The following is a 56,372-nucleotide window of genomic DNA, read 5'->3' on the forward strand; positions in this document are numbered from 1 at the left end:
TGCGATGCACTTAACCTGCCTTTGACCTGTCTGCAGGATGACAGATTTATTTGCCCACTTGATTGGTTTCGCGATTGGGCGGATGGACGCAAGCAACTGCGTATGGAATATTTTTACCGCGAAATGCGTCGCCGTACCGGCCTGTTAATGGACGGAGATCAACCCGCCGGCGGGAAATGGAATTACGATGCCAGTAACCGCAGTGCCTATGATGCTAAAACTCCGATACCCGAGCCACTCAACTTTGACAGGGATGCCATCGACCAGGAGGTGCTGACCCTGGTAGCTAAGCAGTTCAGTGATCACCCCGGCTCTGTTACCCGCTTTCTGTGGGGCACCCGACGGGCTCAGGCGCAGGCCGCACTGGGACAATTTATTCAACATCGATTAGTTAATTTCGGTGATTATCAGGACGCCATGGTCAGTGGTGAGGACACTCTGTTTCACTCACTGCTATCGCCGTACCTGAATATCGGTTTGCTCGACCCGCTGCAGGTTTGTCAGGCGGCTGAACGGGCCTATCTGGATGGCCGTGCGCCACTCAATGCGGTGGAAGGATTTATCCGGCAAATTATTGGCTGGCGCGAATATGTGCGCGGTATTTACTGGTTACATATGCCCGATTATGCCGCGCTGAACAAACTGGGTAACCAGCGCGACCTGCCGCCCTATTACTGGAATGGCAAGACAAACATGCACTGCATGGCGGAATGTTTCCGCAACACATTTGATAATGCCTACGCCCATCATATTCAGCGTTTGATGGTCACTGGTAATTTCGCATTGCTTGCCGGTATCGAACCTGAGCAAATCTGTGACTGGTATCTGGCAGTATATGCCGATGCCTTTGACTGGGTCGAATTGCCCAACACCTTAGGCATGGTGATGCATGCCGATGGCGGCTATCTGGGCAGCAAACCCTATGCGGCATCGGGAAAATACATTCACAAAATGTCCGATTACTGTCAGCACTGTCACTACAACGTAAAAACCGCCGAGCAGGAGGATAGCTGCCCGTTTAACGCCATGTACTGGCACTTTTTATATCGTCATCGTCAGGCGTTTGAAAACAACCCACGAATGGCCATGGTGTACAAAAGTTTTGCCCGCATGAGTGAAGCCAAGCAGGACGCCATCCTGCGCCGCGGAGAACACCTGCTGGAGAACATTGCATGCCTGTAGGCTCGCGGATGCACAAGTCCCACTTACCCAGCAAACTCTGCGCGACTTGTGGGCAACCCTTTGCATGGCGCAAAAAATGGGCTCGCTGCTGGGACGAGGTGAAATATTGCTCCAAACGCTGTAAAGGCGGCGTAAAATGAGTGGTTTCAAAAGTAATCCATCCACACCGGTTGTGCTGTGGCTGCGTAATGACCTGCGTTTGCACGATCATGCCGGCTGGCACTTAGCGCAGCGCCTTAAACGCCCGGTGTGTGCCGTGTTTGTTCTGCCTGCACATTGGTCGCAGACCGATGCCCATGGCATGCATCGCCTCGGTGCAGCCAAACTGACGTTTCTGCATCGCACACTGGCCGGCCTGCGCAATGAACTGGCGCATTTTAATCTACCGCTCACTCTGCTGTGCGGCGATCCCGTTGAATTGTTCACCTCCATGGCCAACCAACAGGCGTTTACACTGCTAACCAGTGAAGCACAGGCCCCGGAAGAACAAGCGTGGCTGCAACAATTGCAACAACGCCACCTCACAATAGACACCTACTGCGCTCAGCCGCTGTTTAATTATGCTGATATCGCTAGGTTGCTCACGCCCTTTCCCGGTAGCTTTTCAGCGTTTCGCCGTAAAGTGGAGGCAAAGCATGGCCCGGCCATACCGGCGCCTACCCCGCCAGTTACCCAACTCATCCCCGCCAGTTTCGATTGGCAGACAGAAGAATATAATTTGCCCAGCGGAACCGAAGCCGAGGGTGAACAGGCGGCGCTTGACTGGGTCAATACCTATTTATTTCAGCGCCGCGCCATCAGCCACTACAAACAAACCCGTAACCGCTTGCATGGCAGCGATTACGCCAGCCATATGAGTGCATTTCTGGCGTGGGGCAGCCTGTCTGCCCGTACCCTGTGGCACAACATCCTTGCCTATGAAGCAGCCTACGGTAGCAACGAACAAAGCTATTGGTTGCGTTTTGAGCTGCTGTGGCGCGAATTCTTTCACTGGTCGTTGCGCAAGCATGGCGCGCAGTTTTTTCATTATGGCGGCTTGTGTGAACAGGGGTTGCCGCCGGCGCAATTTGATCCTGTCCGCTGGCAGGCCTGGTGCCAGGCAAAGACCGGCGTTCCTATGGTCGATGCGGGGCTGCTGGAGTTGCGCTACACGGGGTATGTGTCTAACCGGTTACGCCAGAATCTGGCCAGCTATTTTATCCACCAGCTCAAACTGGACTGGCGCCTCGGTGCACGCTGGTTTGAGCAGCACCTGACAGACTTTGATGTGGCGAGCAATTATGGCAATTGGGCGTATATCGCCGGTGCGGGGCATGATCCGCGCCATGGAAGGGAATTTAGTCTGAACAAACAATTGCGCCAGTATGACCCCCACTGCCAGCACATTCGCCACTGGCTGCCTGCCCTGAAAGATGTCAGCCTCGGTGAGATTGAACGCCACCAGCAGGGTACTGCTCAACTGGCGGGTTATCCGCCTCCTGTGGTGGTTTGCCCCTGAGTATGCTGCAGGTTGTCTGGCTTAAACGGGATTTACGTCTCGATGATCACTCCGCACTGCATGCTGCGGCCTCTGCCGGAGCACCGGTGGTGTTGCTCTATGTTGCCGAGCCCTCCCTGTGGCAACAGCCAGATACCAGTCTGCGTCACTGGCAATTTGTGCGCGAAGCACTATCCAATCTGAATAAGCAAACCCAGCGTTATTATGGCGTCCAGATCGCCTGCTGTTTCGGCGAAATTGATCAAGCGCTGGACAGGCTGTACCAGCAGTTTGGGCAGTTTTCACTGCACAGTCATCAGGAGCATGGCACTGAATTTACTTATCAGCGCGATAAGCAGGTCAAGCACTGGTGTCGGCAACGGCAGATCACCTGGCGGGAATACGCACAATTTGGCGTACGCCGTCCCAATCCGGAGCGCGACAGTTGGGCCGATGCCTGGCATGATTTTATGTCACAGCCCTGTCTTGCCAAGCCAGAAACACTAACCAGTGTGTGGCCAACCAGCTTCTTATCTGTATCTGCATTACCGCGCCAGCTGGGGTTTGAACAAAAAACCACCCTGCAACGCCAGCAAGGCGGCGAAACGGTCGCCCAACAGGTGCTACAACATTTTCTCGCTCAACGTGGCCGGGATTATCATGCAGCCATCAGCTACCCGCTGCGCGCCCAACACAGTTGTACCCGCCTGAGCCCGTATCTGGCTTATGGCTGTATCAGTGTCAGACGCACCGTTGAAACTATTACCGATGCCATGCAGGAAACCCGCGATAGCATGTGGCACAAGGCGCTCAGCGCAGTGATTTCGCGTTTTTGGTGGCACTGCCACTTTATTCAGAAGCTGGAGGACGATGTGACCATGGCCGAACGAAATCTGCATCCGGCCTTTGACACGTTAGGTAAAGCTCAGAGCAATGAGTTTTTAGTGCGCTGGCAACAGGGTCACACCGGCTGGCCTTTAGTCGATGCGGCCATGCGCAGTGTCAATCAAACCGGCTGGCTGAATTTTCGCTTGCGCGCCATGTTGATCTCCATTGCCAGCTATCCGTTGTGGCTGCACTGGCGCGAACCTGCATTGCATCTGGCACGGCAATTTACCGATTACGAACCCGGCATTCATTTCCCACAGGTGCAAATGCAGGCGGGTACCACGGGGATCAATATTCCACGCATGTACAACCCATTAACCCAGGCACAAAAACTCGATCCGCGAGGAGAGTTTATCCGCCGCTGGGTGCCTGAACTCAAACAGGTACCGGATAGTTGGCTGCATCAACCCTGGCTGATGCCAAAAAACCAGCAAAAAAATGCCGGTTGTGAGATAGACATTGACTACCCCGCCCCCTGTGTGGATTTTGAGCAGGCCTGCCGGGCGGCGCGCAAAGCCTATGCGGGATTGCGTGACAGCCATTTTAAGCACACTGCGCAACATATTGGTCAACGCCATGGCTCCAGACGCCGTAACAGCATGCAATCCTCAACTGCAGCAGTACATAATCAGCTAAGCTTGTTTGACTAACGCGGCAGGACTGTTATGGTGCCGAGCAGACAGACCCAACGAGATGACAAGCATGTCCGGAGAAACTAATCTGGCCCGATTACTGGCCAATCTCACCCCTGAGTTGGACAGCACCGAATATGTGTATTGTTGCGTAAAGCAACGACCCGATGGGATAACTGATGAGGATTGTCTGGCCTATATCCACGAGCGGGAAGGCTTAACGCTGGTGTTAACCAGACAAAAAGCCGATGCATTACAACTTAGCTGGCAAGGACCGTTTCATTGCGTGTGTCTGACTATTCATTCCAGCTTGGAAGCGGTAGGATTGACCGCGGCCGTATCCGGCGCATTGGCGCAAAACGGTGTCAGCGCTAACATGCTGGCCGGTTACTACCATGACCATATATTAATCCCCTGTGCACAGGCAGAACAGGCCATGCAAGTGTTACAGGGGCTGACGAAAGATTATTGAGCCGGTAACTTTATTGTATTAACCGGATACCATAACGCCTTGTTATTCAATGGGGTGCCCGCCGGTAAAACCGGGTTTTCCAATTCAAAGATACTGCGTTTAGTCAGATTGGCATTATCCAGGTAACCGCGGTAATGGCGCTCAAACAGCTCATCAAAAGTGCCGTCCGCCAGGGCTTTTTCCAGCCCCGTCTGCAATAAGTTAGCCAGCACCGTATTTTTCTTATTCACAAAAAAGTACACCGCGGTGGGATAGTAAATCCCCATGGATTGCTCTATTTCAATAGGATATTGCTGGCCAAAGGTGTCTTGTTCCAGCCAGATTTCTACCACCGAGCGCGGGAACAATTGCGCCTGACCATCATTGAGCATGCCAAATAATTTGTCATAGATGGCAGACGACACCACATCGAAACCATTGAACTGCAATATCTTAGTATCCGGCCAATCTTTGCCCTGCACCATTTTCAGGGTGCGCAGGCCGGTGAGGGAGTCAATCGTCGCGACTTGCTGGACATTGTCTTTGCCGACCAAAAACAGGCGCAGACCAATCAATCCTTTATAAATCGGAATACGGATCGGCCGTAACTGGCTCTCGCGGCTGGCATCGGTCATGCTCCATAGCACCGAAATTTCCCGCGCGGCTGCCAGGCTTTTAATCGCCTGACCCTGTTCCAGATGGCGACGGGACGGTAACAAACGATACTTTACGCCTGTCTCAGCCAACGCCAGATGCAATAACTGGATCGGATATTGATTGAGTGGATTCTCTTCATCACTTGGCTGCGGATAGGTCAGTTCCCAAACCGCCCCGTGTGCCAGACCTGGCAGCAATAAAGCAAGACATAACCAGCGTGTGAAATTAGGCCTGAACACCCAGTTGCTCCCTGACAGATGCAATAATTTTACATGGTTCGCCCTGTTTGCATTTAAGCGTGTAGGACGTTGGTGTCACCATCAGCGTTGCACCATCCGCAGACTCCAGCGTCCAGCGCACCACACAAAAGGTAATATCATCAGCCAGACTCATTTGAGTCTGCATTTTCGCACTTAATTTGGCCATTCCCATAGCTGTGCATTGTTGAATAATCTGCTGCAAGTAATCGGAGATGTCCTGTTGGGATTGCAACACGGTGGTGGCGTCACCACACATATCCATGGATGGCTCTGAATAATACTCGACTAAGGCCTGAGTATTACCCATCTCAAATTCCCTGGCGTATGCCTTGAAAAACTGCTCAATTGTCATGCGACGTCCTGTTACTCAATCCCGATAAACTTGTGTGTTTGTAGCGATAAACGCCAGTTATTGTCAATGCATTGTGCGACGGCTAGCTCAGTGGCACGGGTCTGCTGACTGATCGGCTGTAAATATACCAGCGCGTTGCTATTACATGCAGGGCGTGCAAGCAGCGCTTTGAGGTCGTCCACATGTTTTTGCATCGCAACCGGATGTTTGATTTCACTGGCAACGTTTAACGGTTGATCCAATACCGCATAGCCGCCTTGCATGCCCACTTTGGGCGACACCGTCACCCAGGTGCGCGGATCAGCTATCACCTCAAACGTACCACTGGTTTCGATTTGCACACTAAAGCCCTGATCCAGCAGCGCCGAGGTCAGGCTGGTGAGATCGTACATACATGGCTCACCACCGGTGATAATAATGTGCCGGGCTTTATAGCCTTCAGTCTCCATCAGGCTGATTAGATCCAGTGCGGTGGCTTCAAACCAGCACTCATCAGGCTCAGATTTTGCCAGTACGGCAGCACTGCTGGTTTTTAATTCAGGATCCACAGTCCAGGTATGTTTGGTATCGCACCAACTGCATCCCACCGGACAGCCTTGAATGCGGATAAACACAGAGGGCACGCCGGTAAAGGCGCCTTCACCCTGAATGGATTGAAATACTTCGTTAATCTTATAGGTCTGCATGTTTCGTTTCAGGGTACAATTCAATAAAATTCAGCGGGTTAATCCCCATAGTATAAAGAAGGCAAGCCCATGGCACAAAAGGCAGTTGTAATCTATTCCGGTGGAATGGACTCATTTACCCTGTTAAACAAGGTTCATTGCAGTGGTACAAAGGTCTACGCCCTGTCGTTTAATTACGGACAGAAACATAAAAAGGAACTGGATTACGCCGCGCGCGTCTGTCAAACACTGGGTATCAATCATAAAGTCGTCGATATCAGCAGTATTAACAGCTTGCTGGCCGGCTCGGCGCTGACCTCAGAGATGGATATGCCTGAAGGCCACTATGAAGATGACAATATGAAACAAACCGTGGTGCCGAACCGCAATATGATTCTGTTATCACTGGCGGTGGGCTATGCGGTCTCACTGGGCGCGGAACAGGTTTACTACGGCGCCCATGGTGGCGACCATGCGATTTATCCGGATTGTCGCCCACTGTTTGTGGAAAAGATGAATGATGTCTGCGCCATCGCAAACTATGAGGCCGTCAGTATCGACGTGCCTTATTTGCATAACGACAAAACCGAGATTTTGCGCGATGGCCTGGCCATGGGGCTGGACTACAGCCAGACCTGGACTTGCTACAACGGTCGTGAAAAAGCCTGCGGTAAATGCGGCGCCTGTCAGGAGCGTTTGGAAGCGTTTCGGGAAAATGGCCAGCAGGATCCCCTTACCTACGAATAACCACATCTGGCCGGTTACCCCCGCCCGGCCACTCTCATTTACATCCCTGTTTTTTACCTCTTATTAAATTTGCGCATTTGCCAATCCCGGACTAGTTTTTTGTCTGCCCGGTTTCTGTAAGTGGCATCTGCACTGCCCTCCATTCGCATTAAACAAATTATTCACCGGGCCATCGTTATTCAACAGCAGTACAGAGGGGTACTAATGAGTAAAACCATCATGATCGTTGATGATTCCATGTCGATGCGCGAAATGGTCGCACTGACTCTGACCGACGCGGGCTTTAGCGTAGTCAAAGCCAATGATGGGGTCGATGCGCTGAGCAAGCTTAATGGCAATCGGGTGCATTTGATTATCAGCGATGTGAACATGCCCAATATGGATGGCATGACGCTGCTGGGCAAAATTAAAGCCAATCCATCCTATCAATTTACACCGGTGTTAATGCTGACCACCGAATCACGGGAAGACCTCAAACAAAAAGGCAAAGAGCTGGGGGCGAAAGCCTGGATGGTCAAACCTTTTAAACCCGAAATGCTCATCAGTATTGTGAATAAACTTATCTAATCCGCTTATGATTATCAGTGCGCCGGAAGAACTCAATATTTTCAATGTCGAGGCCTTATATTCCAGCATTGTGGAAGCCGAAGGACAGGACCTCACCCTTGACTGTGGCAATGTTACAGAAGTGGATGGTAGTGGCTTGCAATTACTCTGTTATTGCCAACAGCAACAGCTCGCCTCGCTGATTAACCTCAGCGAATGTATCCAAAGCGCCGCGCCGCTGCTTGGCATGCAAGATTTGCTGGCAGCAAAGGACTAAGCCAATGGACTTAGTACAAATCTTCGTGGATGAGTCCTTTGAGCACCTGCAGGCGCTGGAAGAAGCGTTACTGGAGCTGGAAGACTCGCCCGGCAATGCCGAATTGATCAACACAGCCTTTCGCGCCATGCACACGATCAAGGGCTCGGCGGGCATGGTCGGCTTTGACCATGTGTCTTATTTTACTCATCATCTGGAAACCTTTTTTGACCGCGTGCGCAATGGTGAATTCGCCCTCACCGCGGCCATGTCCAGCCTCATTCTGGAATGCCGCGACCATATAAAAAGTCTTATCGAGCAACAATCGCCGCCAGAATTAATGGTGCAAAGCGAAGCCCTGCTGGCCCGTTTACACCAACTGGCACCTGTGACACAAAGTGCCCCCGCCACTGCCCCCGCCAAATCCACAGTTAGCGAAGCTGATAGCCTGGCGGGATATTGGCGAATCGAAATGACCCCGCATACTACGACCTTTACCGAGGGCTTTGATGTCTTACCTGTGATCCGCGAATTACAGGGGCTCGGCGAGTCCTTGGTGAGCTATCGCTGGCACGCTCCGGATACGCCATTCAATCCGCTCAGTTGTATGCTGCACTTTACCCTGTTGCTCAGCTGTAATGTTCCTCGCAGCAGTATCGACGAAGCCTTCATGTTCGTTGAGGGTGACTGGCAGATTCAGATTGAAAAAATATCCGTCCTTGAAGACGCCCGATTGGGGGATTTATTGGTCGAAAATGGCGTGGTCAGCACCGAACAAATGGAAATGATGCTGGATAGCAAACCCCGCACCGGAGAGGTATTGCGCGATAAAGGAATTGCAACGGATCACCAGATCAATCAGGCATTACAACAGCAGGAATTTATTCGAAAACAAACGCAATCTCAGGATGCTCCCCAGCAAACTCTGAAAGTCCCCGCCAGCAAACTGGATAGTTTGATGAACCTGGTCGGTGAACTGGTCATAGTCCAATCGGCCATCAGTCAGCATGCGGTAGAAACCAATGACGATAAACTAAAAACCATCGCTGAAGAGTTGGCCATGCTGACCGCGGGGGTGCGCGATCACACGTTTGACATCCGAATGTTACCCATCGGCTCAACGTTTGGTCGCTTCCGCCGCCTGATCCGCGACCTCAGCGTGGATCTGAAAAAAGAAGTGCGTTTACACACCTTTGGTGCCGAAACCGAAATGGACAAAATGGTACTTGAGCGTATCGGCGATCCGCTGGTGCACCTGCTGCGCAACAGCCTCGATCACGGCATCGAAATGCCAGAGGTGCGCGCCGAAAAAGGGAAACCGCGGGAAGGCTCGATTACCCTTGGCGCCGTGCATGAAGATGGCCAGATTAAAATTGTGATCAAAGACGATGGCGGAGGCTTGAACACAGATCGTATTCGCCAAAAAGCCATTGAACGCGGCCTGATTAACGAACATAGCCAACTCAATGATGACCATATCCACCAACTGATTTTTGAACCGGGCTTTTCCACCGCCGAGAAAGTCTCGGATGTGTCCGGGCGTGGGGTTGGTATGGATGTGGTGAAAACCTCTATCGAAAGCCTGCAAGGCACCATTCACATTAGTAGTCATGCCGGTCAGGGCACCCAAATTAATATCTATTTGCCGCTTACCCTGGCCATCATCGATGGGCTGATGGTCAAAGTCGGCGACGAGCACTTTATTTTACCCCTGTCTGCGGTGGAAGAATGTGTGGAAAGTCCGCGGGAATATCACCGCCAGGGACCGCGCCTGATTAAACACCGGGGTGAACGCATCTCGGCAGCCCGATTACGCGAAGCCTTCTCTATCACTGGCGAGGGACCCGCTATCGAACAAACCATCGTCACCCGCATTGCCGATGAACGATTCGGCATCACAGTCGATGAAGTTGTCGGCCAACACCAAACCGTTATCAAGAATCTTGGCAAAATGTATCGCCAGGTTCGGGGGCTGTTAGGTGCCACCATTTTAGGCAATGGCAATGTGGCGCTGATTCTGGATGTCGCAGATTTTTATGAGCAGTGTAAGTACCAGTTAGCTCAATCGACCTTAGGAGCAAACGTCAATGTTAAACCGCATTAACCTCACCACATTAATCACAGCCAGTTTCGCGCTTTTAATTGTGCTATTGCTGTTGGCCAGCGGGCTGGCGATTAATGCCACGTCTAGCCTGTATCAACGACTGGACGACACCATAAATGGCTCGGCTGAGCGGGTGCGCCTGTCCGCGCAGGTGCGTTCTAATATCCTGACCACCAGCGGTCTCGTGCGCAAATTGATCCTCACCACAGATGAGGCAGAGATGCGCAAACTGTTGAGCAGTATTGATCAGGAAAAAGTGCAATATCAGGATCGCTATGCTCGTCTGCTCAATATTATTTCCCCCGAAAACAAAGCCTCATTGGAGCAAATTAACAGCGACGTGCAGCGCTATTTCGATATTGCCGTGCGGATTGCTGACTTTAGTCTGCTTAACTCCAACCAAAAAGCGATGGCGCTAAGCAGCGGTGAAGGCCGGCGTCTGGCCCAGCAGGTTACCGATGAGTTGTCTGATGAAATAAAACGGTTGGGGGCCAGTCAGTCGTCCAATGCCAGACAACAATTGGTTTATCTGTCTGAGGTGACATTCGGTGTAGGCAATATGATTCGCCAGGAGAAAAACCATATTCTGGCGCGCACCGATGCGGAAATGAAAGATATTGAGCGCAAACTGGAAAACGCCCGCACGTCGGCAAAAAATGCGCTGGATAACCTGCAAAAGATTAATAATAGTGATGACATTACCCGCCTTATTAATTACTTCAATGCCTTTGCCAATGGCCAGTTAGATATCACCGAACTGTCTGCAGAGGCGGGCAATACCAAGGCATTCAATCTGCTTCTTAGTGACGCCGAGCCCACCGTGGCCAAAATTGAAGAGGCCATCAATTCCCTGATGCGCAACAACCAAACTCAAATGGATGAGTCGGTCAAACAGGCGGAAGAAAATTACCAGTCAACCCGCAATTTGCTGGTAACCTGCACGGTGGTATCGCTGATTATTGCGGTCGTCATCGCGCTGATGGTGTATGCCCGGGTACGCAATCTGGCGCGGGTAATCAATGATATCGCCTCTGGTAATCTCAATCACAATTTCCAGGATGGCTATGCCAGTGAGGACGTGTATTCACGACTACGCGGTATGAATGACAAACTGCGGGATATTATCGCCGATATCGTACAATCATCTGAAAATGTCTCGTCCGGCAGTATTCAGCTATCCAGCACCGGTCAGCAAATTGCCGAAGGCGCGACCGAACAGGCTGCCTCACTGGAAGAAGTTGCCTCGTCCATGGAGCAGATGTCATCGAATATCTCCCATAGTGCAGATAATGCCCGTCAAACCGAACAAATTGCTCAACAAGCCGCTAAAGATGCCGAGGAGAGCGGCGTGGCAGTATCGCAGTCGGTGGAGGCAATGCAAAACATCTCCGAACGTATCGGTATTATCGAAGAAATTGCCCGCCAGACTAACCTGTTAGCACTCAATGCCGCGATTGAAGCCGCCCGCGCCGGTGAACATGGCAAGGGCTTTACCGTGGTAGCCGCAGAGGTACGTAAACTGGCGGAGCGCAGCCAGCGTGCTGCCGGTGAGATTGTTGAATTATCCCGCGACAGCTTATCTGTCTCCGAACGTGCCGGCCAGATGCTCAACTCTCTCGTCCCCAATATTAAACGTACCGCCGAACTGGTGAATGAAATCAGTGCGTCGGCCATTGAGCAGGACAAGGGCGCGGCGGAAATCAATAAAGCCATTCAACAGCTGGATCAGGTGGTGCAGCAATCTGCCGCAGCCGCCGAGGAAATGGCATCTACCTCCGAGGAATTGTCGGCACAGGCAGAACAAATGAATGAAGCATTGGGCTTTTTCACGATAGACACCAAGGGACGTCGCTCCAGTGCGCCGGTCAAACCCAAAAGTAAAATGAAAAGCATGCCGATGCCGGTAAAAATGGCTAAACCCAGCAAAAGCAAAGGCATCGAGCTGGATATGAGCGACGATGACTTCACCAACTATTAAGCACGGTGGGTCTGTTTATGAATGATGCGAAACTGGAAAAACTGCAGATTCTGTCTTTCGTGCTGGATGATGAATTTTTTGGCACCGAGATCGGTATTATTCAGGAAGTGATTGAATACCGGGAGGTCACCAAAGTCCCCCGCACCCCGGAGTTTATGTTGGGGGTGACTAACCTGCGTGGCCAGGTCATTCCGGTGATTGACCTGCGTCGCTATTTTAATATTGGCTGTCAGGCCATCAGCGTAGACACCTGCATCATCATTATTGAACTGATGCTGGATAATGAACGCACTTCCATCGGGGTGCTTGCTGACCGCGTGTGTGAGGTACTGGAGCTTGACGTCGGTGCGATAAAACCACCGCCCAATATTGGTACCAGCATAGATAATCGTTTTATTTATGGAATTGCCGATCACGACGAGCAGTTGATCGTATTGCTAACTATGAGCAAAATTTTTTCCCATGAAGAGCTGCAACAAGCGTTTGAATCCGGAAGCGTAGCGAGTCAACAGCATGAAGTCGCAAGCGAAAGCCAGTGATGGAATTTCTGATCGCTACCATCAAAAGGTCGCGGAATATATCAATCAACAAGCAGGTATTCAGTTACCCCGCCAGAAACGCACGTTAATTGAAACGCGACTGCGTAAACGCCAGCGCGAACTGGGCATAGAGACCCTGCATGATTATATCGATTATGCGCTGGATGCACGCAATGACGAGCAACTGCTGCTGATTGATGCGCTGACCACCAATAAAACCGAGTTTTTCCGCGAGGCCAATCATTACCCCTTGTTGCTATCGCACTTGCCAGAGGTACGTGGCGAGTTGAAGCTGTGGAGTGCAGGTTGCTCCAGTGGCGAAGAGCCCTACACGCTGGCGATGTTGTTGCAGGATCACGGGATGCCACATTATTCGATTCTGGCCACCGATATTTCCACCTCAGTGCTGCACATCGCCCAACAGGCCATTTATCTGCATGATGACGTTGAACCGGTTCCGCTGGCTATGCGAAAAAAGTACCTGCTACGTGCCAAAGACCCCACTCGCGACGAGATCCGCATTAGCCCAAAAATCCGCCAGCACGTGCGCTTTGGCTTGTTTAATCTGATCACCGGTAATTTTGCCAGTATGGGACCGTTCCATGTGATTTTTTGCCGTAACGTGATGATTTACTTCAACAGCGCGCAACGGGACCAGCTGATCCGGCGCTTTGTCAGTCGTTTAAAACCAGGTGGCTTATTTTTTATCGGCCACTCCGAAAGCCTCGAAGCCCACCGCTATGGTCTGCATCAGATAGCCCCTACGGTGTACCACTTAAACCAGGGAGGCGCCCATGATTAAAGTCATGCTGGTGGATGATTCCGCATTAGTGCGCAATGCGCTGGAAGAGCTATTCAACCGCGCGCCGGATATCGAGGTGGTGGCCTCCGCCCCCGACCCTTTTATCGCGGCAGATAAGCTAAAACGAGTTGTGCCGGATGTAATCTTATTGGACGTGGAAATGCCCAAAATGGATGGGCTGACGTTTCTGCGCAAACTCATGAACCAGCATCCAATACCTGTGATCATCTGCTCTACTCTGGTGGGAGATAACAGCACCACGCATATTCAGGCACTGGAGCTGGGTGCGGTGGATATAATCCAAAAGCCCAAAATCGGTCTGCGCCAGTTTGTAGAACAACATCAGCAATACTTTTTTGATGTGGTGCGCGCCGCCGCGCAAAGCCGCTTAAAACCGTTGATTAAGCGAGTGCAGGCCAGAGAAAAGCACAATGCCGATGTGATTTTACCGTCCGGTGGCCGCCGCGCCATGCACGAAACCACCGAAAAACTGATCATTATCGGCGCCTCCACCGGTGGTACCGAAGCGATAAAAACAGTACTGATGGGGATGCCATCTGATTGTCCGGCCATAGCCATCGTACAACATATGCCGGAGGGATTTACTAAATCCTTTGCAGCACGGCTGGATAGTCTCTGCCAAATCAATGTGCGTGAAGCCACTGACAATATGTCGTTGCTACGCGGCCACGCGGTAATTGCGCCGGGCAATATGCATATGATGATCCGCCGCAGCGGTGCCCGCTATATGGTGCAGTTGCAGGACGGTCCGCCCGTGTCGAGACACAAGCCCTCGGTCGATGTATTGATGCGTTCTGCCGCCAATTATGTGGGTAGCAATGCCGTTGGGATCATTCTGACCGGCATGGGTGATGATGGCGCTGCCGGATTACTGGAGATGCGTGAGGCTGGTGCGCATACCATCGGTCAGGATGAGACCAGTAGTGTGGTATACGGCATGCCGAAAGAAGCCTATAAAAAAGGGGCCGTTGTCCAGCAACTGCCCCTTGAACGCATTTGTGCCGCCGCACTTAAAGAAGCCGGCTATTGAGTCACAAAGTACTCCAGCTCCCGAATAAAGTGTTTCAGCACCGGGTTCATGCGGGTGTTTTTACCATTCATCACATACATAGTGTGTTTAAAGGTAAATTCACTGCCACCGATAGGCACCAGATCATCTCCAAACGGGTGGGTTTCCACAAACGCATCCGGTAACAAGCCAACATATTCACCCGTTAAAATCGCCGGTAAACATGACTCGTAAGAGTCGGAGAAGGTTTGAATATTCAAACGACGCTCATCACCGATGTAATTGGCAGGCGACATACCAGTGATGCCTATGGCCGGGTGCTCTTTTAAATTCACATTATCCGGGATGGCCTCGATACATTTCGCCAGCGCATGACTTTTCGCGCAATAAAGCTGCCCTTCAATACTGCATGGCAGTTCATGAAATATTATCGACTCAGGTTTGACCATGTCATAGCACGACACCACCAGGTGACATTCGCCACTCAATGCCGCGTGTTCCACCTCGTTATACAGACGGGTCTGCACATTGAAGTGAATATCTTCGAACTTATCCATCGCCGATTTAACCGAGCGACTGACCGCTTTGACGACATTCATCGGCAATCCCGACATCAGCACAATGGTGATATGGCCGGAATAATCGTCATGTAAGCTTTTCAGGTTAAAGACAAAGTTATCAAACGCATTAAAAATCCGTTTGGTCTCCTGAAAGACTACCTCACCTTCCTTAGTCATCTGAAACCCGCCCCGGCCACGATGGCACAGCACCAGTTCCAGACGCTCTTCCAATTTTTTGATCGCCGCACTGATATTCGGCCGCTGCATGCGTAACACCGGTTCCGCCGCAGTAAAGCCATTACAGGAGGCGACCGCAAAAAAGACCCGCAATAATTTTATATCTGATTCTTGTAAGCGGTTTAGCATGTTGAGCCTGTATGTTTAAGGTATGCTTTTCTATACTATATAGAGCCCCTACCCCTGCGCAACAAATATTTTTCATCGCTGACAAGACCACGAATTTCCACGCTAAAAAATGATTCTGTCTGCTAAACAATCACTTGCAGTACCTGTCTGGTCTGCTAGACCTAATGGGGTGTATTAAACCGCCCAGAGGCATGCATGGATGACTCACGTCCACGTATTTTAATTGTCGACGATTCCACAATTGATATTCAGATTATCCTCAATTGTCTGCAGGATGAGTATCAGGTCACGGTTGCCAAAAGTGGTGAGCAGGCGATGAATTTGCTGGCACAAATGCCTGCGCCACCGCAGGTCATCTTACTGGATGTGATGATGCCAGGGATGTCTGGTTATGAAACCTGCCAACAGATCAAACAACAACAAGATACTGCCGACGTGGACGTGATTTTTATCAGCGCCAATCAGGGTGCCGACGAAATGTTGCGCGGCTATGAGTCGGGTGGCAGCGATTACCTGTGCAAGCCGGTGATCATCGAAGAAGTACAACAAAAAGTACGCCTCGCGGTTGAGCGCAACAAACACCGCGTGGCGCAAAGCCAACAGGCCAAAGACTATTTACGTACCGCCATGACGGCCATTCACGATCTGGGCGACCAGGGGGTGATTATTCACTTCTTGCGGGAAAGTTTTGCCTGCCCGTCAATTCAAGATCTGTGCCGCTTGATGCACGATGCCATTGCCTCCATGCAACTTAACGCCAGTGTGCAAATCCGTACGCCCTGGGAAACCTACCACTACATGGGTGATGAATCGCCCCCGCCGCTGGAAGTAGAACTTTTGAAAAAATTGCGAGACAGCGGACGAATCAATCAGGTAGGGCGACGCCTGATTATGAATCATGATGCCGTATCGCTGCTGATTAAAAACATGCCGGTGGATGATGAAGATCGTTGCGGACGCATCCGTGACCACTTAGCACTGCTGCTGGATGGTGCGGTGAGCCGCTTCGAGACATTACTGGTACATACCGAGATTCTGAGCATTTTACAGGACATTCAGGACTCTATGACCACCATGCATTACCAGCAAAACAAAAACAAACAGCGCAGTATTGAGATCATGGATGCGCTTACTCAGGATATTCACAAGATTGTGGTCAATGAACACATGACCGAACAACAGGAGCAAACGCTGCTCGACACCATTGAACGACACTCTGACGAAATATTCCAGGCCTATGAGGAGGGGTTACAAATGGATGAACAGTTTTCACATATTGTTAATCACCTGCAACGGGCGATTCGCCCAAAGGGAGGCCAATGATGCATCAGGGTAAACACATCCTGATTGTGGATGATTCATCCTCTGTGCGGCAAATGGTCAAAATGACTCTGGCCAGCACCGGTTTGGCAATCACCGAAGCCAGTAATGGTCAGGAGGCGTTAGAACTGCTGGATGGGCATAAATTCCATTTAATTATCAGTGACGTGAATATGCCGATAATGGACGGTATCACCCTGTTACAGCAACTGCGCCAACGGGAAGACTATCAGTACACGCCAGTGTTAATGCTCACCACCGAAACTAATCCAGACTTACAGGCACAGGCACGCGAGTATGGCGTCAAAGCCTGGCTGAATAAGCCCCTGCGCCCGCCGGTTCTGCAAGGCGCCATTAACAAACTTATCTAACTGCCGATGCACCATGCCCGCAGTAAAGTGTTTCTGAATGTCGGTGATTTTCATTTTGCCGGGCGACAGACTCATATCCATACCCTGCTCGGTTCCTGCGTATCGGTCACCGTTTGGCACCCGCAATTATTGGTAGGTGGCATGTGTCACTTTGCCCTGCCCGAACGCTTGTCAGAGCGTCTCTCTGGCCTTGATGGACGCTATGGGAACGATTGTTTAAAGCTATTCCAGCGCGCTATCAGCAAACGCAAATTATCGCCCGCTGACTTTGAGGCGAAAATTTTTGGTGGCGGTAATATGCTCAATAAAGAACCGGGCAATTATATTACTGATAGCGAGACGCAAACCATTGGCGACCGCAACGTCGAAGCCGCATTTCAGTTGGTCATGCAATTGGGATGTGATCTGCAGGTAGCCCATGTGGGCGAGTTCGGATATCGGCGGATCATCTTTGATATTGCCACCGGCGACGTGTGGGTAAAATTCCGCGATGCACGTAAATCCGATAAGGATTTAACTATCCTCACTGGCCGCAATTAACTGGTTATTCAGTTGAGCCAATAGTTGTCGAGCCTGCTCCACCTCGAAGTTTTCCAGACAATCGGCCACCTCTGCCAATGCGGCCCGTTGGGGCGCGGAACAGTGCTTCCACAAGGTTTGCCAGTGCTGCATCGCACTGCCCATATTGGTTAGCAATAACTGATGAATTTGCACAAGTTGCGCGGCCATTCGCTCCGGCTCGACACCTTGTGGCTCAGATGGGTCAATATCTGGCTGCGTGCTTGCGTCAGCTTGATGCTGACTCACCCACACCGTCAAAGGTTCAAACGCCTGCTGTAACGCGGTTAACGTGGATACTTCCACTGACTTCCCCTGCTTCAGGGTCTGTTCAATCTGTGCCGCCAACGACGAAATTGTCTGTAGGCCCAGATTCGCTCCTGCGCCTTTAACACTGTGGCTAATATGAATGGCACGTTTGTTATCGCCGTGCTGTAAGGCCTCGCCAAGCTGTGCAGCAGCGTCGGCAAACTGCTGATGAAACTGCACCAGTAAACGGTTCAGTAACGCCGGGTGCTGACGTAAATGGGTTGCCGCATCGGATAAGGATAACGAATGCCAGGGTTCGTCATCTGCTTTTGCACTGCTGGCCCCTGCGGGAGAATTGGAAGGCCCCGGTTTAGTCGCGAGCCGTTTCGATGCCGGCACAAATTGCTCAAGCACCCGATACAGGACAGTGGGTTCGATGGGTTTGGAAACATGATCATCCATGCCGGCATTCAGATGCTTTTGTCGCTCTTCTTCCAGGGCATGGGCTGTCATCGCAATCACCGGCAGCGCGGCAAATTTACCGCCCATTTGCCGAATCTTTTGGGTGGTGGTCATGCCATCCATACCGGGCATTTGAATATCCATAAACACCAGGTCAAAATCCCGTTCAGCCAACAGCTCCAGGGCTATCTTCCCTCCCTGTGCACAAGTGACATGACAGCCCAACTCGGACAATAACGAGTTAGCCACCTGTAAGTTAATATCATTATCATCGACCACCAGCACTCGCACATGCCGCCACGGTAGCACAGTGAGCTTGGCCCCCTGTGACATCTGTAACCGCTCAGACACCACTTCATCCAGAATACTCTGCAATAATTCACGTACCCTGACTGGTTTTAACAGGTAGCCATCGACCTCATCACTTACCAGGTAATGGTTGTCATAGCTCTCCAGGCATAAGATGCGCAAATGAGGGTGTTGCTGACGTAAGCGGCGCAATAACTGCAAGTCGGCATTACCCTGCTGACCCACATCATAAATGAGACAAATTTTTGGGGCGTCATGCATAAAGGCCTCGCCCACATCCTGCAGGGAGGTCACGCCGCGTAAAAAAGCCGGATCCAGAGGCCGAAAAATATGCTCAAACTTTTCGATGTAGCGGCTGTTGGCACTGACCACAATAATACCTGTGGCATGCAGCCGGGCTCCTACCCAACTGAGCATATTGCCATCCGCCAAAGCACGCAGTTGCACATCAAAATAGAAACAGCTGCCATGATTTAACTCACTGGTCAGATTTAACTGACAGTGCATCGCCTGCAGAATTTTGGCGCAAATCGCCAGGCCAAGTCCGGTGCCACCAAATTGCCGGGTGACCGAGGTATCCGCCTGATTGAAAGCCTGAAATATTTTCTCTACGTTTTCACTGGCAATGCCGCAACCGGTATCTTCCACCGCAATCCGTATCTTGCCGTTATCCAACACCTGCGCGCGCAAAATAATGTGGCCCTGCTGGGTAAACTTAACCGCATTGGATATCAGATTATTCACTACCTGTTGCAGGCGAAAGCCATCTCCTTTGCAGGCAAAGGGTAAGCGCATATCCAGTTCGGTAATCACATCAATGCCTTTGCTTCTGGCCATTGGCGCGAAGCTGTGCGCCACTGATTCCAGCGTCTGGCGCAGATCAAACTCCTGCTCTTCCAGTTCAATGCCGACTGACTCGATTTTTGAAAAATCCAGAATATCGTTGATAACGGCTAACAATAACTTGCTCGACCCCAGCGCTGAATTGATCAGCGAGCTGCGTTGCACCGGATTTTCGCAACTTTGCAGGGCGTGCAACATGCCCAGCACCCCATTAAGCGGAGTACGGATTTCGTGGCTCATATTGGCGAGAAATTCGCTCTTGGCTTTGGCGCTGGCCAGCGCCGCATCTCTGGCCTGCACAAGTTCCAGGGTTTGCCGCGCCACTTCCTGCTGTAAATTCTGGCTGAGATTAAGTAACTGCTGATTACTGGTAAAAAGCGCCAGACTTTTTTCTTCCAGCAGATTTTCTGCCAGTTGTCTGGCCTGTTTTTCCCTTGCTAAACGCCGTTCCAAACGGCGGATTTTATCGTCGTCTTCAGTCATAAATCAGAGACGGCGCACCTGAAACGTTTCATGGGCACCGTCATCACAGGCATGTTGCTGACGTTCGATGTGGATGGGGGTTTGGTAATATTCGGCGCAGGCTTCAATGAGGCCATGAGCCAAATCGCCCAAATGTCGGCTGGAGCGATAATGCATCGTCAGCAGATCTGGCTGTGACTGCTCAAAACTAAAATGCGGTAATTCCGCATCCGGGTATAGTTTGCGAACCTCTACATGAATATGGTTATCAATTTTTTTGAGTAGATCGAACAGATCCGGCGAGGTGGTAAAAAACAACGGAAATTTGCTGGCAAACCTTGGCCCCAGGTAACGACCAAAAGTGTGTACTAATTGCGGCACAGGGATCCCGGTTTTTTCCGACAGCGCACTGACCAGACTAACCAATTCTTCATAGGTATAGGTCGCGACTGTGGTGTATGCACCCCCGGACGGTGGATTCACCTCATCGATGAGATCGTCCACCATATCTTCACCCCAGGTCGACTCGACCAGCGACATGAATTCAGTAAATACCAGTCCTTTCACAGCTTACTCCTCTGATGACGTCAGACTGAGTATAGACAGCGTACTATTAGCGCAAATAAATTTATTGAAGAATTATCAGGCAGTTGTGCGCAGTTGTTGGCGCAGATTCTCGATATCGTCGCGCAGCGCCGCGGCTTTCTCGAATTCCAAATCGCGCGCAAAAGCAAACATTTGCTTTTCCAGCTTACCAATATCCGCCAACAGCTCTTTCTCACTCTTCGCCTGATATGTGCCTTTTTTGTCTGCCACTTTGCGCAGCTTAATGCCACCGGAGCCCTCGCCTTCTCCCACGTCCATGATGTCGGTGATTTTTTTATTCAACGCGGTGGGAGTAATACCATGTTGCTGATTAAACGCGATTTGCGCTTCACGGCGCCGTTCGGTCTCCGCCATTGCCCGTTGCATCGAGCCGGTAATCTTATCCGCATATAAAATCGCTTTACCTTTTACGTGGCGCGCCGCACGGCCGATGGTCTGGATCAGTGAACGATCGGAGCGCAAAAAGCCCTCTTTATCGGCATCCAGAATCGCCACCAGCGATACCTCTGGCATATCTAAGCCTTCACGCAGCAGGTTGATCCCCACTAACACATCAAATTTACCGATCCGCAGGTCGCGAATAATTTCGATACGTTCAACCGTATCAATATCCGAGTGCAAATAGCGCACTTTGACATCGTGTTCGTGCAGGTAATCCGATAAATCTTCCGCCATTTTTTTGGTCAGCGTGGTCACCAGTACCCGCTCATCGTCGGCCACCCGCAGACGAATTTCAGATAACAGATCATCAACCTGGGTCGCGACCGGACGCACTTCAAGCACCGGATCGAGCAAGCCGGTGGGGCGCACCACCTGCTCAACCACTTCATCATTACTCTGCTCCAGCTCATATTTACCGGGCGTCGCGGATACATAAATGGTTTGCGGTGCGAGCCGTTCAAATTCGTCAAATTTCAGCGGCCGGTTATCCAGCGCCGATGGTAAGCGAAAGCCATACTCCACCAAGGTTTCTTTACGCGAACGATCCCCTTTATACATGGCGCCAATTTGCGGCACGGTCACGTGCGATTCATCGATAAACAGCAAACCATCGGCCGGAAAATAATCGATCAGGGTTGGCGGCGGCTCTCCCGGCGCACGACCGGACAAATAGCGCGAATAGTTTTCAATGCCCGAGCAGTAGCCCAATTCCAGCATCATTTCGATATCAAACTGGGTGCGCTGGGAAATACGCTGTTCTTCAATCAGCTTGTTCAAGTCTTTCAGCTGAGCGCGGCGATCCACCAGTTCCACTTTAATCTGATCGATCGCTTCGAGGATTTTCTCTCGGGGCGTGACGTAATGGGTTTTCGGGAAAATGGTGGTACGCGCCACCACTTTATCTATGCTGCCGGTGAGAGGGTCAAACAAACTGATTTTTTCAATCTCAGCATCAAACAACTCCACTCTGACCCCGAGGCGATCGGAGTCGGCCGGGAAGATATCAATCACATCGCCCCGTACCCGAAACGTGCCACGCTCAAAGGCCACGTCATTTCGGGTGTACTGCAATTCCGCCAGGCGGCGTAGTATGTCCCGTTGATCCATCAGATCGCCCTGACGCAAATGCAGCAGCATTTTCATATAGGACTCAGGATCGCCCAGGCCATATATCGCCGATACACTGGACACAATGATGACGTCGCGGCGCTCCATCAGGGCCTTAGTCGCCGATAAACGCATCTGCTCGATATGATCGTTAATCGATGCATCTTTTTCGATAAAGGTGTCGGTCGACGGCACATACGCTTCTGGCTGGTAGTAGTCGTAATAACTCACGAAGTACTCTACCGCGTTATCCGGGAAAAACTCTTTCATCTCCCCATATAACTGCGCCGCCAGGGTCTTGTTATGCGCAAGAATTAACGTGGGTCTTTGCGTCCGCGCAATGACATTGGCCATGGTAAAGGTTTTACCTGAGCCGGTCACACCCAGCAGGGTTTGATGGGCTAAGCCGGCGTCCAGCCCATCCAGCAATGCCTCGATGGCTTTGGGTTGATCACCAGCCGGTGAATAATTAGAAGCCAGAGTAAAACCGCGACTCATGCCGTCACTCCTGCGTTTAATTCCGCCTTAATAACCCGGTTAAACCAACTATATGCCAGGCCTGCGGTGAGCAAATTCGCCACAATACCCGCCCAGAACATACCGTGTAATCCAAATAACAAACTGCCGAAATATGAAAGCGGCACAAAAAAGATAAATAAACGTGCGGTGCTAAGCCCCAGTGCGGACATGGGCTTATGCATCGCATTAAACGAGGAATTAGACAAAATAATCACGCCCTGCAAACCATAGCCAAGCGGTACGACCGACAAAAATAAACCGATCAACTCAGCAACCTGTGCTTCCTTGGCAAACAGGCCAGCCAGTAAGCCTGACGCAATCCACAACACGGCAAACATGACAAATTGCCACACCAACACAAAGCGGATCGCCAGGCGGTAGGCTTCAGCCACCCGATGCAGCTTACCGGCGCCAAAATTCTGACTGATAAATGGCGGCAGGCTCATGGAAAGTGCCAGCACGATAATACTCGCCAAAGATTCCAAGCGATTACCCACTCCCCAGGCCGCAACTGCCTCCGTGCCAAATCCAGCCACAATGGCCGTTAGCACCCCGCCCGCCAGTGGCGTGAGCATATTGGCACCCGCTGCTGGTAAGCCAATATGTAAAATCGCGCGACTACTGGCGCGAAATTCCGGCCAGGTCAACAAGCGCGCTAGGATCAGTTTGCGCCGAAAAGCGAGCAAATAAATGATGGTAATCACACCGACAATCCAGGCTATCAGGGTGGCCAGTGCCGCCCCTTGTATTCCCATCGCCGGTACCGGCCCCCAACCAAAGATCAGCAGGGGATCCAGCAGCGCATTGATCAGCCCCCCGGCCGCCATGATCTTACTGGGTGTTTTGGTATCGCCGGCACCGCGCAACACGCTGTTGCCGACCATGGGCATTGCCAGCATTATCCCGGCCAGATACCAGGTGCCCATGTAATCGCGAATATGTGGCATTTCCTGCGCGGTGGCGCCCAGCGCCAGGAAGATGGGATCGATGGTCAGCCAACCGATTAAACACAATCCCCCCACCAGCAAAAATGCCAGCATTAATGCCCCGGTGCCAAATTCGTGCGCTAAATGCTGCTCACCACGGCCAAGATAGCGGCCAATCACCGCTGAGGTGCCGATCCCAAGCCCAATGTTCAGGCTGATCACGGTAAAGGTGACTGGAAAGGTAAAACTGATGGCAGCCAATTCATCGGTGCCCAGCAAACTAACAAAGAAGGTATCTACCAACCCAAACGTCATTAACAGGATCATGCCGTAAATCATCGGCACCGTCATACGTTTAAGGGTTGGGCCAATGGGATCTTCGAGTAAATTAACCGGGGAAGGTTTGACAGATGATGAGTGACTCAAGGGATCTCTGCGATCTAATGAAATAGTCCTGCCATGTTAGCGCAAACCAATAAGGCGTGTCATGGTAACAACCTGATTAACAAACAATTGCACCTTAATTGATCAAAAGCGGGCTAATTCTCACCGATATCGCGCATTCGACCGGCAACTCATGTCGCTCAGCCATAAATCCCAACCGGAAACAAGCCTTTTTTAGGACTATTTAGCACTGCACAAATAAACAACACACAAGCATTACGGTTAAATTACAAACAAACCCACATCATTATTTACATTTCATTAACTATGCATAAATTGTTGAATTATAACAATTTTAATAAGTGAACAGGGGTCAATTGAAGTGAAACTGTGAATAAGCCGCTAATCCAGAGCAGCTTATGCCCAGCACTCATACACACACTTATCCACAGGTTTCGTGGATAACTTGGAGCAACGCACGACGCGCGGGGCGTCCACTATGATCGTGATCGAATTTTTGTAAGTCATCACTCACGTTTGAACCGACATAATCAGGCTGGATCTTATTAACTGCTGATGATCGATCCAGTATTGCGATCCTATACTTATACCTTTTTCTTATTCCTTTATAATTTTTTATAACATTGAAAAGAAATAATCCGCGCTAGATGCAAGCGCTTACATTTAATTACGCTAATTTGCCTCCAGCCGATCATAAACCTGTCGAAAACGCCCAAATTTGGTTAGCAAACGCCCAACCTGCTCATCTTTCAGGCAAACAAATCAAATCCCGTGAAAATCTGTATTTCCCTTATTGACAGGGTGAGGTTCGATGCATATCATTCGCCCCCGTTGAATCTGGTCCCCCTTAGCTCAGTTGGTTAGAGCGACGGACTGTTAATCCGCAGGTCCCCCGTTCGAGTCGGGGAGGGGGAGCCAACTCAACAACGCGTTTTCGATTCCCCCTTAGCTCAGTTGGTTAGAGCGACGGACTGTTAATCCGCAGGTCCCCCGTTCGAGTCGGGGAGGGGGAGCCAACGCAACAACGCGTTTTCGATTCCCCCTTAGCTCAGTTGGTTAGAGCGACGGACTGTTAATCCGCAGGTCCCCCGTTCGAGTCGGGGAGGGGGAGCCAACTCAACAACGCGTTTTCGATTCCCCCTTAGCTCAGTTGGTTAGAGCGACGGACTGTTAATCCGCAGGTCCCCCGTTCGAGTCGGGGAGGGGGAGCCAACGCAACAACGCGTTTTCGATTCCCCCTTAGCTCAGTTGGTTAGAGCGACGGACTGTTAATCCGCAGGTCCCCCGTTCGAGTCGGGGAGGGGGAGCCAACTCAACAACGCGTTTTCGATTCCCCCTTAGCTCAGTTGGTTAGAGCGACGGACTGTTAATCCGCAGGTCCCCCGTTCGAGTCGGGGAGGGGGAGCCAACGCACCTTCCACTTATACTATCTCTCTTTCTAAATTCCTGATTAGTTTACCGTAAATACCCTTGTGATTCGGGATATTCTGAGCAATATCAAGTTGTTAATTCGTCAAGAAATTCGGATAATACCCTCTGTTTTTTTGCTACGCGTTCCACGTTTCTGATTAATGACAGACTACCTGTTACTGCTGATTGCGACCGTATTGGTCAATAACTTTGTGCTGGTCAAGTTTCTCGGCCTGTGCCCGTTTATGGGTGTGTCGGGCAAACTGGAGACCGCCATCGGTATGTCGTTAGCAACGACATTCGTACTCACCCTAGCCTCGCTATCCAGCTATTTGGTGGAACACTACATCTTATTACCTCTGGGGATCGGCTATCTTCGCACCCTGACCTTTATTCTGGTCATCGCGGTGGTCGTGCAATTCACAGAGATGGTGGTACATAAAACCAGTCCAACTCTTTATCGCCTGTTGGGCATCTTCTTACCTTTGATTACCACAAACTGTGCGGTACTGGGTGTCGCCCTGCTTAACATTAACGAGAATCATGGTCTGGTGGACTCCATTGTGTATGGCTTTGGTGCCGCGCTTGGCTTCTCACTGGTACTGATTTTATTTGCGGCCATGCGTGAACGCTTAGCCGCTGCAGATGTGCCAAAACATTTTAAAGGTGCATCCATTGCCATGATCACCGCCGGATTGATGTCTTTGGCGTTTATGGGTTTCAGCGGGCTGGTGAAAATCGGATGATCACAGCACTTATTATTCTTGCCCTGCTGGCGCTGGGCTTTGGGCTGTTGCTTGGCTACGCCGCACTGCGCTTTAAAGTGGAGGGCGACCCGCTGGTCGAACAAATTGATGCCCTGCTCCCGCAGACCCAATGCGGACAGTGTGGTTATCCCGGCTGCCGTCCTTATGCTGAGGCGATCGCGAACGGCGACGAGATCAATAAATGTCCTCCTGGCGGCGAAGCCACCATCAAAAACCTCGCGGACCTGATGGGCGTTGAAGCCAAACCTTTACATGGTGGCAGCACTGAGCCGGAAGTTAAAAAAGTCGCCTTTATCCGCGAAGATGAATGTATCGGCTGCACTAAGTGTATTCAGGCCTGCCCGGTCGATGCCATTGTCGGCGCGACCCGCCAGATGCACACGGTGATCACCAGCGAATGTACCGGCTGTGACCTGTGCGTGGAGCCTTGCCCGGTGGATTGTATTGATATGGTTCCGATCAAAACCGGCATCACTAACTGGCGTTGGGATCTTAACCCTATCGCCATTAAGCAGGTAGATTAAGCGTGTCGATGGAAAGTCTGTTTAACCGCCTAAAAGCGGGTCGTCTGTTTAGCTTTCCCGGTGGCGTCAAGCCGCCGGAGCGTAAAGCCTTATCTAATCAGACCGCAATCGCTGCCCTGCCCCTGCCTGACAAGTTATTTGTCAGCCTGAAACAACATATTGGGGTTGAAGGCAAAGTGCAGGTTAAAGAAGGGGATAAAGTGCTTAAAGGCCAGGTGCTTACGGCCAGCCCCAACCCGTTCGCCGTGCCCGTGCATGCCCCAACGTCAGGCACGGTTACCCGCATTGGTCTGCATGCCGCGGCGCATCCGTCTGGTTTACCTGAGCAAACCATCGAAATCACACCCGATGGTCTGGGACAATGGACGACCCTGTCGCCCATCCCCAATTATGCGCAATTACCAAAGATGAAAATCATTGAAGCCATCTGTAATGCCGGGATTAGCGGCATGGGCGGTGCAGGCTTCCCGACCCATCTGAAAATCTCCAGCAAGAAAGACGTGGAATTTTTGATCATCAATGGTGTGGAGTGTGAGCCTTATATTACTGCCGATGATCGCCTCATGCGTGAACACGCCTGGCAGATCCGTCAGGGTATCGACATTCTGGTTCACCTGCTCAATCCGGGTGCAGTGCTGATTGCCATTGAAGAAAACAAACCCGAGGCAATCGACGCTATGCGGGTGGCGTGTAAAGATCAGAGTCGTTATCTAGTTTGTCCAATCCCTACCCGTTATCCGGCTGGTGGTGAGAAGCAATTGATCCAGAATCTGCTGGATCGTGAAGTACCGCGCAAAGGTCTGCCCATTGATGTGGGCGTGATCATGCAAAACGTCGGCACTTGCTACGCCATCGCCGATGCCATTTTCAGCGGTAAGCCACTGATTGAGCGGGTCGTTACCTTAACCGGTGAAAGCTTGCAGGCCCCCGGCAACTATTGGGTACCGCTGGGTACGCCGGTATATCACCTGTTAAATCAGGCAAAATACGTCAGCTCATTACAACAGAAAAAACGCATTATTATGGGCGGCCCCATGATGGGCTTTACCCTGCATACGGATCTGGCCCCAGTGGTGAAAACCAGCAACTGTGTGCTGGTACCCTCTGACCAGGCCATGCCACTGCCACCAGATGAACAAAGCTGTATCCGCTGTGCAGCCTGCGCCGATGCCTGCCCTGCCAGTTTGCTGCCTCAGCAACTTTACTGGCATGCCAAAGCCAATGAGCTGGAGCGCGCTCAGGACTTTAATCTGTTTGACTGTATTGAATGCGGTGCCTGTGCTTATGTGTGCCCCAGCGATATTCCGCTGGTGCATTACTATCGCCGCGCCAAGGCCGACATCCGCATTCAGGAACAGGAGAAACAGAAATCTGACAAGGCTCGTCAGCGCTTCGAAGCCCGTAATGCACGTTTAGAGCGTGAGGCAGAAGAGCGCAAAGCCAAACACGCCGAAGCCGCTGAACGTCGTCGTCAGGCGATGCAACAACCGGCAGACAATCCGCAGGACAAAATTGCCGCCGCACTGGCCCGGGTACAAGCCAAGAAGCAAGCCGCGCAGCCCGATGCAGTGCCAGAGGCCAATGAAGATAAAGTGGCTGCCGCCATCGCCCGTGCCAAAGCCAAACGCGAGGCGCAGCAGGCCCAAACCGGTGAACCGGCCAAGGCCTCAGCGCTAGCCGACGATCCTAAAAAAGCCCAGGTCGCGTCGGCCATTGCCCGCGCTAAAGCCAAGCGCGAAGCCCAGCAGGCACAGACTACAGAAACCGTCGAATCTGCCTCGCCAGCAGCAAGCGATGATGCTGAGGCGGCGAAAAAAGCTCGGGTTGCCGCCGCCGTTGCACGCGCTAAAGCAAAACGCGATGCAGAAAAGGCCGACGACGCACCTGAAAGCGACGCTCAGCCCGCCGAAAATGCCCAAATTGATGACGCAGACGCGGCGAAAAAAGCCCGTGTCGCGGCAGCCGTTGCCAAAGCGAAAGCCAAGCGCGACGCAGAAAAGGCCGACGACGCACCTGAAAGCGACGCTCAGCCCGCCGAAAATGCCCAAATTGATGACGTAGACGCGGCCAAAAAAGCCCGTGTCGCGGCAGCCCTTGCCAAAGCTAAGGCCAAGCGCGATGCAGAAAAGGCCGCCAGTACCACTGAAACTAACCACCAACCAGACGATATCACGCAGGTTGATGATGCAGAGGCCGCAAAGCGCGCCCGGGTAAAAGCCGCGGTCGCGCGTGCCAAAGCGAAAAAAGCGCAACAACAGGATGATCCATCATGACCTTTAAAGTCGCCAGCTCTCCCCACCAGCATGCCATGCGTAATACCGCTGGGTTAATGCGGTTGGTCATCTATTGCGCGGTGCCCGGCATTGTGGTGCAGGGCTATTTTTTTGGCTGGGGCATACTGGTGCAACTGATATTGGCCGTACTGACTGCACTGGTCAGTGAAGGCGTATTTCTGGCCCTGCGTAAGCGCAATTTCGAACGGGCGCTGGGCGACTATTCTGCCGTATTAACTGCGATTTTACTGGCCATCAGTATTCCGCCGCTCGCCCCCTGGTGGATTGTGGTATTGGGTACCTTTTTTGCCATCGTGATCGTAAAGCAACTCTATGGGGGATTGGGTAATAACCTGTTTAATCCGGCTATGGCCGCCTACGTGATGTTGCTGATTTCCTTCCCGGTGCAGATGACCGCCTGGGCACCGGTTCAAGCACTGACCCAGTTTTCGGTGAATTTGGCTGATGCCGCCAGTGTCGTGTTCACCGGCTTTACCACCGATGGCTACAGCCTGGGGCAGCTGCAAACCAATATTGATGGCGTGACATTGGCTACCCCACTGGATCAGGTACGTACCGATCTGACACTGGGCCTGACCTATCATGAAAGCCTGCAAAACGAAATTTTTAATCATGGAATGGGCATCGGCTGGGCATGGGTCAATCTGGCCTACCTGCTGGGTGGACTGGTTCTGATCAAGACACGAGCGATCAACTGGCATATTCCCGGTGCCATGCTCGGTACCTTAGCCGCCATCGCTGCGGTTATGTATGCCACCGATGCCAGTATTTATGCATCTCCCGCATTCCATTTATTCAGCGGCGCAGCCATGCTCGGGGCATTTTTCATCGCCACCGATCCAGTTTCCGCCGCGACCAGCAACAAAGGTCGCTTAGTGTATGGTGCGGGCATTGGTCTGTGGGTTTACCTGATCCGCACATTTGGCGGCTATCCGGATGCCGTAGCATTTGCTGTCTTGATTATGAATATGGCCGTGCCACTGATTGATTACTATCTGAAACCCCGGGTTTATGGGCATTGGAGTAAACGCCGATGATTAAACTGGTAGGTAAAAATGGCCTGATCCTCGGTGGTTTTGCGCTGGTCACCACGTCTTTGATCGCCGTGACGCAAACCATCACCGCTCCGGTTATCCGCGCCCAGCAAGAACAGCAATTGGTCGACACACTTAACAGCGTGCTGCCAAGCGGCATGTTCGACAATGATGTGCAGCATGATTGCGCACAGTGGCAGGATGCAGAGGTATTTGGTACTGATGAGCCTGTACGTATATTCCGCGCCCGACAGGAACAACAGCCCGTGGCGATGGCTATCGAGACTGTCGGCCCCAATGGCTACAATGGTCGCATCAACTTGTTGTTAGGGCTCACCGTTGACGGCACAGTCAGTGGCGTGCGGGTATTAAATCACAATGAAACACCCGGACTTGGCGATAAAATCGATTTACGCATCAGCGACTGGGTGTTGTCCTTCAACGGCAAGCAATTGGATGACAGTAACGGCAAACAGTGGGCCGTGAAAAAAGACGGTGGCCAGTTTGATCAATTCACCGGTGCCACGATCACCCCACGCGCGGTAGTCGCCGCGGTCAAACACGCAGTAGAATTTGCCAACGGGCAGCGTGATGCCATCTTTGCTGCCAGCAATCATTGTCAGGTTGAAAACAATGAGTGAAATGAAAGAGTTAACCCTGCAGGGGTTATGGAAAAATAACCCGGCGTTAGTGCAGCTGCTGGGCTTATGCCCATTACTGGCCGTCACGTCCACCCTGATAAACGGATTAGGGCTTGGCCTGGCCACCACCGCCGTATTGATAGGTTCTAATGCTACCGTGTCACTGGTACGCAATGTGGTGCCCAATGAAATCCGCATCCCGATATTTGTTATGGTCATCGCGGCATTCGTCACCATAGTGCAGCTCCTTATGAACGCTTACACCTATGAGCTCTATCTCACCTTAGGTATTTTTATCCCACTGATCGTGACGAACTGCGCGATTATCGGCCGCGCCGAAGCCTATGCCTCCAAACATCCACTCAAAGAGTCGGCGATGGATGGTCTGATGATGGGACTGGGCTTTACTCTGGTCCTCGTCGTCTTAGGTGCCATGCGTGAACTGCTGGGTAAAGGCAGCCTGTTTAGCGGCGCCGAACTATTGCTCGGTGACTGGGCACGTAGCCTGACTGTGCAGTTATTTGTGCCGGATAGTGCGTTTTTACTGGCCATCTTGCCGCCCGGTGCATTTTTAGGTATGGGGCTGTTGATTGCCGCCAAGAATGCACTGAACGAACGTATCGAACGCAAATATGCCAAACCGGCACAAACCCAGACCATTCAGCGCGTGCGCGTGACCACTGAATAAGCATGAATAAACAAAAACGCCATGAAATTTTGACCCGGTTGCGCGACGCCAATCCGCATCCGACCACGGAGCTACATTTTACCACGCCATTTGAATTGTTGGTTGCCGTGACCCTTTCTGCTCAGGCTACCGATGTGGGGGTGAACAAAGCCACCGCCAAACTATTTCCGGTTGCGAACACGCCGCAAGCCATTTTGGATCTGGGCGTCGACGGCCTGAAGGAGTACATCAAAACCATCGGCTTGTATAACAGCAAGGCCGAAAATGTCATCAAAGCCTGCAAAATGTTAGTTGAATTGCATGGCGGAGAAGTACCAGAGAGTCGCGAAGCACTGGAAGCCCTGCCAGGTGTAGGGCGTAAGACGGCGAATGTGGTACTCAATACCGCATTTGGCTGGCCGACTATCGCGGTGGACACACATATTTTCCGGGTATCCAATCGTACCAATTTTGCGCCGGGTAAAAATGTCGATCAGGTTGAGCAAAAGCTGCTGAAAGTAGTGCCCGCCGAGTTTAAAGTGGATGTACACCACTGGCTGATCCTGCATGGGCGTTATACCTGCGTGGCGCGTAAGCCTCGTTGTGGTTCGTGTTTAATCGAAGACTTGTGCGAATTTAAGCAAAAAACCGACTGATAAATTACGCTGATAGCGTCATTGATCTGCAATGAGTGGAGCGCCATTCATCGCGTATCAACGGCACCGTTAACCTGTTTTATACGGTATAAAAATGAACTTAGAAGACATGATCGAACGCCTGATGTATGCCTCTCGCTGGCTGCTGGCGCCTATTTACTTTGGCTTAAGCCTTGCCCTTATTGCACTGGGCGTTAAATTTTTTCAGGAAGTCTTCCACCTGATGCCAGTGATTTTTGAGATTAAAGAAGCCGATCTGGTATTAGTGGTGTTGTCGTTGATCGATATCGCGCTGGTTTCCGGCCTGATCATTATGGTGATGTTTACCAGCTACGAAAACTTTGTATCGCGCATCGATCTGGGTGAAAACACCGAAAAATTGTCCTGGCTAGGCACGTTGGATACCAACTCACTGAAAAGCAAAGTGGCCGCGTCGATTGTAGCGATATCATCCATTCACTTACTCAAAGTGTTTATGAATGCCACCAATATCGCCAATGATAAACTCATGTGGTACGTGCTGATGCACCTCACCTTTGTCGTTTCGGCCTTTGCGATGGGCATGTTAGACAAAGCCACACGCAAAAATTAACCGGAGAACCACCATGAGACTGTTACATACCATGCTGAGGGTCGGCGACCTGCAACGCTCACTGGATTTTTATACCCAGTTAATGGGCATGCAGGTATTAAGACAAGCCGACAATCCGGAATATCGCTATACCCTGGCATTCGTCGGCTATGGCGATGAAGCCAACCACACCGTGCTGGAGCTGACCTATAACTGGGATCAGGACAGTTATGATTTAGGCACCGCCTATGGGCATATCGCCATCGGTTGTGAGGATATTTATGGCCTGTGTGAGCAGTTAGAAGCCAAAGGCGCGGACGTATATCGCAAACCCGGTCCGGTATTAGGTGGCAGCACGATCATCGCGTTTGTGCGTGATCCGGATGGGTATGCCATCGAGCTGATTCAGCGCAGTTAAAAAAACCGGCAATTGCCGGTTTTTTATTAGCCTCTGCTCATCTTTACCACCACCCGGCGGTTTTTGGCGCGGGTCATTTCGTTGTCGTTCGGGGCAATGTGGCGGCGTTCACCGTGGCCGGTCACTTCAATCCTGGCGGCATCCACCCCCATATCAATAAAGTACTGTTTGACTGACTCGGCGCGCTGAACCGACAGGTTAAAGTTGGTGCCACTGCCGCCATAGCTGTCGGTGTAACCGTCCACCAGCATCAGCTCCAGTTGCGGATCTTCTTTAAGATACATACCGATCATCTGCATCTTTTTCTGCGCTTCTTTAGTCAGCTCAGCAGTATTTTTTTGATAGGTCAGCACAGAATACTGAATATCTTCAAATGAGTACGGCAGCAGATTTGCCACACACTCCACGAAATCCTGATAGGCCGGGGTAAAGTTTGCGGCATTGAGGCCTACCGCTATTTTATCGTAAGGGTTATACCAGTCCTGATACTGCACCGTTGGCCAGAAACCCTTCTCCAATTCACTCAACATGGTCCAGGCCGGCACCTTGGGCAAGTCGCCTGTGTATTGTCTGCGCAGTGGCATCTCGGCGATGGTGCGCTGCATTGCGCCCGGCATCCAGCGCGGTGGTACCGAATAAACTGCCGCCATAGCATACACATCTGGCAACATCAGCATATCCAACTCGAATTCCATATTCAGTTGTTTACTGGCGCGACTGTAAAAACGCGCGGTACCGTAGCCAGGCACGGGATGGGATAATTCACATTGCAGCCGGTTGGGCGCATCTAACTGCCAGTCAGATTGCTCCACGGAAGCTGCATAGTGACGCACACCGGCGTGTGCCAGCATGGGTAAAATACTCAGGATTGTGATTAATCGTTTCATAAATACCAGCCTACTCTCGCCTGATACTATCGGCCATTGCGCAAATTAATTGAGGATCAATTATCAGATCGCTGAGTTTCTCCCCAATCGAACCGCCGCTGGGTGGTAGTTACCCGGTAGTCTTGTCATAATACGCGCTGATTTCCAGCGATGCGAGCACCATGTCTGACCCAACCTTTGCCCTTAATCAACGTTTCCGAGGCTATTTCCCGGTGGTTATCGATGTCGAAACCGCAGGGTTTAACAATCAGACCGATGCGTTACTGGAAATTGCCGCTATTACAATGAAGATGGATGAAGATGGGTTCTTACACCCGGATAAAACTTTTCATTTTCATATCGAACCGTTTGAGGGGGCGAACCTGGAAAAAGCCGCACTGGATTTTAATGGTATCGATCCTTATTGCGCGCTGCGTGGGGCCATCAATGAAACCGATGCCATGAAGGCGCTGTGCAAGGGCATTCGCCATGCGCAAAAAGATGCCGATTGCCAGCGCTCAGTGGTGGTGGCACACAATGCCGCCTTCGATCAGGGGTTTCTGAATGCCGCCATCGAACGCTCCCATATAAAGCGCACACCATTTCATCCGTTTGTGTCGTTTGATACTACCAGCCTAGCGGGATTAGCACTGGGACAAACCGTGCTGGTAAAAGCCTGCCAGGCAGCCGGTATTGAGTTTGATAACCGACAAGCGCACTCGGCCCTGTACGACACGCAAAAAACCGCTGAGTTGTTTTGCCACATCGTCAATAAATGGCACAGCCTGGCTGGCTGGCCGGTTTAAAAAGTATTTGATTTACGTCAGCTTTTTTTAAATTTTTGGCCCTATACTGAATCATCCAACTCAGTCATAGGGCACGGCAATGCAATTTAAACACATTCTGGTCATCGCAGATCCGCAGGATAAACAGCAAATGGCGCTGGCCTGGGCAAAAAGCCTCGCCAATGATCAAAAGCTCAAACTGCATGTGGTGGCGTTTTGTTATGAAGCCACCAAGGGCCTGGGTAAAAAGCTTAGCGACGAGCAAAAACAGGCACTTAAGAAAAATGCCATTAGTCAGCGCGCAGTCTGGCTGGACAAAACCCTGAGCAAAACCGCCCTGCCCGGCACCGTCAGCAGTGACACGGTCTGGACGCGAGATATCGGTAAATGGGTGAAATCCTACTGTGAAAGCAATCGCTGTGATCTGATCGTCAAAACCGGCCACCGCACAGAGACAATGTTTTATACCCCCACCGACTGGCATGTAATGCGAAATGGCCACAGCCCGGTGTTATTGGTCGCAGAAAAGCGCTGGCGACGTAAGCAAACGGTTATGGTCAGCCTGGATCTGGGCAGCCGCTCAAAAACCAAGAAATCCCTCAATCAGACTTTGATAAATGCGGCGATCACTATGGCTAATGAGATGCAACTGCCACTGCATGTAGCTTATAGTTTACCTATATCCCCTATGCTCAAGGATCTGGGCATTATCGATAAAGACAAAGAGTTAGCCAAAGCACATAAAAAGTTAGTGCCTAAAATTTTGGACATGGCCGGTGATTACGCGTTGCCGGAGGAAAATATCCATATCAAAGTCGGCGAGCCTCATTTGGTGATCCCCAGCCTGGCCTCTGAATTTGGCGCGGCATTGATGGTAATCGGTACGGTTGGCCGTAAAGGCCTGAAAGCCAAATTAATGGGGAATACCGCAGAGAGCACCCTCAGCCTGCTGAAAACCAACGTGCTGGTGCTGCAACCAGATTAAATCCACTGGCATTAAAAAACCGCCCGTAGGCGGTTTTTTGTTTTTACAGACCTTCGCTGTTCTCAGCCAGGTACTTGGCAACACCTTCCGGACTTGCATCCATACCCGCTTTACCTTGCTGCCAACCGGCCGGACATACTTCGCCGTGTTGTTGGTGGAAATCCAGAGCATCAACCATGCGCAGCATTTCGTCGATATTACGACCCAATGGCAGATCGTTAATTACCTGGTGACGTACCATGCCTTCTTCATCAATCAGGAACGAGCCACGGAATGCCACGCCGGCTTCCGGGTGCTCAACATCATAGGCCTGACAAATTTCGTGCTTAACATCAGCTACCAGGGTGTATTTAACCGGGCCGATACCGCCATCATTGATGGCGGTGTTACGCCATGCGTTGTGAGAGAACTGAGAGTCAATTGACACGCCAATCACTTCACAACCACGCTTTTTGAACTCGTCATAACGCTTGTCGAATGCGATCAGTTCAGACGGACATACAAAAGTGAAATCCAGTGGGTAAAAGAACACTACGGCTTTTTTACCTTTAATGGCTGTGCTCAAAGTGAAATTATCAACAATCTCACCACTACCTAATACCGCTGCGGCGGTGAAATCCGGGGCTGGGCGACCGACTAAAACGCTCATATTTATCTCCAGTTGTACTGTGTTAATCGTCAATGGCTTTGTGCCACTTGCCGGGGTTAAATGGGGTCGTTCCTACGCAAAACAAGTAACCGATTGAAATTAATCAACTTTGTTTTGATTGGTCGGATTACTCCATACATTGCTTAAAAAATCTCCTTGCAAAGCACCTAAATAATAACTATTATCATTTGCACTTTGCCGGAGGTCACATGTATATCTGTCTGTGTTATGCCATTACTGACAAACAAATTAAACACGCTGTGCGAGAACAGGGTGTTGGCAGTATGCGTGAATTACGTCAGACCCTGAATATAGGTGGCCAATGTGGTAAATGCATCAGAGCCGCTCAGCAAATCATCGATAACACCATTATCGACGAATCTTTGTTTAAAGAAGTCGTCTAGACCGTTTCATTTACCGCCCGCTTGGGTTACCTTTTTGGTTGTACAAATAACAACCAACGAGGAAGGGCTATGCGTGGCGACGCCAATATCATCAAACATTTAAACCGCTGTTTAGGTAACGAGCTTATCGCGATTAATCAGTACTTTCTGCATGCCAAGATGTACAAAGACTGGGGGCTGGACAAGCTTGCCCATAAGGAATACGAAGAGTCCATCGATGAAATGAAGCACGCCGACAAACTGATCGAGCGGATTCTGTTTCTGGAAGGCTTACCTAATTTGCAGGATCTGGGCAAATTACGCATCGGCGAAGACACCAAAGAAATGCTTGAATGCGATCTCGCGCTGGAATTGGATGCGGTGCCGGATCTGAAAGCCGCCATCGAATACGCGGAATCCGTACAGGATTATGTCAGCCGTGATGTGTTTGCAGACATATTGGAAAGTGAAGAAGAACACATTGATTGGTTGGAAACCCAGCTAAGCCTGATTGAAAAAGTCGGGTTACAGAATTACCAGCAATCGCAAATATCCCACCACAGCAGCTAAGCATTAAAAAAGCCGGCAAATGCCGGCTTTTTGCTTATTCTGGCTGCTTGTACTTGGCGGCCGTTTCTTTGATTAGCGGCTGCAGTTCGCCCTGCTGGAACATCTCCAGCATAATGTCGCACCCACCGACCAGCTCACCGTCTACCCATAATTGCGGGAAAGTTGGCCACTGGGCATAAGCAGGCAACTCTGCACGGATATCCGGGTTTTGCAGAATATCCACATAAGCGAATTGTTCACCACAGGCCATCAGCGCCTGTACCGCCTGCGCCGAAAAACCGCAACTTGGCAGTTTAGGCGAGCCTTTCATATAAATCAGAATTGGATTTTCAGCGATTTGCTGTTTGATCTTTTCCAGGGTATCCATTGTATAAAGCACCTTCGAATACATGTGTGATGGCCTATTTTACCTGCTGGCACATTTTCACCCAAGTAAGTTGTTGAATTATTTATAGCTAACCCCTATATCAATGGGACACTGAAATTTGAGACACTGGGCTCAAACTGACTGGTTAGCGTTCCCGACTATATGGGGACGTGCTGAACAAACACAATGGAGATTGCAACATGGCTTTTGAATTACCGGCTCTGCCTTACGAAAAAAACGCACTGGAACCACATATTTCTGCGGAAACTCTGGAGTACCACTATGGTAAGCACCACGCTACCTACGTGACCAAACTGAATGGTTTAATTGAAGGTACTGAGTTTGCAGGCAAAAGTCTGGAAGATATCGTGCGTACTTCACAAGGTGGCGTATTCAATAATGCTGCGCAAATCTGGAACCACACGTTCTACTGGCACAGCCTGAGTCCAAATGGTGGTGGTGAACCAACAGGCGCGCTGGCTGATGCCATCAACGCGAAATGGGGCTCATTCGCGGCTTTCAAAGATGCGTTCAATGACAAAGCAGTGAACAACTTCGGTTCAAGCTGGACCTGGTTAGTAAAAACTGCTGCCGGCTCACTGGACATCGTTAACACCAGCAACGCAGGTACCCCGCTGACTGAAGCCGGTGTCACGCCACTAATGACGGTGGATCTGTGGGAGCACGCCTACTACATCGACTACCGCAATGTCCGTCCTAACTATATGCAGGCATTCTGGGCACTGATCAACTGGGAATTCGCTGCGAAAAACTTCGCATAAGCGTTATTCCAGCAAAAAAAGGCAGCCATGTGGCTGCCTTTTTTGTATCTACTTAGAAACCACGTTAGCTTTTTTCGACCTGATTGCGTAATGCCAGCATCATGCCGTGGGCTCCTTCACCGGATAATTCAAACGGTAAGAATTCATTTTTAGGGGAATAGGTCAAAATCAGTTGTTCTTTCATACGGGACGTAGGTACATAGCCCATACTCCAGTCCGCAAATTCACGCCGATCAATCTGGCAATAATCTAAAATCACCACATTCTGATGACGTTTATCACGACAAATTAACTGGTATGTTTCATTAACCACAGCACGGGATCCTTCCAAACACTGCAAAAAATATTTTCGGTTAAAACACAGCATGCCTGTGATAAAGCGTTTTTTATTATCCCGTTGTGCCACCTCAAGAATATTTTCAATATCCTCCGCTTTAAACTCAGGACTAATTTGGCTGGCGTAAATAAGTCTGACTAAATACATAACTAAAAAATCCGTACGAACCTGACTAGCGACAGTGTAGTCAAGTCCGTCAACGATCGCGCAATCTCTTTAATCGCATCGGATTAAATCTGCGGCACGCTCAGCAATCATAATGGTTGGGGCGTTGGTGTTACCACCAATCAACGACGGCATCACCGAGGCATCCACCACCCGTAGACCCTGCACACCGCGTACGCGCAACTGCGGATCCACCACGGCTTGCGAGTCCTGCTCCGCTCCCATTTTGCAGGTACCCACAGGATGATAAATAGACTCGGCATGCTGACGAATAAATGCGGTCAGGGCGGCCTTATCGTTCACCAGCTTACCCGGTAATAATTCTTCTGTGGCAAACTGGCGCATGGAAGACGTGGCCAGAATCGTCCTCGCTTGCTCGATACCATCGAGCAAATAATCCAGATCTCGCGAATCGCTTAAATAGGCCGGGTCTATTAATGGTGCGTCGGCCGGATTGGTGGATTGCAGGCGGATTGTACCGCGGCTGTGGGGATACAGGTGACACACATGTAAACCATAGCCGTAGCCACCGACCAGCTTGCGGCCGTGATCCTGTAAAATAGCCGGCAAGAAATGCAGCTGCAGATCGGTACGGCCATCCCCATGCCGACTTTGCAGAAAGCCCGCCCCTTCGGCGATATTGCTGCTGAAAATATCATTACGTGAAAACAAATAGCGCCATGCCGCCTGCGCATAACGTGGTACTTGTTTGGCGCTGATCGCATAGCTGCCCGGTGCCTGGCCACGATGCTGAATGATCACATCCAGGTGATCCTGCAAATTTTGCCCCACCCCGGGCACGTCAGCCAACACCTGAATACCCTGTTGGTGCAGGTGCTCTGCCGGGCCAATCCCAGATAACATCAATAGTTGCGGTGAGTTAACCGCACCGCCGGATAAAATCACTTCGCGACTGGCAATCAGGCTTTGGCGCTGATTACGCAAGCGTACTTGCACGCCAATCGCCCTGTCACCGGCAAACAACACTTTCTCACTCAGGCAACCGGTCAAAATGGTCAGATTGCCGCGCGCCTGCGCCTCGCTCAAATAGGCTTTGGCGGCCGAGCAGCGTTGGCCGTTTATTTGCGTCACCTGATACTGCCCTAAGCCAATTCGCTCTGGACCATTGAAATCGTCTACCTGTTGATGTCCTGCCTCAGTAGCGGCATCTATAAACGCCTGCGTGAGAGGGCTGATATAACGCAAATCCGAGACCTGTAGCGGCCCACTGTCACCGTGCCAGTGGTTGGCTCCACGGCTATTACGCTCAGATTTTTTGAAATAGGGTAAAACCTGCTGCCAGTGCCAGCCTTCTGCACCCTGCTCTGCCCAATCATCATAATCGCGCTCATCGCCGCGGATATAACACATGGCATTGACCGAACTGGAACCACCGAGGGTTTTACCCCTTGGCCAATAAAGCCTGCGTTGATTCAGCCCGGCCTGCGGCACCGTATTATATTGCCAGTTCAGATGATTAAACCGCGCCATCAGCGCCAACCCGAAAGGAATATGAATGAGGGGGTTACGATCTACCCCACCAGCTTCCAGCAAACACACCTGTATATCTGGAACTTCGCTTAATCGTGCGGCCAGGGTGGCACCGGCAGAGCCTGCACCTACGATGATATAGTCATACTCTTGTCTGATAGCCATAGTTATTATTTTCGGGCTAAAGTGGGATTCCATTTTGCGCAATTCGTCACCAGTTAACAACCTGATCATTAAGGAAAAACTATGCCAATCAGCACAGGCTACCAAGCGTTATTGGCACAAGCCAATGCCAGAATAAAGACCATCAGCGTTGAGCAGGCCAAGGGCATGGTGCATCAGGCTGATGTGCAGTTTGTTGATATACGTGATGTCCGCGAGTTACAGCGTACGGGCAAAATAGCCGGGGCCTTTCATGCACCGCGCGGCATGCTGGAATTCTGGGTTGACCCGGCCAGTCCCTATCACAAACCTCTGTTTGCTCAGCCACTGACCTTTGTGCTGTATTGTCAGTCAGGCTGGCGCTCGGCGCTGGCCACAGACACATTAAAGATGATGGGTATGGACAACGTGTGCCATATAGAAGGCGGCTTCAGCGCCTGGCAACAAGCCGGTGGGACGACGGAAAAGGTAGATTAAAAAAACCGCCCAAAGGCGGTTTTTTTGATTTAGATAAGCGGTTCCTGATCCGCGCCTTCTTTTTCCACCTCAGGTGGCATCAGATCTTCGCGGCTTACACCCAGTAACAGCGCCATGGAACTGGCGATATAAATAGATGAATAAGTACCGATAAACACACCAAACAGTAACGCCGTGGCGAAACCATGAATAATCGCGCCACCAAAGTAGAACAGCGCGACTAATACCAAAATGGTGGTTAATGATGTGATGATGGTACGGCTCAGGGTTTGCGTCAGTGAGTTATTCACCACCTCAACCGGTTCACCTTTACGCATCTTACGGAAGTTCTCACGGATGCGGTCACACACCACGATGGTATCGTTGAGCGAGTAACCAATTACCGCCAGCAGCGCCGCCAGGACGTTTAAGTCAAACTCCATCTGGATAACTGAGAAAAGACCTAGCGTAATAATCACATCGTGCGCCAAGGCTAATACCGAGCCCAGCGCAAAACGCCATTCAAAGCGCATCGCCACATAAATCAGGATACACAGCAACGCCACCAGCATGGCCAAACCGCCCTGCTCAGTCAGTTCGTCACCCACGTTTGGTCCAACGAACTCGATACGGCGCTGTTCCACCTGGCTACCATCGGCACGCAGCAGGCTAACAACCTGATCACCCAGTTCCGCAGCTTTCACGCCTTCACGGGGTGCCAGACGGATCAGTACATCGCGGCTGCTGCCGAAGTTTTGTACCACCGCATCCGGGAATCCGCCATTGTTCATTTGCTGACGAATCGCATCCAGTTGCGCGGGTTGTTCATAGCCGACTTCAATCAGCGTACCGCCGGTAAAATCCAGCCCCCAGTTCAGGCCATTGACACCCAATGAAATCATTGAGCTAATCAGTAACGCGCCGGACATGATCATGGCCGGAACACGCAACTTCATAAAGTCGACAACGTCATTTAATTTGATTAACTGAAACATAGTGACGACTCCTTACACCGACAGCTTGGTGACACGTTTGCCACCCCAGACGTTATTCACAATCACGCGGGTTACCACAATCGCAGTAAACATCGAGGTGATAATCCCGATAGCCAGCGTAATGGAGAAGCCTTTAATCGGACCGGTACCGATACCGAACAGAATCACTGCGGCAATCAACGTGGTGATATTGGCATCCAAAATGGTGGAAAACGCACTGTCATAACCATGATGGATTGCCTGCTGTGGTCCCCGGCCTTCTCGTAATTCTTCACGAATACGTTCAAAAATCAGCACGTTAGCATCAACTGCCATGCCCACCGTCAAAACAATCCCGGCCATACCCGGTAATGTCAGCGTCGCGCCCGGGATAAGCCCCATCACTCCGATAATCAGAATCAGGTTAGCCAGCAAGGCTGCGTTAGCGACCAGACCAAACTTTTTGTAGTAGAACAGCATAAATGCCAGTACCAACACCAGACCATATAATATGGCGGTTTGACCCAGTTCGATGTTCTCTTTACCCAGGCTTGGGCCGACGGTGCGTTCTTCGACGATCTGAATCGGCGCAATCAGTGCACCGGCACGCAGAAGCAGTGCCAGATTATGTGCTTCACCCGGGCTGTCCAGACCGGTAATGCGGAATGCCTGACCCAGTGTGGTCTGAATCGTTGCTACGCTGATAACGCGCTGGATTTTCTCAAACACAGGTTTGTCGTTTTCATCACGCTCTGGCAAAGGCTTATATTCGATAAAGACCGTTGCCATTGGCTTTCTGACATTTTCACGTGAAAACGCGGTGATTTGCGCACCACCTTCAGAGTCCAGCTTAATGTTGACCTGTGGACGACCGTTTTCATCAACCCCGGCACGGGCATCGACGATATGGCTGCCTTTGAGCGCGATAGTATCTACCAACAATTCCGGACGGCCGGTTTTATCATTATCGATCAGGATAGAACCCGGTGGCACACGACCGTTCAGCGCATCACGCACATCGTGTTCGGTATCCACCAAGCGGAATTCCAGCGTCGCCGTAGCGTTAAGAATTTGCTTAGCGTAAGCCGTGTCCTGAATACCCGGTAATTGCACCACGATACGATCTGGGCCCTGACGCTGAATCAGCGGCTCTGCCACACCCAATTGGTTAACCCGGTTGCGCATGATAGTGATGTTTTGCTTCACTGCATTGTCGCGGGTTTCTTTCAGGCTTAATTCGCTGAATACGACTTTTAGCGTCAGCTCACCGGATTCGCTGACCACCACGTCAGGCTTGGTACGTTTGATAAACGACTCCGCCAGGCTCAGCATGTCCGCATCACGGAACAGCACAGACACGCTGTTACCTTCAACCTCTACGGTACGGTAGCGAATCTTTTCAATCCGCAGCGAACGGCGCAGTTCATCACGCAGACTTTGCAGGTTGTCTTTGAGCACGGTATTCATGTCCACTTCCATCAGGAAATGTACACCACCACGTAAGTCCAGACCCAGCTTCAGCGGCTCACCGCCGAGGGCTTTCAGCCACTCTGGGGTATCCGGTGCCAGGTTGTTTGCGACGATAAATTTGTTGCCCAGTTCGGCAGCAATGGTCTCGCGCGCCTGGTTTTGTTGATCGGGGTTTTCCAGACGGATCAGAATTTGTTTGCTATCCGCATCAAATTTGGACCCTTTAATCTTAATGCCCGCATCGGCCAATGCTTGTTCAGCATTCAGCAACACGGTGCTATCGATGACGGCATTGCGATCCGGCGAGATTTGTACGGCATGATCCTCGCCGTAAATATTGGGCAACGCATACAAACCGGCGACCGCAATCACCAGTATGACCATCAGCGTTTTCCACAGGGGAGTCTTGTTCAACACAACTCAACGTCCTTTTTGCAGGGTTAGTAACCCAAAAAACGAAAAAAGCCGGGCCGGGCCCGACTTATTCACATTAAATATTTTTCATGGTGCCTTTAGGCAGAACCGCCGTCACCGCACCTTTTTGTACGACGATGTTGGTGCTGTCGTTCAGGCTGATTTCGATAAAATCTTTGTCAGCACTGACTTTGTTGATTTTACCGACCATGCCGCCCTGGGTCAGGACTTCATCACCTTTGCTCAGGCCTTCCACCAGCGCCTTGTGCTCTTTCATGCGTTTAGCTTGTGGGCGATACAGCATGAAATAAAACACTAAACCAAACACGGCCAGCATGATGATCATTTCGAAACCACCACCTTGTGGTGCACCGGCACCCGCTGCATGGGCACTAGAAATAAAAAAGCTCATAGGATTCCCCTGTTTAACTTGTTATTTATTGTACGGGAGCCGCGGCTCCCTGTTATTGAATTACTCTGCCAGTGGCGGTACGTCCATACCTTTCTGGGCATAAAACTCGGCGACAAACTCATCCAGCTTATTCGCTTCAATGGCGTCACGCAGCCCCTGCATCACGCGCTGATAATACCGTAAGTTATGGATGGTATTGAGTCGTGCGCCGAGGATTTCATTGCATTTGTCGAGATGATGTAAATATGACCGTGTGTAGTTTTTACAAGTGTAACAGTCACATTTTTCATCTAGTGGACGCGTATCGGTTTTATTCGCCGCATTACGGATCTTGATCACGCCTTCGGTAACAAACAAATGCCCGTTACGTGCGTTACGGGTCGGCATCACGCAGTCGAACATATCGATGCCGCGGCGTACCGCTTCAACGATATCTTCCGGCTTGCCCACGCCCATCAGATAACGGGGTTTGTGCGCCGGAATTTTCCACGCGGTGTGATCCAGAATGCGGATCATATCTTCTTTAGGCTCACCCACCGATAACCCACCGATGGCGTAACCGTCAAAGTCGATATTGACCAGGCCTTGCAGCGACACATCACGCAGGTCTTCGTACATGCCGCCCTGAATAATGCCGAACAAGGCAGATGGATTATCTGCATGGGCATCTTTACTGCGCTGTGCCCAGCGCAGTGACAATTCCATGGAGGTACGAGCCTGCTCATCGGTGGCGGGATACGGCGTACATTCATCGAAAATCATCACGATATCTGAGCCCAGATCGCGCTGCACTTCCATGGATTTTTCCGGCGTCAGCAGGATCTTTTCGCCATTAATCGGTGAGCGGAAGGTCACGCCCTCTTCGCTGATTTTGCGCAGATCGCCAAGGCTAAATACCTGAAAACCACCTGAGTCGGTCAGAATCGGCTTATCCCAGTGCATAAAATCGTGCAGGTCACCGTGCATTTTCATAATTTCGGTGCCCGGACGTAACATCAGGTGAAAGGTGTTACCCAAACAAATATGCGCACCTGTGTCTTTCAGTTCTTCCGGCGTCATACCTTTGACCGTGCCGTAGGTCCCCACTGGCATAAATGCCGGGGTTTCAACCACACCACGATCAAAAATCAGACGGCCACGACGGGCCTTGCCGTCGGTATTAATCAGTTCAAATTTCATATCAGTTCCCAGAGCCTTCCGGAAAACAGTCCAGGACTCAAAAGGTTAAAAAAACGCGCCGGATTATACCTGATTTTATGGAACGGGAGGAAACCTTTCGCCATGGGATTTTTAGCATTTAGACTGTTTTGTGATGAGCAGTTCAGCATTGTTGCGGGTGCCCTGCTCCAATTCACTTATTTTGCGATTGCGCGATATTCCTTAATCAACAGACCGTAATCACTTTGTTCCGCGCGAAGCGTCAATGTCCCATTAGCGTTTAGCTTTTGATAGAAGGGCTCTGACACACAGATATAGGTTGAATCCCAATCTGGTTTACCCAAAAGTCTTAAACGGTATTGACAGAGCTTTGATCTTGAACGTTTTTCATAGGCCATTGCCACATTTACAGGCTCTACAACTGCGAACTGATGCATACCTAGCGGAACGACACGGTCAACAAAATTATCAACCAATAACCACACCAATAACGGCAAACAAAAGACCATAACGAGCCCTCGCTTGGACTTCATCAAATAATGCGAAAACCCTGCATCCTTTATGAGAACCACGCACCAGAGTAGTAAGAAGCCAATTTTGAGCCCCCAGATCAAGCCAGACAATTCTGATGTAATATGATTAGCCGGCAGGAAATCGGCGAACCCGCCAAGCAATTGAGCAAGTAGCAACCCGAAAAAGGACAGCAACGTTGTGCGAGTTATCCATAGCAATTCTGCCCAACGAGGTTTTTCTGCTGACTCGACACCTTCACCGGCCAAATCTGCCCCCGTTTGTGGCATTTGCTTTTCGGTTAACTTTAAATCAAGTGCACGTTGAGCTGCGACGTAACGTTCAGGAAAACGAGTCTGATCTATACGAGCCAATACATCCTGTAATTCGTCAACGCTGTATGTGGCATAATTTGGCGTATTTTGATTCATAGCACCTCCCTGTGCTGCAGATTCATGTTAGGTTTTGTCAGGCCCTGTTAATAAACATGGCATCGCCATAGCTGAAGAAACGATAACGTTGCGCAATAGCCTGCTGATAAGCATGCATCACATTATCGCGCCCGGCAAAAGCGCTGATCAGCATAATCAGAGTCGACTCCGGCAAGTGGAAATTGGTCAGCATGGCATCCACTAGCTGAAACTCGTAGCCCGGGTAAATAAATATATCGGTATCGGCAAAAAACGGTGCCAGCCCGGTTCCCGCATGTTTCGCTGCCTGTGCAGCAGACTCTAATGAACGTACCGAGGTAGTCCCTACTGCCACAACGCGTTTGCCGGCGGCTTTGGTGGCAAGAATAGCATCCACCACTTCCTGCGGCACTTCAGCATATTCAGAGTGCATTTTATGTTCAAGAATATTATCGGCACGCACCGGCTGGAACGTCCCCGCGCCCACATGCAAGGTCACAAACGCCTTGTTGACTCCCTTAGCCTCCAGCGCAGCAAAAATTTCATCGTCAAAGTGCAGGCCCGCAGTAGGCGCAGCCACCGCCCCGGGTTTTTCACTGTATACCGTCTGATACCGTTCCTGATCGCTCTGTTCGTCAGGACGGTCAATATAGGGTGGCAACGGCATATGGCCATGGGCCTGTAAATCGGCCAGCACATCACCTGAGGTAAATTCCAGTTCAAACAGTGCATCATGGCGCGCCAACATGGTGACTTCGACACTGTTTTCCAGGATCAGTTTTGTACCCGGTTTAGGCGCTTTGCTGGCGCGCACATGCGCCAACACCCGGCGCTCATCCAGCAGACGTTCTACCAATACCTCAACCTTGCCGCCACTGGCTTTTTGCCCCAGCAAGCGCGCGGGGATCACACGGGTATTGTTAAACACCAGTAGGTCACCGGGTTCCAGTAAATTCACAATATCCGGAAAGTGCAGATGTTGTGTCGTCCCGCTTTTTCCATCCAGATGGAGTAACCGGCTGGCACTGCGTTTTTCAGTGGGATAGCGGGCAATCAATTCATCAGGTAAGTCGAAGGAAAAATCACTGCGTTTCATGGGGTCCCCTTGTTGATAACGGCGGGATTATAAAGACTGTTTAGGGTATGCACCAGTATACTTATGTAGCGACCTGAATACTTTTTCAACGGAGAAACAGGGTTATACTTCAAACATCAAATGTGTGTGTTGTTCTCTGCGTGTTGTTCCTAGTAACAAATTCGTACACCGGCCTCCCCTGGCCGGTTTTTTTTGCCTGAATGGGTATGCTTTTACATACTATGCATTTAGCACTAATACCTTAAACGTTTTAGAATTGTGTATACTTTACTCAGTTTCTCCCAACTTGCTTAACACCTGTTGCAAGTCCGAAACTGACACTTAATTTGCAGCGCCCAGATCCCCTCTGGGCGTTTTTTTATTTCTGCTCCAGTAATCGCGCCATGCGCGCCTGTACTTCTGTCACCAATAAATCTGGCTGGAACTTAGAAATAAATGCATTGCAGCCCACCTTCTCGACCATAGCCTGATTAAAACTGCCGCTTAAGGACGTGTTGAGCACGATATAGAGATCCTGCATGCGCGGATCACTGCGCACTTCGGCAGTCAGTCGGTAACCGTCCATTTCCGGCATTTCTGCATCGGTAATCATCAGCAGGAGTTCCTCGCTGACTGATTTCCCTTCATCTGCCCACGCTTGCAATCGTTTCAGGGCATCCAAACCATTTTTATCTTCAATGATCTCCAGCCCTAACTGCTCCAATGTCTGACGACTTTGCATACGCGCCGTCGCTGAGTCGTCCACAATCAGGACTTTGCGACCCGGCATTTTCGCAACCAGCGCTTCGTCAAGCACATCTTCTGAGATAGAAATATCGTAATCGATAATTTCGGCCAGCACTTTTTCCACATCGATGATTTCCACCAAGCGCTGCTGACCCTCAATATCGCAACGGGTAATCGCGGTCAGGTAATTACTCCGACCTGCAGTGCTCGGTGGCGGCTGGATATCACTCCAGGAGGTGTTAACGATATTCAGCACTTCACCAACATAAAAGCCCTGCACGCTGCGATTGTATTCAGTAATGATTACGTTCTCACGCCTATCTTCGACCGGGCGGGAGGCAGGCATACGGATCGCCATGCGCAAGTCAATTATCGGAATAGATTTGCCACGGTAGTTGGTCACACCGCGCATATTAGGGTGTGAGCCTGGCATCATATTCATTTTCGGCACAGTGATCACTTCACGTATCTTGAACACGTTCAGCGCAAATACCTGCATGCCGTGTAAACGAAACAGTAAAAGTTCGAGGCGGTTTTCTCCGACCAGCTTAGTACGCTGATCAACCGCAGCTAATACACCTGACATAATTTTCCGATGATGATTCGCGAGCAGGTATAACAACTTTAGTCACGAACCTGTTGATTTGACCAATAAAAATGCCGCCCGAAGGCGGCTCAGTGTTGGGAACACCGAAGACGGTCAGATTACCCAACACAGATTGCGCAGCAATAACATTTTGCCCGCATTACCTATGCAGATAGTAACCTTAAGAATTCTGTTTTTCTATTTAATTCAGTGAGTTAAATAAAGACAAAAATAGCAGCACCCGGCCATAACCGGATGCTGAGCAGGTGTTTAACCAAATTGGTTCATGGTGTTGTCTTTACCGGATGCCTTCAGTGCGGCATCGCCAGAGAAGTACTCTTTATGATCATCACCCATATCGGAACCCGCCATGTTCTGGTGTTTCACACAGGCAATACCCTGACGAATTTCCTGACGCTGTACACCCTGTACATAAGCCAGCATCCCCTCGGCACCGAAGTAACCTTTTGACAGGTTATCGGTAGACAATGCCGCCGTGTGGTAGGTAGGCAAAGTAATCAGGTGGTGGAAGATGCCCGCTTCACGCGCCGCATCCGCCTGGAAGCTACGAATACGGTTATCGGCTTCCTGAGCCAACTCAGTCTGATCATAATCCACGCTCATCAGCTTGGCACGGTCGTAGGCACTAACGTCTTTACCCGCTTCCTGCCATGCATCAAACACCTGCTGACGGAAGTTCAGCGTCCAGTTGAATGATGGGCTGTTGTTGTATACCAGCTTGGCATTCGGCACGACTTCACGGATACGGTTAACCATGGCGGCAATCTGGCCAATGTGAGGCTTTTCGGTTTCGATCCACAGCAGATCCGCACCATTTTGCAAGCTGGTGATACAGTCCAGCACCACACGGTCTTCGCCAGACCCTTTCTTGAACTGGAATAATCCAGATGGCAGGCGCTTAGGACGCAGCAATTTGCCGTTGGCTTTCACAACCACATCACCATTGGCGATATCATCAGCACTTTCGATATAGTCACCATCGAGGAAACTATTGTATTTGTCACCCAAATCGCCTGGTTCGTTTGTTACCGCGATTTGCTTGGTCAAACCTGCACCAAGGGAGTCAGTACGTGCAACGATGACACCTTCATCCACACCCAACTCCAAAAACGCATAACGCACCGCATTGATCTTGGCGAGGAAGTCTGCGTGGGGCACTGTCACTTTACCGTCCTGGTGACCACACTGTTTCTCATCAGATACCTGGTTTTCGATCTGAATCGCGCAAGCTCCGGCTTCAATCATTTTCTTCGCCAGCAGGTACGTCGCTTCTTCGTTACCAAAACCGGCGTCGATATCGGCCACGATAGGCACGACATGGGTTTCAAAGTTGTCGATTTTGTTCTGAATTTCGTCAGCCTTGGCTGTATCACCGGCAGCACGGGCTGCATCTAATTCACGGAACAGGCCGCCCATTTCACGTGCATCAGCCTGACGCAGGAACGTATAAAGCTCTTCAATCAAAGCCGGCACCGCCGTCTTTTCGTGCATCGACTGATCAGGCAGAGGGCCGAATTCACTGCGTAGCGCAGCAATCATCCAGCCAGACAGATACAGGTAACGTTTGTTGGTGTTACCAAAGTGCTTCTTAATGGAAATCATTTTTTGCTGACCGATAAAGCCGTGCCAGCAACCCAGTGACTGAGTATAAGCTGCAGGATTCGCATCATATTCAGCCATGTCTTTACGCATGATAGACGCGGTGTAACGCGCAATATCCAAACCGGTTTTGAAACGATTCTGTGCCTTCATACGCGCCGCGTATTCCGGGTTGATGGCATGCCAGGCGTCACGCTCTTTGCGCAGTTGAGAAATGGCTTCGATATCCTGTTGATAGCTAGACATAGGGTTTCTCCTTTGTGGGCCACCTCTTGGGGTGCGCGCCGTTATTGCTGTAGGGTCAAATACATCAGACTTCAGTCGCAATTTCGTGCTTTGCTGAAATCTGTTGCTGACAAGCATAGCCAGCCTGATTACAATTCAATAAATTTATAAACCTCATATCCGGCATTGATTTTATGAATATATCCAGAATCGACCTGAATTTATTGGTCTATTTCGACGTGTTGTTACGTGAAAAAAGCGTTACCCGCGCCGCCCATCAGTTATCTATAACGCAACCCGCCATGAGTAACGGCCTCAAACGGCTGCGCGAGCTATTCAATGATCCGGTACTGGTGCGCACCAGCGATGGCATGACCCCAACCCAACGGGCACTGGAACTGCAACCTGTGGTGCGTGACGTGTTGTCTAAACTGGAAGCGGCGATACAGCCTGAAGTGGAATTCGATCCGGCCAGCAGTGAGCGTACCTTTCGGATTATGGCCAGCGACTACGCCGAATCCACCCTGTTGATTGAGGTCTTGCGCCGCCTGTCACAAGTGGCGCCGGGGATTACCCTGGATATCATTACGCCATCAGATGTGACCTTCCATGATGTGGAGCATGGCAAAGTAGACATGGCGATTAACCGCTTTGACGAGCTGCCCCTGTCGTTTCATCAAAAGGTTCTGTGGTACGACAGTTTCAGTTGCGTAATGAATGAGAGTAATCCGGCCGCGAAAGACTTCACACTGGATAACTATCTGAAAGCACAACATATTTGGGTAAGTAAAACCGGCTTTGGAGTCGGTGTGGGGATTGACCCTAATGAGGTCCAGAAGCTCGGCTGGGTTGACGCCGAACTGACCAAACTGGGCAAGAAACGTCATATTAAGATCTTTACCCGTCACTACCATGTGGCACTGCAATTGGCGCGCGAGCACAATCTGGTCGCCACCCTGCCAAGCCGCGCGGCGCAAATTTATCGCCATGATCCGACTATGGTGATCAGCGATCCGCCGTTTGATATTCCTCCCATCGCACTGAAAATGGCCTGGAGCGCATTACTGCAACACGATGCCGGGCACATCTGGCTACGTCGTTTGATTATGGACATTGCTGCAGAGTTATAAATGTGATGAATGTTCGCAATTGCGAGCATTCACTCAACAACTGAGTTGAGCTTACCCATAATAGTCAGACATGGCTCCAAGGAGATGCTTTTTTATGGCCCAGACCCCCCCCTACACCCAATACGGCCCGTTGCAGGTTGCCACCCAACTGGCAACCCTGATTAATGACACTCTGTTACCGGCTGTTGGCCTGCAGGAGCAGGATTTTTACCCCGGCGTTGTGCAGTTACTCGGCGAATTTATGCCACGAAACGCGGCACTATTAGCCAAACGAGAGACGCTACAACAACAAATCGATCAATTTCACAAAGCGTTTCCTACCGCCTGCTTCGATGAATACAAAGCGTTTCTGCTGGGCATTGGTTATTTGCAACCTGAGCCTAAGGATTTTTGCATTGAAACCAACAATGTCGACGCTGAAATCGCGACCATGGCCGGTCCGCAACTGGTCGTGCCGATTAACAATGCGCGCTACGCACTGAATGCGGCCAATGCCCGCTGGGGTAGCCTGTATGATGCACTTTACGGCACCGACGCCATCAGCGAAGAAGGCGGCGCAGAAAAAGGCCGTCAGTACAATCCCATCCGTGGCGAGAAGGTCATTGCGACGGCACGCCGTTATCTAGATAGCATGGCGCCACTGGCCAGCGGCAAACATGCCGATGCGATCAAGTATGAAATTTATGCCGGCGCACTGCGTGTAACGTTACAGGATGGCCAGAAAACCGGATTACGCCAGCCTCAGCAATTGGTCGCTTATAACGGTGAGCAAAGCAGCCCGCAATGCCTGTTACTGGTTCACAATGGTTTGCATCTGGATATTCAGTTCGACCCCAGCCATCCGGTCGGTAAATCTGATCCGGCAGGCATCAAAGATATCGTGCTCGAGTCTGCCCTGACCACTATCATGGATTGCGAAGACTCTGTCGCTGCCGTGGATGCCGAAGATAAAACCCTGGTTTATCAGAACTGGCTGGGCTTGATTCGCGGCGATTTAAGCGAGTCGGTGCAAAAAGGCGATAACGTCCTGACCCGCACCCTCAATGGTGACCGCCATTACACAGCACTAGACGGAAGCGAAACGGTTCTGCCGGGTCGCAGTTTGATGTTTGTGCGCAATGTCGGCCATCTGATGACCAATGATGCCATACTATTTAACGGTGCAGAGATTCCCGAAGGGATCCTCGATGGCATTATTACCAGCCTGATCGCCAAACAGGACGTGATGGCGCTGGGTAAATACCGCAACAGCCGTCATGGCAGCATCTATATCGTGAAACCCAAGATGCATGGCCCGGAAGAAGTGGCGTTTACGAATGATTTATTTGCCGCCATCGAAGATCTTCTTGCGCTGCCCGCCAACACGCTGAAAGTCGGCATTATGGATGAGGAGCGCCGCACCACGGTGAATCTGAAAGCCTGTATTGCCGCTGCTAAGCAACGGGTGGTGTTTATTAACACCGGATTTTTGGACAGAACCGGCGATGAAATTCATACCAGCATGCATTTGGGTCCGTTCGCGCGCAAAGCCGACATTAAAGGCATGCCATGGTTGGATGCCTATGAACGTGCCAACGTACACAATGGCCTGATTTGTGGCCTGAGCGGTAAAGCACAGATTGGTAAAGGCATGTGGCCAATTCCGGATCAAATGGACGCTATGCTCAAGGCCAAACTGGGTCACCCTAAAGCTGGCGCCAACACTGCGTGGGTACCATCGCCCACCGCCGCTACCCTGCATGCTTTGCACTATCATCAGGTCGATGTTTTCGGCGTACAGCAACAGCTCAGTTCGCAGCCTTTTGATGACGCGGATGTCATCCTGCAAATCCCACTGTTAAGTGACAAAAACCACTTAAGCGAGGAAGAGATTCAACTGGAGCTGGAAAATAACATTCAGGGCATTCTGGGTTACGTAGTGCGCTGGGTACATCAGGGCGTAGGTTGTTCAAAAGTGCCGGATATTCACAATGTGGGCCTGATGGAAGATCGCGCGACACTGCGTATTTCCTCCCAGCATATTGCCAATTGGTTATTGCATGGCCTGGTCAGTCGCGAGCAAGTGGACAGCACCATGCGTCGCATGGCGAAACTGGTGGACGAGCAAAACGCCGGCGACACGGACTACATTGCCATGGCACCGGATTTTGATGACTCTATTGCGTTTCAGGCGGCCGCTGCACTGATCTTCGAAGGGGTAAACCAACCAAGTGGTTATACCGAGCCTTTATTGCACCAAAAACGCAAAGAAATGAAGGCGCGCTTGGCCGCTGGCTAATTGCGAGTTTTAGTAGTAAACCGTGATACCAGCCATCCCCGGCAAAACGGTTTTATTCAGCACCTTCGGGTGCTGTTTTTTTGAAAAATAGATCCTGCATAAAAGCGCGTCAGCCGTCAGTTTTGGCAATGTAAATCCACACTTGCTGACCGGACACGGTATCAGCATGCACCCGCTGATAATCGTCGACTTCATATTCGTCCGCTTGCGCCAGTTCAGCCTCGGTGATTTCAAACACTGTGCCTTTTACCCGATCGGCCGGATTACCGGTGTAACGCAAGATGGGATGGACTGATTGGCCACTGGTTTGCAGCACCTGCGGATCGCGGATCACTAACTCACCAACGATATAACCAGGCAGTTGATCCATGGTGCCATCCAGCAGGCGTCCAAATGTCGCTAATTGCACATCCGGTAATTGCAGGGTTCCGTATGAAAATAACCTGGGCATCAGACGCATCCTCCATGTGGTGAGCGAATACCTTAGCTAAAAATTCAGGCGAAAAAAGCCGCCCAGTTGGACGGCTTTTGGCCAATTATTTTACATCTTAAAATACAAGGGTTGGCGCGACGTCTTGGTTGGCAGAATTTGATTCATGCTGGCGGCATCAAACAAACGGCCATTTTGCATCACATGACTAACCCGATCGCTCTGACGAATATCTTTAAGTGGTTCGCCATCAATAATCATCAGATCGGCTAACTTACCCACCTCAATACTGCCCAGCTCCTTCTCCAGTCCAAACGTTCTGGCCGGGTCAATGGTGGCGGTTTTGAACGCCTCCAATGGAGTCATACCGCCTTGCACATACATCCATAATTCCCAATGTGCCCCCAGGCCTTCACGCTGACCATGGGAGCCAATATTGGTATAAACCCCGGCGTCATGCAGTTTTTTCGCCTCTTCAGCTACACGGATGTGGTTGTAGTGGTGCTCGGGCGCAATATCTCGGCGCATTGATACCGGGCGCAGAACGTTTTCCGGCACATACTGACTCAGTCGCGGATGCTTCCACACATCAGTATGGGAATACCAGTATTTCTCGCCCCAAATCCCGCCATAGGCTACCACCAGCGTCGGGGTATAGGCCGTTCTGGCCTGCGACCACAACTGCATCACGTCGTCATACATGCGCTCCAACGGAATCGCGTGTTCGATGGTGGTATGTCCGTCAACTACCATGGTCATATTGTGCTGAAACAACGACCCCCCTTCCGGCACGACCATCATTTGCGTCTGACGACCGGCTTCAATCACCTGTTGGCGCTGGTTACGACGTGGCTGGTTATAGCTTTTCACGCTAAATGCCCCGGCGGCTTTTAAACGCTCTAAATGGAATTTGGCATCGTCGAGGCTATCAATATGCGAGGTATAGCCAATGCCTTTGGCACCATACAGAATCGTGCCGGTGCTATATAAACGAGGCGCGACGATTTCACCGGCCTTTTGCATTTCACTGGCAGTAAAAAACTCGGTGGTGTCATTGGATGGATCATGCACCGTGGTAACACCAAATGTCATGGCGGCCAGCGTCACCCAGTTCTGCTGAGGAATGATTTCATTACTGCCCTGCGGGCCATGGGCGTGGGCATCGATCATACCTGGCAAAATAGTCTTGCCCTGCATGTCCACCACCTTCGCATCGGCGGGGATATTCACGTCACCGCGCTTTCCTACTGCCGCAATCCGGTTGTCCTGTACCAATACCACACCATCGGTGATTACTTCATTGCCCTTCATGGTGGCAATGGTGGCACCGGTCAGCGCAATCAGGCTTTTGGGCTTATCCGCTTTAGCCCTGAAGCCTAAAGAGGTCACAGTCGGCTCAGACTCAGATGATTTGTCAGCGATAAACACATCCGCCACAGAGGCCTGATACAAATCGGGCCCCAGACTCCAGTAAAGGCCTTTGCTGTCGGCCTGCCAACTGATATTTTCTCCGGCCCGCAGCGATAACTGATGCACCGGCAAGGCACCATTACTGATCCCACTTTGAATGGTTTGCGCCACATCCAGCAATGGGGTGACGAATACCTTAAAGCGTTCTGCATAGGCCAGCAGCTTGCCATCAGGTGATACACGATATTCCGTGGCAAACTCATTCTGATACAACTTTGTGGCGTCCTGGCCATCAAGATTGATGCGCCACAATTCGGCCTGCTCACCTATGCCCATGTAATACAGCACAGCGTTATCCGCAGCAAAATGCGCGAGCATACCGTTTTCAGTAATCAGTTCAGGCTTGCCGCCTTTGGTCGCGACGCGATAAAGCCCGGGTTCGGCATCCCAGATCGGCGGGGTAATGTAACCGC

The 56,372-nt window shown here is 50.9% G+C and carries 56 protein-coding genes and 6 tRNA genes (1 of these 62 only partly in view); 39 read left to right on the forward strand and 23 right to left on the reverse strand.

The annotated features are described in order from the left end of the window. The 5 genes in view from TK45_RS14795 to TK45_RS14815 are tightly spaced (at most 52 nt apart) and all read left to right on the forward strand, a layout consistent with a single transcriptional unit that may run on beyond the window. Window positions 1-1,182 carry the 3' portion of a cryptochrome/photolyase family protein gene (locus TK45_RS14795; protein WP_254426637.1) on the forward strand. Its footprint begins 327 nt before the window's first position, so only the last 1,182 of its 1,509 coding nucleotides appear in the window; its start codon lies beyond the left edge, outside the window; it ends in the stop codon at window positions 1,180-1,182. 8 nt (window positions 1,183-1,190) lie between these two features. Continuing rightward, window positions 1,191-1,322: a DUF2256 domain-containing protein gene (locus TK45_RS14800; RefSeq protein WP_131259629.1), complete on the forward strand. Its 132-nt coding sequence runs from the start codon at window positions 1,191-1,193 to the stop codon at window positions 1,320-1,322. Then, entirely contained in the window at window positions 1,319-2,680 is a 1,362-nt protein-coding gene (locus tag TK45_RS14805) for a DASH family cryptochrome (RefSeq protein WP_131259630.1), read from the forward strand. The genes TK45_RS14800 and TK45_RS14805 overlap by 4 nt, the downstream gene beginning before the upstream one ends. Before the next feature lie 2 nt (window positions 2,681-2,682). Next, the gene (locus TK45_RS14810) at window positions 2,683-4,197 is read left to right on the forward strand and encodes a cryptochrome/deoxyribodipyrimidine photo-lyase family protein (protein WP_131259631.1); all 1,515 of its coding nucleotides are present in this window, start codon (window positions 2,683-2,685) and stop codon (window positions 4,195-4,197) included. A 52-nt stretch (window positions 4,198-4,249) separates the two neighbouring features. Continuing rightward, window positions 4,250-4,651 (forward strand): ACT domain-containing protein, encoded by a 402-nt coding sequence (locus tag TK45_RS14815; protein ID WP_131259632.1) that lies wholly within the window; start codon window positions 4,250-4,252, stop codon window positions 4,649-4,651. On the opposite strand, the gene TK45_RS14820 is transcribed toward TK45_RS14815, so the two are convergent. From TK45_RS14820 to queE, 3 genes are read right to left on the reverse strand one after another with little or no spacing between them, the layout of a single operon-like run. Then, window positions 4,645-5,526, reverse strand: a complete 882-nt coding sequence (locus tag TK45_RS14820; protein WP_131259633.1) for a transporter substrate-binding domain-containing protein — start codon at window positions 5,524-5,526, stop codon at window positions 4,645-4,647. The two genes, TK45_RS14815 and TK45_RS14820, sit on opposite strands and share 7 nt — an antisense overlap. Next, entirely contained in the window at window positions 5,513-5,899 is a 387-nt protein-coding gene (locus tag TK45_RS14825) for a hypothetical protein (RefSeq protein WP_131259634.1), read from the reverse strand. The genes TK45_RS14820 and TK45_RS14825 overlap by 14 nt, the downstream gene beginning before the upstream one ends. Window positions 5,900-5,910: 11 nt before the next feature. After that, window positions 5,911-6,585, reverse strand: coding sequence for a 7-carboxy-7-deazaguanine synthase QueE (queE, locus tag TK45_RS14830; protein ID WP_131259635.1), 675 nt, complete (start codon window positions 6,583-6,585; stop codon window positions 5,911-5,913). A 69-nt stretch (window positions 6,586-6,654) separates the two neighbouring features. Between queE and queC the strand changes: the two genes are divergently transcribed. The 8 genes from queC (at window position 6,655) to TK45_RS14870 (ending at window position 14,587) form a co-directional block, all read left to right on the forward strand. Beyond that, window positions 6,655-7,311: a 7-cyano-7-deazaguanine synthase QueC gene (gene queC, locus TK45_RS14835; protein ID WP_131259636.1), complete on the forward strand. Its 657-nt coding sequence runs from the start codon at window positions 6,655-6,657 to the stop codon at window positions 7,309-7,311. 204 nt (window positions 7,312-7,515) lie between these two features. Beyond that, window positions 7,516-7,878 (forward strand): response regulator, encoded by a 363-nt coding sequence (locus TK45_RS14840; protein WP_131259637.1) that lies wholly within the window; start codon window positions 7,516-7,518, stop codon window positions 7,876-7,878. A gap of 7 nt (window positions 7,879-7,885) precedes the next feature. Next, a complete protein-coding gene (locus TK45_RS14845) occupies window positions 7,886-8,134 on the forward strand; it encodes an STAS domain-containing protein (protein WP_131259638.1) in 249 nt (82 codons plus the stop codon). 4 nt (window positions 8,135-8,138) lie between these two features. After that, on the forward strand, window positions 8,139-10,217 hold the full coding sequence (locus TK45_RS14850; protein ID WP_131259639.1) for a chemotaxis protein CheA: 2,079 nt from the start codon (window positions 8,139-8,141) through the stop codon (window positions 10,215-10,217). Beyond that, window positions 10,201-12,195: a methyl-accepting chemotaxis protein gene (locus TK45_RS14855; RefSeq protein WP_131259640.1), complete on the forward strand. Its 1,995-nt coding sequence runs from the start codon at window positions 10,201-10,203 to the stop codon at window positions 12,193-12,195. The genes TK45_RS14850 and TK45_RS14855 overlap by 17 nt, the downstream gene beginning before the upstream one ends. Window positions 12,196-12,212: 17 nt before the next feature. Then, the gene (locus TK45_RS14860) at window positions 12,213-12,734 is read left to right on the forward strand and encodes a chemotaxis protein CheW (protein WP_131259641.1); all 522 of its coding nucleotides are present in this window, start codon (window positions 12,213-12,215) and stop codon (window positions 12,732-12,734) included. After that, the gene (locus tag TK45_RS14865; RefSeq protein ID WP_131259642.1) at window positions 12,709-13,536 is read left to right on the forward strand and encodes a protein-glutamate O-methyltransferase CheR; all 828 of its coding nucleotides are present in this window, start codon (window positions 12,709-12,711) and stop codon (window positions 13,534-13,536) included. The genes TK45_RS14860 and TK45_RS14865 overlap by 26 nt, the downstream gene beginning before the upstream one ends. Further along, window positions 13,529-14,587 (forward strand): chemotaxis response regulator protein-glutamate methylesterase, encoded by a 1,059-nt coding sequence (locus TK45_RS14870; protein WP_131259643.1) that lies wholly within the window; start codon window positions 13,529-13,531, stop codon window positions 14,585-14,587. Before TK45_RS14865 ends, TK45_RS14870 begins: the two co-directional genes overlap by 8 nt. Here the strand turns inward: TK45_RS14870 and TK45_RS14875 are convergent. Continuing rightward, window positions 14,581-15,492, reverse strand: a complete 912-nt coding sequence (locus tag TK45_RS14875; RefSeq protein ID WP_131259644.1) for a LysR family transcriptional regulator — start codon at window positions 15,490-15,492, stop codon at window positions 14,581-14,583. The two genes, TK45_RS14870 and TK45_RS14875, sit on opposite strands and share 7 nt — an antisense overlap. Before the next feature lie 195 nt (window positions 15,493-15,687). On the opposite strand from TK45_RS14875, the gene TK45_RS14880 reads away from it, so the two are divergent. Genes TK45_RS14880 through TK45_RS14890 form a run of 3 tightly spaced genes read left to right on the forward strand, consistent with a single transcriptional unit; the run spans window position 15,688 to window position 17,723 of the window. Continuing rightward, the gene (locus TK45_RS14880; protein WP_131259645.1) at window positions 15,688-16,815 is read left to right on the forward strand and encodes a PleD family two-component system response regulator; all 1,128 of its coding nucleotides are present in this window, start codon (window positions 15,688-15,690) and stop codon (window positions 16,813-16,815) included. After that, on the forward strand, window positions 16,812-17,183 hold the full coding sequence (locus tag TK45_RS14885; protein WP_217350844.1) for a response regulator: 372 nt from the start codon (window positions 16,812-16,814) through the stop codon (window positions 17,181-17,183). The genes TK45_RS14880 and TK45_RS14885 overlap by 4 nt, the downstream gene beginning before the upstream one ends. A gap of 27 nt (window positions 17,184-17,210) precedes the next feature. Beyond that, complete coding sequence (locus TK45_RS14890; RefSeq protein ID WP_217350845.1) at window positions 17,211-17,723, forward strand: chemotaxis protein CheD; 513 nt, start codon at window positions 17,211-17,213, stop codon at window positions 17,721-17,723. On the opposite strand, the gene TK45_RS14895 is transcribed toward TK45_RS14890, so the two are convergent. The 4 genes from TK45_RS14895 to TK45_RS14910 form a co-directional block, all read right to left on the reverse strand. After that, window positions 17,697-20,087 carry a response regulator gene (locus tag TK45_RS14895; protein ID WP_131259647.1) on the reverse strand — a complete coding sequence of 797 codons (2,391 nt, stop codon included), beginning with the start codon at window positions 20,085-20,087 and terminating at the stop codon, window positions 17,697-17,699. The two genes, TK45_RS14890 and TK45_RS14895, sit on opposite strands and share 27 nt — an antisense overlap. A 3-nt stretch (window positions 20,088-20,090) precedes the next feature. After that, window positions 20,091-20,633, reverse strand: a complete 543-nt coding sequence (locus TK45_RS14900; protein ID WP_131259648.1) for a heme NO-binding domain-containing protein — start codon at window positions 20,631-20,633, stop codon at window positions 20,091-20,093. 75 nt (window positions 20,634-20,708) lie between these two features. Beyond that, the gene (gene uvrB, locus TK45_RS14905; RefSeq protein WP_131259649.1) at window positions 20,709-22,718 is read right to left on the reverse strand and encodes an excinuclease ABC subunit UvrB; all 2,010 of its coding nucleotides are present in this window, start codon (window positions 22,716-22,718) and stop codon (window positions 20,709-20,711) included. Next, window positions 22,715-24,016 carry an MATE family efflux transporter gene (locus tag TK45_RS14910; RefSeq protein ID WP_131259680.1) on the reverse strand — a complete coding sequence of 434 codons (1,302 nt, stop codon included), beginning with the start codon at window positions 24,014-24,016 and terminating at the stop codon, window positions 22,715-22,717. Before TK45_RS14910 ends, uvrB begins: the two co-directional genes overlap by 4 nt. Window positions 24,017-24,911: 895 nt before the next feature. Between TK45_RS14910 and TK45_RS14915 the strand changes: the two genes are divergently transcribed. The 15 genes from TK45_RS14915 to gloA all read left to right on the forward strand — a co-directional run bounded on the left by TK45_RS14915 (window position 24,912) and on the right by gloA (window position 33,052). Continuing rightward, window positions 24,912-24,988: transfer RNA gene (locus TK45_RS14915), tRNA-Asn, on the forward strand. Window positions 24,989-25,009: 21 nt separating this feature from the next. Next, window positions 25,010-25,086, forward strand: a tRNA-Asn gene (locus tag TK45_RS14920). A gap of 21 nt (window positions 25,087-25,107) precedes the next feature. Next, a tRNA-Asn gene (locus TK45_RS14925) sits at window positions 25,108-25,184 on the forward strand. A gap of 21 nt (window positions 25,185-25,205) precedes the next feature. After that, a tRNA-Asn gene (locus TK45_RS14930) sits at window positions 25,206-25,282 on the forward strand. Window positions 25,283-25,303: 21 nt separating this feature from the next. Continuing rightward, window positions 25,304-25,380 (forward strand) — tRNA-Asn (locus tag TK45_RS14935). A gap of 21 nt (window positions 25,381-25,401) precedes the next feature. Then, window positions 25,402-25,478 (forward strand) — tRNA-Asn (locus tag TK45_RS14940). A gap of 163 nt (window positions 25,479-25,641) precedes the next feature. Further along, window positions 25,642-26,226, forward strand: a complete 585-nt coding sequence (rsxA, locus tag TK45_RS14945) for an electron transport complex subunit RsxA (RefSeq protein ID WP_131259650.1) — start codon at window positions 25,642-25,644, stop codon at window positions 26,224-26,226. Continuing rightward, a complete protein-coding gene (gene rsxB, locus TK45_RS14950) occupies window positions 26,223-26,771 on the forward strand; it encodes an electron transport complex subunit RsxB (RefSeq protein ID WP_131259651.1) in 549 nt (182 codons plus the stop codon). The genes rsxA and rsxB overlap by 4 nt, the downstream gene beginning before the upstream one ends. Window positions 26,772-26,779: 8 nt before the next feature. Continuing rightward, window positions 26,780-29,044, forward strand: coding sequence for an electron transport complex subunit RsxC (gene rsxC / locus TK45_RS14955; RefSeq protein WP_131259681.1), 2,265 nt, complete (start codon window positions 26,780-26,782; stop codon window positions 29,042-29,044). Further along, complete coding sequence (rsxD, locus tag TK45_RS14960) at window positions 29,041-30,102, forward strand: electron transport complex subunit RsxD (RefSeq protein ID WP_131259652.1); 1,062 nt, start codon at window positions 29,041-29,043, stop codon at window positions 30,100-30,102. Before rsxC ends, rsxD begins: the two co-directional genes overlap by 4 nt. Then, window positions 30,099-30,740 (forward strand): electron transport complex subunit RsxG, encoded by a 642-nt coding sequence (rsxG, locus tag TK45_RS14965; RefSeq protein ID WP_131259653.1) that lies wholly within the window; start codon window positions 30,099-30,101, stop codon window positions 30,738-30,740. Before rsxD ends, rsxG begins: the two co-directional genes overlap by 4 nt. Further along, the gene (locus TK45_RS14970; protein WP_131259654.1) at window positions 30,733-31,428 is read left to right on the forward strand and encodes an electron transport complex subunit E; all 696 of its coding nucleotides are present in this window, start codon (window positions 30,733-30,735) and stop codon (window positions 31,426-31,428) included. Before rsxG ends, TK45_RS14970 begins: the two co-directional genes overlap by 8 nt. Window positions 31,429-31,430: 2 nt before the next feature. Further along, complete coding sequence (nth, locus tag TK45_RS14975; RefSeq protein WP_131259655.1) at window positions 31,431-32,063, forward strand: endonuclease III; 633 nt, start codon at window positions 31,431-31,433, stop codon at window positions 32,061-32,063. Window positions 32,064-32,157: 94 nt separating this feature from the next. Continuing rightward, entirely contained in the window at window positions 32,158-32,655 is a 498-nt protein-coding gene (locus tag TK45_RS14980; RefSeq protein WP_131259656.1) for a TIGR00645 family protein, read from the forward strand. 13 nt (window positions 32,656-32,668) lie between these two features. Further along, on the forward strand, window positions 32,669-33,052 hold the full coding sequence (gene gloA, locus TK45_RS14985; protein ID WP_131259657.1) for a lactoylglutathione lyase: 384 nt from the start codon (window positions 32,669-32,671) through the stop codon (window positions 33,050-33,052). A 26-nt stretch (window positions 33,053-33,078) separates the two neighbouring features. Here the strand turns inward: gloA and TK45_RS14990 are convergent, their stop codons facing one another. Beyond that, window positions 33,079-33,939, reverse strand: a complete 861-nt coding sequence (locus tag TK45_RS14990; protein WP_131259658.1) for an OmpA family protein — start codon at window positions 33,937-33,939, stop codon at window positions 33,079-33,081. 161 nt (window positions 33,940-34,100) lie between these two features. On the opposite strand from TK45_RS14990, the gene rnt reads away from it, so the two are divergent. Together rnt and TK45_RS15000 are read left to right on the forward strand one after the other, a co-directional pair. Next, window positions 34,101-34,724 carry a ribonuclease T gene (rnt, locus tag TK45_RS14995; protein WP_131259659.1) on the forward strand — a complete coding sequence of 208 codons (624 nt, stop codon included), beginning with the start codon at window positions 34,101-34,103 and terminating at the stop codon, window positions 34,722-34,724. Between the two features lie 79 nt (window positions 34,725-34,803). Next, window positions 34,804-35,688, forward strand: coding sequence for a universal stress protein (locus TK45_RS15000; protein WP_131259660.1), 885 nt, complete (start codon window positions 34,804-34,806; stop codon window positions 35,686-35,688). Between the two features lie 43 nt (window positions 35,689-35,731). On the opposite strand, the gene TK45_RS15005 is transcribed toward TK45_RS15000, so the two are convergent. After that, window positions 35,732-36,337 (reverse strand): peroxiredoxin, encoded by a 606-nt coding sequence (locus TK45_RS15005; RefSeq protein WP_131259661.1) that lies wholly within the window; start codon window positions 36,335-36,337, stop codon window positions 35,732-35,734. A gap of 209 nt (window positions 36,338-36,546) precedes the next feature. On the opposite strand from TK45_RS15005, the gene TK45_RS15010 reads away from it, so the two are divergent. Together TK45_RS15010 and bfr are read left to right on the forward strand one after the other, a co-directional pair. Continuing rightward, on the forward strand, window positions 36,547-36,741 hold the full coding sequence (locus TK45_RS15010; RefSeq protein ID WP_131259662.1) for a bacterioferritin-associated ferredoxin: 195 nt from the start codon (window positions 36,547-36,549) through the stop codon (window positions 36,739-36,741). A 69-nt stretch (window positions 36,742-36,810) separates the two neighbouring features. Beyond that, complete coding sequence (bfr, locus tag TK45_RS15015) at window positions 36,811-37,290, forward strand: bacterioferritin (RefSeq protein WP_131259663.1); 480 nt, start codon at window positions 36,811-36,813, stop codon at window positions 37,288-37,290. 34 nt (window positions 37,291-37,324) lie between these two features. Here bfr and TK45_RS15020 read toward each other — a convergent pair whose 3' ends face one another. Then, window positions 37,325-37,657: a Grx4 family monothiol glutaredoxin gene (locus tag TK45_RS15020; RefSeq protein WP_131259664.1), complete on the reverse strand. Its 333-nt coding sequence runs from the start codon at window positions 37,655-37,657 to the stop codon at window positions 37,325-37,327. Between the two features lie 200 nt (window positions 37,658-37,857). Here TK45_RS15020 and sodB point away from each other — a divergent pair, with 200 nt between their 5' ends. After that, a complete protein-coding gene (sodB, locus tag TK45_RS15025) occupies window positions 37,858-38,439 on the forward strand; it encodes a superoxide dismutase [Fe] (RefSeq protein WP_131259665.1) in 582 nt (193 codons plus the stop codon). A 64-nt stretch (window positions 38,440-38,503) separates the two neighbouring features. Here the strand turns inward: sodB and TK45_RS15030 are convergent, their stop codons facing one another. After that, the gene (locus tag TK45_RS15030) at window positions 38,504-38,923 is read right to left on the reverse strand and encodes a BLUF domain-containing protein (RefSeq protein ID WP_131259666.1); all 420 of its coding nucleotides are present in this window, start codon (window positions 38,921-38,923) and stop codon (window positions 38,504-38,506) included. A 69-nt stretch (window positions 38,924-38,992) separates the two neighbouring features. Further along, window positions 38,993-40,597: a GMC family oxidoreductase gene (locus TK45_RS15035; RefSeq protein WP_131259667.1), complete on the reverse strand. Its 1,605-nt coding sequence runs from the start codon at window positions 40,595-40,597 to the stop codon at window positions 38,993-38,995. A gap of 81 nt (window positions 40,598-40,678) precedes the next feature. Here TK45_RS15035 and TK45_RS15040 point away from each other — a divergent pair, with 81 nt between their 5' ends. After that, window positions 40,679-41,071 (forward strand): rhodanese-like domain-containing protein, encoded by a 393-nt coding sequence (locus tag TK45_RS15040; RefSeq protein WP_165490801.1) that lies wholly within the window; start codon window positions 40,679-40,681, stop codon window positions 41,069-41,071. A 29-nt stretch (window positions 41,072-41,100) separates the two neighbouring features. On the opposite strand, the gene secF is transcribed toward TK45_RS15040, so the two are convergent. From secF to TK45_RS15080, 8 genes are all read right to left on the reverse strand, one after another. Beyond that, the gene (secF, locus tag TK45_RS15045; RefSeq protein ID WP_131259668.1) at window positions 41,101-42,045 is read right to left on the reverse strand and encodes a protein translocase subunit SecF; all 945 of its coding nucleotides are present in this window, start codon (window positions 42,043-42,045) and stop codon (window positions 41,101-41,103) included. 12 nt (window positions 42,046-42,057) lie between these two features. After that, window positions 42,058-43,911, reverse strand: coding sequence for a protein translocase subunit SecD (gene secD, locus TK45_RS15050; RefSeq protein WP_131259669.1), 1,854 nt, complete (start codon window positions 43,909-43,911; stop codon window positions 42,058-42,060). A 73-nt stretch (window positions 43,912-43,984) separates the two neighbouring features. Beyond that, window positions 43,985-44,320: a preprotein translocase subunit YajC gene (gene yajC / locus TK45_RS15055; RefSeq protein WP_131259670.1), complete on the reverse strand. Its 336-nt coding sequence runs from the start codon at window positions 44,318-44,320 to the stop codon at window positions 43,985-43,987. Between the two features lie 60 nt (window positions 44,321-44,380). Next, window positions 44,381-45,499, reverse strand: a complete 1,119-nt coding sequence (gene tgt, locus TK45_RS15060) for a tRNA guanosine(34) transglycosylase Tgt (RefSeq protein WP_131259671.1) — start codon at window positions 45,497-45,499, stop codon at window positions 44,381-44,383. A 176-nt stretch (window positions 45,500-45,675) separates the two neighbouring features. Further along, the gene (locus tag TK45_RS15065; RefSeq protein ID WP_131259672.1) at window positions 45,676-46,419 is read right to left on the reverse strand and encodes a hypothetical protein; all 744 of its coding nucleotides are present in this window, start codon (window positions 46,417-46,419) and stop codon (window positions 45,676-45,678) included. Window positions 46,420-46,456: 37 nt separating this feature from the next. Then, entirely contained in the window at window positions 46,457-47,494 is a 1,038-nt protein-coding gene (gene queA / locus TK45_RS15070) for a tRNA preQ1(34) S-adenosylmethionine ribosyltransferase-isomerase QueA (protein ID WP_131259673.1), read from the reverse strand. Window positions 47,495-47,852: 358 nt separating this feature from the next. Next, window positions 47,853-48,806, reverse strand: a complete 954-nt coding sequence (locus TK45_RS15075; RefSeq protein WP_131259674.1) for a chemotaxis protein CheV — start codon at window positions 48,804-48,806, stop codon at window positions 47,853-47,855. 270 nt (window positions 48,807-49,076) lie between these two features. Further along, window positions 49,077-50,672 (reverse strand): isocitrate lyase, encoded by a 1,596-nt coding sequence (locus tag TK45_RS15080; protein WP_131259675.1) that lies wholly within the window; start codon window positions 50,670-50,672, stop codon window positions 49,077-49,079. Between the two features lie 173 nt (window positions 50,673-50,845). Here TK45_RS15080 and TK45_RS15085 point away from each other — a divergent pair, with 173 nt between their 5' ends. Further along, window positions 50,846-51,781, forward strand: a complete 936-nt coding sequence (locus tag TK45_RS15085) for a LysR family transcriptional regulator (RefSeq protein ID WP_131259676.1) — start codon at window positions 50,846-50,848, stop codon at window positions 51,779-51,781. Window positions 51,782-51,875: 94 nt separating this feature from the next. Beyond that, on the forward strand, window positions 51,876-54,059 hold the full coding sequence (locus TK45_RS15090; protein WP_131259677.1) for a malate synthase G: 2,184 nt from the start codon (window positions 51,876-51,878) through the stop codon (window positions 54,057-54,059). Window positions 54,060-54,168: 109 nt separating this feature from the next. Here the strand turns inward: TK45_RS15090 and TK45_RS15095 are convergent, their stop codons facing one another. Further along, window positions 54,169-54,510, reverse strand: a complete 342-nt coding sequence (locus TK45_RS15095) for a gamma-glutamylcyclotransferase family protein (protein ID WP_131259678.1) — start codon at window positions 54,508-54,510, stop codon at window positions 54,169-54,171. Window positions 54,511-54,600: 90 nt separating this feature from the next. After that, the coding region (locus tag TK45_RS15100; protein ID WP_165490802.1) for an amidohydrolase family protein at window positions 54,601-56,372 on the reverse strand (1,772 nt) is incomplete at its 5' end.

Source organism: Bowmanella sp. JS7-9, from assembly GCF_004329715.1.
GTDB classification, from domain to species: domain Bacteria; phylum Pseudomonadota; class Gammaproteobacteria; order Enterobacterales; family Alteromonadaceae; genus Pseudobowmanella; species Pseudobowmanella zhangzhouensis.

Coding starts and splice junctions, on each gene's coding strand:
- rnt (WP_131259659.1), top strand. CDS start 34,101: ATGTCTGACCCAACCTTTGCCCTTAATCAACGTTTCCGAGGCTATTTC.
- bfr (WP_131259663.1), top strand. CDS start 36,811: ATGCGTGGCGACGCCAATATCATCAAACATTTAAACCGCTGTTTAGGT.
- TK45_RS15010 (WP_131259662.1), top strand. CDS start 36,547: ATGTATATCTGTCTGTGTTATGCCATTACTGACAAACAAATTAAACAC.
- TK45_RS15080 (WP_131259675.1), bottom strand. CDS start 50,672: ATGTCTAGCTATCAACAGGATATCGAAGCCATTTCTCAACTGCGCAAA.
- TK45_RS15030 (WP_131259666.1), bottom strand. CDS start 38,923: ATGTATTTAGTCAGACTTATTTACGCCAGCCAAATTAGTCCTGAGTTT.
- uvrB (WP_131259649.1), bottom strand. CDS start 22,718: ATGAGTCGCGGTTTTACTCTGGCTTCTAATTATTCACCGGCTGGTGAT.
- queC (WP_131259636.1), top strand. CDS start 6,655: ATGGCACAAAAGGCAGTTGTAATCTATTCCGGTGGAATGGACTCATTT.
- rsxB (WP_131259651.1), top strand. CDS start 26,223: ATGATCACAGCACTTATTATTCTTGCCCTGCTGGCGCTGGGCTTTGGG.
- TK45_RS14880 (WP_131259645.1), top strand. CDS start 15,688: ATGGATGACTCACGTCCACGTATTTTAATTGTCGACGATTCCACAATT.
- TK45_RS15075 (WP_131259674.1), bottom strand. CDS start 48,806: ATGTCAGGTGTATTAGCTGCGGTTGATCAGCGTACTAAGCTGGTCGGA.
- TK45_RS14815 (WP_131259632.1), top strand. CDS start 4,250: ATGTCCGGAGAAACTAATCTGGCCCGATTACTGGCCAATCTCACCCCT.
- TK45_RS15095 (WP_131259678.1), bottom strand. CDS start 54,510: ATGCCCAGGTTATTTTCATACGGAACCCTGCAATTACCGGATGTGCAA.
- TK45_RS15020 (WP_131259664.1), bottom strand. CDS start 37,657: ATGGATACCCTGGAAAAGATCAAACAGCAAATCGCTGAAAATCCAATT.
- tgt (WP_131259671.1), bottom strand. CDS start 45,499: ATGAAATTTGAACTGATTAATACCGACGGCAAGGCCCGTCGTGGCCGT.
- TK45_RS14810 (WP_131259631.1), top strand. CDS start 2,683: ATGCTGCAGGTTGTCTGGCTTAAACGGGATTTACGTCTCGATGATCAC.
- TK45_RS14860 (WP_131259641.1), top strand. CDS start 12,213: ATGAATGATGCGAAACTGGAAAAACTGCAGATTCTGTCTTTCGTGCTG.
- rsxG (WP_131259653.1), top strand. CDS start 30,099: ATGATTAAACTGGTAGGTAAAAATGGCCTGATCCTCGGTGGTTTTGCG.
- TK45_RS14980 (WP_131259656.1), top strand. CDS start 32,158: ATGAACTTAGAAGACATGATCGAACGCCTGATGTATGCCTCTCGCTGG.
- TK45_RS15090 (WP_131259677.1), top strand. CDS start 51,876: ATGGCCCAGACCCCCCCCTACACCCAATACGGCCCGTTGCAGGTTGCC.
- queA (WP_131259673.1), bottom strand. CDS start 47,494: ATGAAACGCAGTGATTTTTCCTTCGACTTACCTGATGAATTGATTGCC.
- TK45_RS14885 (WP_217350844.1), top strand. CDS start 16,812: ATGATGCATCAGGGTAAACACATCCTGATTGTGGATGATTCATCCTCT.
- secF (WP_131259668.1), bottom strand. CDS start 42,045: ATGTTTCAGTTAATCAAATTAAATGACGTTGTCGACTTTATGAAGTTG.
- nth (WP_131259655.1), top strand. CDS start 31,431: ATGAATAAACAAAAACGCCATGAAATTTTGACCCGGTTGCGCGACGCC.
- TK45_RS14870 (WP_131259643.1), top strand. CDS start 13,529: ATGATTAAAGTCATGCTGGTGGATGATTCCGCATTAGTGCGCAATGCG.
- TK45_RS14855 (WP_131259640.1), top strand. CDS start 10,201: ATGTTAAACCGCATTAACCTCACCACATTAATCACAGCCAGTTTCGCG.
- TK45_RS14845 (WP_131259638.1), top strand. CDS start 7,886: ATGATTATCAGTGCGCCGGAAGAACTCAATATTTTCAATGTCGAGGCC.
- TK45_RS14865 (WP_131259642.1), top strand. CDS start 12,709: ATGAAGTCGCAAGCGAAAGCCAGTGATGGAATTTCTGATCGCTACCAT.
- gloA (WP_131259657.1), top strand. CDS start 32,669: ATGAGACTGTTACATACCATGCTGAGGGTCGGCGACCTGCAACGCTCA.
- TK45_RS14910 (WP_131259680.1), bottom strand. CDS start 24,016: ATGACGGTGCCGATGATTTACGGCATGATCCTGTTAATGACGTTTGGG.
- TK45_RS15065 (WP_131259672.1), bottom strand. CDS start 46,419: ATGAATCAAAATACGCCAAATTATGCCACATACAGCGTTGACGAATTA.
- TK45_RS14805 (WP_131259630.1), top strand. CDS start 1,319: ATGAGTGGTTTCAAAAGTAATCCATCCACACCGGTTGTGCTGTGGCTG.
- TK45_RS14895 (WP_131259647.1), bottom strand. CDS start 20,087: ATGACTGAAGACGACGATAAAATCCGCCGTTTGGAACGGCGTTTAGCA.
- rsxC (WP_131259681.1), top strand. CDS start 26,780: ATGGAAAGTCTGTTTAACCGCCTAAAAGCGGGTCGTCTGTTTAGCTTT.
- TK45_RS14840 (WP_131259637.1), top strand. CDS start 7,516: ATGAGTAAAACCATCATGATCGTTGATGATTCCATGTCGATGCGCGAA.
- TK45_RS15005 (WP_131259661.1), bottom strand. CDS start 36,337: ATGAGCGTTTTAGTCGGTCGCCCAGCCCCGGATTTCACCGCCGCAGCG.
- rsxA (WP_131259650.1), top strand. CDS start 25,642: ATGACAGACTACCTGTTACTGCTGATTGCGACCGTATTGGTCAATAAC.
- sodB (WP_131259665.1), top strand. CDS start 37,858: ATGGCTTTTGAATTACCGGCTCTGCCTTACGAAAAAAACGCACTGGAA.
- TK45_RS15040 (WP_165490801.1), top strand. CDS start 40,679: ATGCCAATCAGCACAGGCTACCAAGCGTTATTGGCACAAGCCAATGCC.
- yajC (WP_131259670.1), bottom strand. CDS start 44,320: ATGAGCTTTTTTATTTCTAGTGCCCATGCAGCGGGTGCCGGTGCACCA.
- TK45_RS14990 (WP_131259658.1), bottom strand. CDS start 33,939: ATGAAACGATTAATCACAATCCTGAGTATTTTACCCATGCTGGCACAC.
- queE (WP_131259635.1), bottom strand. CDS start 6,585: ATGCAGACCTATAAGATTAACGAAGTATTTCAATCCATTCAGGGTGAA.
- TK45_RS15000 (WP_131259660.1), top strand. CDS start 34,804: ATGCAATTTAAACACATTCTGGTCATCGCAGATCCGCAGGATAAACAG.
- TK45_RS14825 (WP_131259634.1), bottom strand. CDS start 5,899: ATGACAATTGAGCAGTTTTTCAAGGCATACGCCAGGGAATTTGAGATG.
- TK45_RS14970 (WP_131259654.1), top strand. CDS start 30,733: ATGAGTGAAATGAAAGAGTTAACCCTGCAGGGGTTATGGAAAAATAAC.
- TK45_RS15035 (WP_131259667.1), bottom strand. CDS start 40,597: ATGGCTATCAGACAAGAGTATGACTATATCATCGTAGGTGCAGGCTCT.
- TK45_RS14800 (WP_131259629.1), top strand. CDS start 1,191: ATGCACAAGTCCCACTTACCCAGCAAACTCTGCGCGACTTGTGGGCAA.
- rsxD (WP_131259652.1), top strand. CDS start 29,041: ATGACCTTTAAAGTCGCCAGCTCTCCCCACCAGCATGCCATGCGTAAT.
- TK45_RS14850 (WP_131259639.1), top strand. CDS start 8,139: ATGGACTTAGTACAAATCTTCGTGGATGAGTCCTTTGAGCACCTGCAG.
- TK45_RS14875 (WP_131259644.1), bottom strand. CDS start 15,492: ATGCTAAACCGCTTACAAGAATCAGATATAAAATTATTGCGGGTCTTT.
- TK45_RS15085 (WP_131259676.1), top strand. CDS start 50,846: ATGAATATATCCAGAATCGACCTGAATTTATTGGTCTATTTCGACGTG.